This is a genomic window from Kitasatospora sp. NPDC059327 (assembly GCF_042752535.1).
In the GTDB taxonomy this organism is placed as follows: Bacteria; Actinomycetota; Actinomycetes; order Streptomycetales; family Streptomycetaceae; genus Kitasatospora.
In genome coordinates, this window is sequence record NZ_JBHYYB010000007.1 from 49,162 (window position 1) to 106,030 (window position 56,869).

At 74.0% G+C, this 56,869-nt stretch carries 51 protein-coding genes and 1 pseudogene (1 of these 52 cut by a window edge); 28 read left to right on the plus strand and 24 right to left on the minus strand.

The window, feature by feature from the left end; genetic code table 11:
• Positions 1-339 precede the first annotated feature (339 nt).
• A complete protein-coding gene (locus tag ACFXHB_RS06895) occupies positions 340-1,176 on the plus strand; it encodes an SAM-dependent methyltransferase (RefSeq protein ID WP_380572737.1) in 837 nt (278 codons plus the stop codon).
• A gap of 81 nt (positions 1,177-1,257) precedes the next feature.
• Here the strand turns inward: ACFXHB_RS06895 and ACFXHB_RS06900 are convergent, their stop codons facing one another.
• On the minus strand, positions 1,258-1,824 hold the full coding sequence (locus tag ACFXHB_RS06900; RefSeq protein ID WP_380572739.1) for a DinB family protein: 567 nt from the start codon (positions 1,822-1,824) through the stop codon (positions 1,258-1,260).
• Between the two features lie 142 nt (positions 1,825-1,966).
• On the opposite strand from ACFXHB_RS06900, the gene ACFXHB_RS06905 reads away from it, so the two are divergent.
• Positions 1,967-2,254, plus strand: coding sequence for a Uma2 family endonuclease (locus tag ACFXHB_RS06905; RefSeq protein ID WP_380572740.1), 288 nt, complete (start codon positions 1,967-1,969; stop codon positions 2,252-2,254).
• A 161-nt stretch (positions 2,255-2,415) separates the two neighbouring features.
• A complete protein-coding gene (locus ACFXHB_RS06910; protein ID WP_380572742.1) occupies positions 2,416-3,615 on the plus strand; it encodes an FAD-dependent monooxygenase in 1,200 nt (399 codons plus the stop codon).
• Positions 3,616-3,653: 38 nt separating this feature from the next.
• On the opposite strand, the gene ACFXHB_RS06915 is transcribed toward ACFXHB_RS06910, so the two are convergent.
• Positions 3,654-3,857 carry a cold-shock protein gene (locus ACFXHB_RS06915; RefSeq protein WP_380572744.1) on the minus strand — a complete coding sequence of 68 codons (204 nt, stop codon included), beginning with the start codon at positions 3,855-3,857 and terminating at the stop codon, positions 3,654-3,656.
• A 251-nt stretch (positions 3,858-4,108) separates the two neighbouring features.
• Between ACFXHB_RS06915 and ACFXHB_RS06920 the strand changes: the two genes are divergently transcribed.
• Together ACFXHB_RS06920 and ACFXHB_RS06925 are read left to right on the plus strand one after the other, a co-directional pair.
• Positions 4,109-4,705 carry a TetR/AcrR family transcriptional regulator gene (locus ACFXHB_RS06920; protein WP_380572746.1) on the plus strand — a complete coding sequence of 199 codons (597 nt, stop codon included), beginning with the start codon at positions 4,109-4,111 and terminating at the stop codon, positions 4,703-4,705.
• Entirely contained in the window at positions 4,702-5,517 is an 816-nt protein-coding gene (locus ACFXHB_RS06925) for an SDR family oxidoreductase (protein ID WP_380572748.1), read from the plus strand. The genes ACFXHB_RS06920 and ACFXHB_RS06925 overlap by 4 nt, the downstream gene beginning before the upstream one ends.
• A gap of 304 nt (positions 5,518-5,821) precedes the next feature.
• Here ACFXHB_RS06925 and ACFXHB_RS06930 read toward each other — a convergent pair whose 3' ends face one another.
• Entirely contained in the window at positions 5,822-6,166 is a 345-nt protein-coding gene (locus ACFXHB_RS06930) for an ArsR/SmtB family transcription factor (protein ID WP_380572750.1), read from the minus strand.
• A gap of 88 nt (positions 6,167-6,254) precedes the next feature.
• Here ACFXHB_RS06930 and ACFXHB_RS06935 point away from each other — a divergent pair, with 88 nt between their 5' ends.
• Positions 6,255-7,241, plus strand: a complete 987-nt coding sequence (locus ACFXHB_RS06935; RefSeq protein ID WP_380572751.1) for a zinc-binding alcohol dehydrogenase family protein — start codon at positions 6,255-6,257, stop codon at positions 7,239-7,241.
• Positions 7,242-7,356: 115 nt separating this feature from the next.
• On the plus strand, positions 7,357-7,884 hold the full coding sequence (locus tag ACFXHB_RS06940; RefSeq protein WP_380572886.1) for an NUDIX hydrolase family protein: 528 nt from the start codon (positions 7,357-7,359) through the stop codon (positions 7,882-7,884).
• Positions 7,885-8,038: 154 nt separating this feature from the next.
• Here the strand turns inward: ACFXHB_RS06940 and ACFXHB_RS06945 are convergent, their stop codons facing one another.
• Positions 8,039-9,058, minus strand: a complete 1,020-nt coding sequence (locus tag ACFXHB_RS06945; RefSeq protein ID WP_380572753.1) for a magnesium and cobalt transport protein CorA — start codon at positions 9,056-9,058, stop codon at positions 8,039-8,041.
• Between the two features lie 337 nt (positions 9,059-9,395).
• On the opposite strand from ACFXHB_RS06945, the gene ACFXHB_RS06950 reads away from it, so the two are divergent.
• Entirely contained in the window at positions 9,396-10,304 is a 909-nt protein-coding gene (locus ACFXHB_RS06950) for a hypothetical protein (RefSeq protein WP_380572755.1), read from the plus strand.
• A gap of 680 nt (positions 10,305-10,984) precedes the next feature.
• On the opposite strand, the gene ACFXHB_RS06955 is transcribed toward ACFXHB_RS06950, so the two are convergent.
• Positions 10,985-11,353, minus strand: a complete 369-nt coding sequence (locus ACFXHB_RS06955) for a hypothetical protein (RefSeq protein WP_380572756.1) — start codon at positions 11,351-11,353, stop codon at positions 10,985-10,987.
• 10 nt (positions 11,354-11,363) lie between these two features.
• Entirely contained in the window at positions 11,364-12,113 is a 750-nt protein-coding gene (locus ACFXHB_RS06960) for a hypothetical protein (protein WP_380572757.1), read from the minus strand.
• A gap of 30 nt (positions 12,114-12,143) precedes the next feature.
• Between ACFXHB_RS06960 and ACFXHB_RS06965 the strand changes: the two genes are divergently transcribed.
• On the plus strand, positions 12,144-13,022 hold the full coding sequence (locus ACFXHB_RS06965) for a glycosyltransferase family 2 protein (RefSeq protein ID WP_380572759.1): 879 nt from the start codon (positions 12,144-12,146) through the stop codon (positions 13,020-13,022).
• Positions 13,023-13,043: 21 nt separating this feature from the next.
• On the opposite strand, the gene ACFXHB_RS06970 is transcribed toward ACFXHB_RS06965, so the two are convergent.
• Positions 13,044-13,211 carry a DegT/DnrJ/EryC1/StrS family aminotransferase gene (locus tag ACFXHB_RS06970; protein ID WP_380572760.1) on the minus strand — a complete coding sequence of 56 codons (168 nt, stop codon included), beginning with the start codon at positions 13,209-13,211 and terminating at the stop codon, positions 13,044-13,046.
• Here ACFXHB_RS06970 and ACFXHB_RS06975 point away from each other — a divergent pair.
• Positions 13,201-13,866, plus strand: coding sequence for a tetratricopeptide repeat protein (locus tag ACFXHB_RS06975; protein ID WP_380572762.1), 666 nt, complete (start codon positions 13,201-13,203; stop codon positions 13,864-13,866). The two genes, ACFXHB_RS06970 and ACFXHB_RS06975, sit on opposite strands and share 11 nt — an antisense overlap.
• A gap of 251 nt (positions 13,867-14,117) precedes the next feature.
• Positions 14,118-15,170, plus strand: a pseudogene (locus ACFXHB_RS06980) (glutamate-cysteine ligase family protein); the annotation flags it as partial.
• 32 nt (positions 15,171-15,202) lie between these two features.
• On the opposite strand, the gene ACFXHB_RS06985 reads toward ACFXHB_RS06980, so the two are convergent.
• From ACFXHB_RS06985 to ACFXHB_RS06995, 3 genes are all read right to left on the minus strand, one after another.
• Positions 15,203-17,695: a SpoIIE family protein phosphatase gene (locus ACFXHB_RS06985; protein ID WP_380572764.1), complete on the minus strand. Its 2,493-nt coding sequence runs from the start codon at positions 17,693-17,695 to the stop codon at positions 15,203-15,205.
• 48 nt (positions 17,696-17,743) lie between these two features.
• Positions 17,744-21,763, minus strand: a complete 4,020-nt coding sequence (locus tag ACFXHB_RS06990; RefSeq protein ID WP_380572766.1) for a HAMP domain-containing protein — start codon at positions 21,761-21,763, stop codon at positions 17,744-17,746.
• A gap of 286 nt (positions 21,764-22,049) precedes the next feature.
• Positions 22,050-22,982, minus strand: coding sequence for a SigB/SigF/SigG family RNA polymerase sigma factor (locus tag ACFXHB_RS06995; RefSeq protein ID WP_380572768.1), 933 nt, complete (start codon positions 22,980-22,982; stop codon positions 22,050-22,052).
• Between the two features lie 231 nt (positions 22,983-23,213).
• Between ACFXHB_RS06995 and ACFXHB_RS07000 the strand changes: the two genes are divergently transcribed.
• The 3 genes from ACFXHB_RS07000 (at position 23,214) to ACFXHB_RS07010 (ending at position 25,294) form a co-directional block, all read left to right on the plus strand.
• Positions 23,214-23,612 carry an STAS domain-containing protein gene (locus ACFXHB_RS07000; protein ID WP_380572770.1) on the plus strand — a complete coding sequence of 133 codons (399 nt, stop codon included), beginning with the start codon at positions 23,214-23,216 and terminating at the stop codon, positions 23,610-23,612.
• 163 nt (positions 23,613-23,775) lie between these two features.
• Positions 23,776-24,246, plus strand: coding sequence for an ATP-binding protein (locus tag ACFXHB_RS07005; RefSeq protein ID WP_380572771.1), 471 nt, complete (start codon positions 23,776-23,778; stop codon positions 24,244-24,246).
• A 130-nt stretch (positions 24,247-24,376) separates the two neighbouring features.
• Positions 24,377-25,294 carry an oxygenase MpaB family protein gene (locus tag ACFXHB_RS07010; RefSeq protein WP_380572772.1) on the plus strand — a complete coding sequence of 306 codons (918 nt, stop codon included), beginning with the start codon at positions 24,377-24,379 and terminating at the stop codon, positions 25,292-25,294.
• A 69-nt stretch (positions 25,295-25,363) separates the two neighbouring features.
• Here the strand turns inward: ACFXHB_RS07010 and ACFXHB_RS07015 are convergent, their stop codons facing one another.
• Positions 25,364-25,519 (minus strand): DUF6131 family protein, encoded by a 156-nt coding sequence (locus ACFXHB_RS07015; RefSeq protein ID WP_380572773.1) that lies wholly within the window; start codon positions 25,517-25,519, stop codon positions 25,364-25,366.
• 297 nt (positions 25,520-25,816) lie between these two features.
• Between ACFXHB_RS07015 and ACFXHB_RS07020 the strand changes: the two genes are divergently transcribed.
• From ACFXHB_RS07020 to ACFXHB_RS07035, 4 genes are all read left to right on the plus strand, one after another.
• The gene (locus ACFXHB_RS07020) at positions 25,817-27,670 is read left to right on the plus strand and encodes a hypothetical protein (RefSeq protein ID WP_380572774.1); all 1,854 of its coding nucleotides are present in this window, start codon (positions 25,817-25,819) and stop codon (positions 27,668-27,670) included.
• Between the two features lie 378 nt (positions 27,671-28,048).
• The gene (locus ACFXHB_RS07025; RefSeq protein WP_380572775.1) at positions 28,049-30,655 is read left to right on the plus strand and encodes a collagenase; all 2,607 of its coding nucleotides are present in this window, start codon (positions 28,049-28,051) and stop codon (positions 30,653-30,655) included.
• A gap of 210 nt (positions 30,656-30,865) precedes the next feature.
• A complete protein-coding gene (locus tag ACFXHB_RS07030) occupies positions 30,866-31,450 on the plus strand; it encodes a DUF2975 domain-containing protein (protein ID WP_380572776.1) in 585 nt (194 codons plus the stop codon).
• Positions 31,450-31,716 (plus strand): helix-turn-helix domain-containing protein, encoded by a 267-nt coding sequence (locus ACFXHB_RS07035; RefSeq protein WP_380572777.1) that lies wholly within the window; start codon positions 31,450-31,452, stop codon positions 31,714-31,716. The genes ACFXHB_RS07030 and ACFXHB_RS07035 overlap by 1 nt, the downstream gene beginning before the upstream one ends.
• A 42-nt stretch (positions 31,717-31,758) precedes the next feature.
• Here the strand turns inward: ACFXHB_RS07035 and ACFXHB_RS07040 are convergent, their stop codons facing one another.
• A complete protein-coding gene (locus tag ACFXHB_RS07040; protein WP_380572778.1) occupies positions 31,759-32,439 on the minus strand; it encodes a class I SAM-dependent methyltransferase in 681 nt (226 codons plus the stop codon).
• Between the two features lie 254 nt (positions 32,440-32,693).
• On the opposite strand from ACFXHB_RS07040, the gene ACFXHB_RS07045 reads away from it, so the two are divergent.
• Entirely contained in the window at positions 32,694-35,627 is a 2,934-nt protein-coding gene (locus tag ACFXHB_RS07045; RefSeq protein ID WP_380572779.1) for a hypothetical protein, read from the plus strand.
• 366 nt (positions 35,628-35,993) lie between these two features.
• Entirely contained in the window at positions 35,994-37,241 is a 1,248-nt protein-coding gene (locus tag ACFXHB_RS07050) for a family 16 glycosylhydrolase (protein WP_380572780.1), read from the plus strand.
• Positions 37,242-37,383: 142 nt separating this feature from the next.
• On the opposite strand, the gene ACFXHB_RS07055 is transcribed toward ACFXHB_RS07050, so the two are convergent.
• Complete coding sequence (locus ACFXHB_RS07055) at positions 37,384-37,845, minus strand: NTP pyrophosphohydrolase (RefSeq protein ID WP_380572781.1); 462 nt, start codon at positions 37,843-37,845, stop codon at positions 37,384-37,386.
• A 270-nt stretch (positions 37,846-38,115) separates the two neighbouring features.
• Between ACFXHB_RS07055 and ACFXHB_RS07060 the strand changes: the two genes are divergently transcribed.
• Positions 38,116-38,595 (plus strand): ALF repeat-containing protein, encoded by a 480-nt coding sequence (locus ACFXHB_RS07060; protein ID WP_380572782.1) that lies wholly within the window; start codon positions 38,116-38,118, stop codon positions 38,593-38,595.
• A gap of 95 nt (positions 38,596-38,690) precedes the next feature.
• Here the strand turns inward: ACFXHB_RS07060 and ACFXHB_RS07065 are convergent, their stop codons facing one another.
• Entirely contained in the window at positions 38,691-41,453 is a 2,763-nt protein-coding gene (locus tag ACFXHB_RS07065; RefSeq protein WP_380572783.1) for a M4 family metallopeptidase, read from the minus strand.
• A 281-nt stretch (positions 41,454-41,734) separates the two neighbouring features.
• Here ACFXHB_RS07065 and ACFXHB_RS07070 point away from each other — a divergent pair, with 281 nt between their 5' ends.
• Complete coding sequence (locus ACFXHB_RS07070; protein WP_380572784.1) at positions 41,735-42,394, plus strand: nucleotidyltransferase domain-containing protein; 660 nt, start codon at positions 41,735-41,737, stop codon at positions 42,392-42,394.
• 63 nt (positions 42,395-42,457) lie between these two features.
• On the opposite strand, the gene ACFXHB_RS07075 is transcribed toward ACFXHB_RS07070, so the two are convergent.
• Entirely contained in the window at positions 42,458-43,186 is a 729-nt protein-coding gene (locus tag ACFXHB_RS07075) for a FadR/GntR family transcriptional regulator (protein WP_380572785.1), read from the minus strand.
• A gap of 188 nt (positions 43,187-43,374) precedes the next feature.
• Here ACFXHB_RS07075 and ACFXHB_RS07080 point away from each other — a divergent pair, with 188 nt between their 5' ends.
• The 5 genes from ACFXHB_RS07080 to ACFXHB_RS07100 are packed head-to-tail and all read left to right on the plus strand — an operon-like array spanning position 43,375 to position 49,304.
• A complete protein-coding gene (locus tag ACFXHB_RS07080) occupies positions 43,375-45,060 on the plus strand; it encodes an amino acid permease (protein ID WP_380572786.1) in 1,686 nt (561 codons plus the stop codon).
• The gene (locus ACFXHB_RS07085; RefSeq protein WP_380572787.1) at positions 45,057-46,415 is read left to right on the plus strand and encodes a glutamine synthetase family protein; all 1,359 of its coding nucleotides are present in this window, start codon (positions 45,057-45,059) and stop codon (positions 46,413-46,415) included. Before ACFXHB_RS07080 ends, ACFXHB_RS07085 begins: the two co-directional genes overlap by 4 nt.
• Positions 46,412-47,113, plus strand: a complete 702-nt coding sequence (locus tag ACFXHB_RS07090; protein ID WP_380572788.1) for a gamma-glutamyl-gamma-aminobutyrate hydrolase family protein — start codon at positions 46,412-46,414, stop codon at positions 47,111-47,113. Before ACFXHB_RS07085 ends, ACFXHB_RS07090 begins: the two co-directional genes overlap by 4 nt.
• Positions 47,110-48,534: an aldehyde dehydrogenase family protein gene (locus tag ACFXHB_RS07095; RefSeq protein WP_380572789.1), complete on the plus strand. Its 1,425-nt coding sequence runs from the start codon at positions 47,110-47,112 to the stop codon at positions 48,532-48,534. The genes ACFXHB_RS07090 and ACFXHB_RS07095 overlap by 4 nt, the downstream gene beginning before the upstream one ends.
• A complete protein-coding gene (locus ACFXHB_RS07100; RefSeq protein WP_380572790.1) occupies positions 48,531-49,304 on the plus strand; it encodes a 3-oxoacyl-ACP reductase in 774 nt (257 codons plus the stop codon). The genes ACFXHB_RS07095 and ACFXHB_RS07100 overlap by 4 nt, the downstream gene beginning before the upstream one ends.
• Positions 49,305-49,377: 73 nt before the next feature.
• Here the strand turns inward: ACFXHB_RS07100 and ACFXHB_RS07105 are convergent, their stop codons facing one another.
• From ACFXHB_RS07105 to ACFXHB_RS07145, 9 genes are all read right to left on the minus strand, one after another.
• Entirely contained in the window at positions 49,378-49,815 is a 438-nt protein-coding gene (locus ACFXHB_RS07105) for a glutaredoxin domain-containing protein (RefSeq protein WP_380572791.1), read from the minus strand.
• Positions 49,816-49,946: 131 nt separating this feature from the next.
• A complete protein-coding gene (locus ACFXHB_RS07110; RefSeq protein WP_380572792.1) occupies positions 49,947-50,225 on the minus strand; it encodes a hypothetical protein in 279 nt (92 codons plus the stop codon).
• Positions 50,226-50,375: 150 nt separating this feature from the next.
• The gene (locus ACFXHB_RS07115) at positions 50,376-51,194 is read right to left on the minus strand and encodes a lipase family protein (protein ID WP_380572793.1); all 819 of its coding nucleotides are present in this window, start codon (positions 51,192-51,194) and stop codon (positions 50,376-50,378) included.
• 439 nt (positions 51,195-51,633) lie between these two features.
• Positions 51,634-52,068, minus strand: a complete 435-nt coding sequence (locus tag ACFXHB_RS07120; RefSeq protein WP_380572794.1) for a hypothetical protein — start codon at positions 52,066-52,068, stop codon at positions 51,634-51,636.
• A 29-nt stretch (positions 52,069-52,097) separates the two neighbouring features.
• Complete coding sequence (locus ACFXHB_RS07125; RefSeq protein ID WP_380572795.1) at positions 52,098-52,640, minus strand: cupredoxin domain-containing protein; 543 nt, start codon at positions 52,638-52,640, stop codon at positions 52,098-52,100.
• Positions 52,641-52,738: 98 nt separating this feature from the next.
• Positions 52,739-53,593 (minus strand): ferritin-like domain-containing protein, encoded by an 855-nt coding sequence (locus ACFXHB_RS07130; RefSeq protein WP_380572796.1) that lies wholly within the window; start codon positions 53,591-53,593, stop codon positions 52,739-52,741.
• Positions 53,590-54,393, minus strand: a complete 804-nt coding sequence (locus ACFXHB_RS07135) for a ferritin-like domain-containing protein (RefSeq protein WP_380572797.1) — start codon at positions 54,391-54,393, stop codon at positions 53,590-53,592. The genes ACFXHB_RS07130 and ACFXHB_RS07135 overlap by 4 nt, the downstream gene beginning before the upstream one ends.
• Positions 54,394-54,700: 307 nt before the next feature.
• Entirely contained in the window at positions 54,701-55,345 is a 645-nt protein-coding gene (locus tag ACFXHB_RS07140) for a dihydrofolate reductase family protein (RefSeq protein ID WP_380572798.1), read from the minus strand.
• A gap of 275 nt (positions 55,346-55,620) precedes the next feature.
• Positions 55,621-56,175, minus strand: coding sequence for a hypothetical protein (locus ACFXHB_RS07145; protein WP_380572799.1), 555 nt, complete (start codon positions 56,173-56,175; stop codon positions 55,621-55,623).
• 316 nt (positions 56,176-56,491) lie between these two features.
• Between ACFXHB_RS07145 and ACFXHB_RS07150 the strand changes: the two genes are divergently transcribed.
• Positions 56,492-56,869: the start of an alpha/beta fold hydrolase gene (locus tag ACFXHB_RS07150; protein ID WP_380572800.1), read on the plus strand. The gene runs 1,182 nt beyond the window's last position; 378 of the gene's 1,560 nt are visible here — the first part of the coding sequence; it begins with the start codon at positions 56,492-56,494; its stop codon lies off the right edge, out of view.

A 56,869-nucleotide genomic window follows, 5' to 3' on the forward strand; every position in this document is an offset into this window, starting at 1 on the left:
GCGCGCGGGTGCTGGGGGGGGTGGGGGGGGGCCGGCCCCCCGGCGGGGGGGGGGGCCCCCCCCCGCCCGGCCCCCCCCCCCCCGCGACCCCGGCCCGCCGACTCCTCCGCGTAGCCGACCCTCCGCCGTACCCGGCGTGCTCCGCGTACCCGGCCCGCTCCGGGTGCCCGACCCCCACGTACCCGGCCCGCTCCGCGCGCCCCGGTTGCCCCGCGGGGTCGGTGGGACCGGTACGACAGGGCACGGTCCTGTTGGTTGGTCGGCGGAGCGAATCCCACCGTGCTTAGGATGAGATGACTTATTGTCAGCACGGCTGGGGAACTCATGCGGGACGATGCGATGGCCGGATGGTCGGGGCCGGTGGCGGCGGGGGAGTGGCAGCCGCCGGCGGAGCTGAACACCGGCGTTCCGCACCCTGCGCGGATGTACGACTACTACCTCGGCGGCAAGGACAACTTCCCGGCCGATCGGCAGGCGGCCGAGAAGGTCATCGCGGCCATGCCCGACGCCCGGCTGGGGGCGCGGATCAACCGCGAGTTCCTCGGGCGCGCGGTGGAGTTCGCCGCCGGCCTGGGCGTCCGCCAGTTCCTGGACATCGGCACCGGGATTCCGGCGGTCGGCAGCACCGGCGAGGTCGCCCAACGGGTCGCTCCGGACGCCCGGGTGGTCTACGTCGACAACGACCCGATCGTTCTCTCCCATGCCCGCGCCCTGTTGGCCCGCCACCCCGCCGGTCACACCACGGTCCTCCATGCCGACCTGCGCGATCCGGAGGCGATCCTCGGCGACCCGGGCCTCAAGGAGGCGCTCGACCTCTCCCGGCCGGTGGCCCTGATGCTGGTGGCGGTGCTGCACTTCGTCCGCGACGAGGAAGGCGCGGCCGAGACGGTGGCCCGACTGCGGGACGCCCTGGCGCCGGGCAGTCTGCTGATCCTCTCGCACGGCACCCAGGACTTCATGACCGCCGAGGCGGTCGCCGAGACCACGCGGATCTACAGCCGTGCGAGCTCGCCGCTGGTCCTGCGGGCCGAGGAGCAGGTGCGGGAGTTCTTCGGCGACTTCGAGTTCGCCGAGCCCGGACTGGTGCAACTGCCGCTGTGGCGGCCGCGCGGCGAGCTGCCGCAGGGCTGGCAGGAGGCGGCCCCCGCCTACGCGGGAGTCGCGGTCAAGCGCTGACCGGCGCTCCCCCTCCTCGAAGCACGCGCGGGAGCACGCGCCGAGGCGCACGGGGGAGCGCCGGTCCGGGGGCGGGGTCCGTCAGCCCATGCTCTTCGCGCCGTCCAGGGCCTCGCGGACGATGTCGGCGTGGCCGGCGTGCTGCGCGGTCTCGGCGATGACGTGCAGCAGCACCCGGCGTGCCGACCAGCGCGCGCCGGACTCGAACCAGGGGGCCTTCGGCAGCGGGTGCGAGGCGTCGAGGTCGGGCAGGACGGCGACCAACTCGTCCGTCCGGCGGGCCACGTCGGCGTAGCCGGCCAGCACACCGGCCAGCGTCTCGCCGGGCAGCAGCCTGAACTCGTCGGCGCGCCGCGCGAAGTCGGCGTCGGTCATGGCGTCGAAGTCGCCCAGGGCCGAGGGGCCCTCCAGGATGAAGTCCACCCAGCCGCGCTCGACCGCCGTGACGTGCTTGATCAGGCCGCCCAGGCACAGCTCGCTGACGGTGCTCCGGCGTCCGGCCTGCTCGTCGGTGAGATCGTGGGTGGTCAACCGCAGGAAGTGCCGGTGCTTGTCCAGCATCGCCAGCAGGTCGGCGCGCTCCCCGGTGGCCGCCGGGCCGCCCTGCGCGTCGGTGGTCGGCTCGGCGTGCGTCGTGGTGTCGGTCATGGTGTTCACCTTCGTCAGTCCTGTTCCGTTGCCGAGAACCACAGTAGGAGCCATGTGGGACAGTTCATGTCCTAGATGACGGCCCACCGGAAAGCCGGGCCCGCCGGACCCGTCGCCGCGCCGGGGAGGGTGATGTCCGCAGGTGGCGGCCGGGCGGTCGGAAGGGGCGCCGCTTCCCGACCGGGCGGTGCTCGTCGTCGAGGTGACGTCGCCGTCCAACGGTGACACCGGCCGGACCGCCAAACGACGGCGCTACTCGCAGTTCGGCCCCCCTGTCCACCTCCTGGTGGACCGTCGGGAAAGCACCTGCGCGCTGTTCTTTCGGCCGGGTCGGCTCGGCTGCACACGGGTGGAGGGGCCGCATCCCCTCGGGACGCCGCTGCGCCTGCCGGCGCCGCTGGGCCTCGTGCTCGACACCACCGGCTTCTGATCCCGGCTCCGCGCCAGGACCGCCGCCGCGTGACCTGCCGCCGCTCGGTCGGGAACCGGGGGGCCGCCGGCCCCGGCCACTGGCAGGATGGGGCGCAGGGCCGGTGGGACTGCCGGGATCGGGCCCGGTCTCGACCCGAAGGCAGCTGAGGGGAACCGAAGGTGACGGCGATTCAGATCATCGGTGGCGGTGTCGCCGGAACGGCGGCCGCGCTGGCGCTGCACAAGGCGGGGTTCGGCGTCGCCGTCCACGAGGCGCACCCCGACACGGGTGCGGACATCGGCGCCTTCCTGACCCTCGCCTCCAACGGGATGCGTGCCCTCGCCGAGGTCGACGCGGCCGAGGCCGTCGCGGCCGTCGGCTTCCCGGTCACCACCATGAGCGTGCTCGACGCGACCGGCGCCGAACTGGCGACCGTCCCGCTGGGAGAGCCCGAGCACCGGCTGACCCGCTACCGCTGTCTGCGCCGCGCCGAACTGGCCGCCACCCTCCGGGCCGAGGCGGTCCGGCGCGGCATCACCGTACGGCACGGAGCCCGACTCACCGCCGTCACGGAGTCCGCCACCGACATCACCGCGCACTTCGCCGACGGCACCAGCGTGACCGGCGATCTGCTGGTCGGCGCCGACGGGACGCACTCCGCCGTACGGGCGTGGCTCGACCCGGCCGCCGCCGGACCCGAGTACGCGGGGCAGCGGGTCTTCTACGGGTACAGCACCGTCGCCCCGCCGGCCCCCGCGCCGGAGCGGATCACCATGGTCCGGGGCAGTGCCACCGCCTTCGGCTACCTGCGCTCACCGGCCGGCGAGACCTGCTGGTTCGCTCGGGTGACCGGGCCGGCGGCCTCCACCGAGGAGGTCGCCGGCACCTCCCCCGCCCAGTGGCGGGAGTGGCTCCGGCCGCTGCTCAGTCCGGACGACACGCCGGCCGCGCGGATCGTCGCCACGACGGACGACCGGCTGATGGTCACCAACGCGCTCCAGCCGGCCCCGGGGAGGCGCTGGCGCGGCCGCCGCGCCGTCCTGATCGGCGACGCCGCCCACGCCGCCTCGCCCGCCACCGGCCAGGGCGCCTCGATGGCGCTGGAGGACGCCGTCGTCCTGGCCAAGGCACTGCGCGACGCCCCCGGACCCGCCGAGGCGCTGGCCCGCTACGAGCACGTCCGCAGGCCGAGGACCGAGCGGAACATCGCCACCAGCGCCCGCCTCACAGCCGGCCCCACCTCGGCCGGCCCCCGGCCGGGCAGTGGCCGACCGGGGGCCGATCAGCCGCCCGGCCCCCAGGCGTCCGGGGCCGGGCGCGGATCCCGGGTAGACGAGGAACTGCTGCGCCTGCTCGCCTGGGACACTCCGTTGCCGTAGCGGGGTGGGGCCGACCGCGGGGCCGGCCCCACCTCCGGTCAGAGCCTGACGACGTTCTCCGCCTGGGGGCCCTTGGGCCCTTGGGTGACGTCGAACTCGACCCGGTCGTCCTCGTACAGCTCCTTGAAGCCGGTGCTCTGGATGGCGGAGAAGTGGACGAAGACGTCGGGGCCGCCCTCGTCCTGCGCGATGAAGCCGAAGCCCTTCTCCGCGTTGAACCATTTGACCTTGCCAGTTGCCATGCTGCTCTCCTTCAGAGGGACTGGGCGCGCCCTCGGCGCGGCTACGATACGTCCCTGAACAGTGACTATGGCGCAAGGTGACACGATCGTCGCCCTCTGTGGTGCGAGCGGGTGGCCCGAGGCGGCGAGCGAGCCCGGGCGCTCGCCCGCGGTGGCGCGCCCCCGCTCCTGCGGCCGGCTTCTCGGGGGGAGTCCCGGCGGATCCCGCTCGGGGATTGACACCGGTGGGGACAGGAATGAATATTCATTCCGTGGCACCCAGGAAGCCCGACCTTGATCGGCTGTTGATCGACACCGCCCTCGCGCTCTTCGCCGAACGCACCTACGAGGGCACCCAGATGCCCGTCGTCGCCCAGCGCGCCGGTGTCGGCGTCGGCAGTATCTACCGGTATTTCCCCAGCAAGGAGGCGCTCGGCAACGCGGCCTTCCAGCACGCCAAGCGCACCCTGCTCGACCACCTCGCCGGCGCCCTCGCCGAGGGCGGTCCGGCCGGTGGGATCCGTGAGGAGTTCGGACGCTTCTGGCGCGGCTTCACCCGCTACGCGAGCGCGCATCCGGCGGCCTTCGTCTTCCTCGAACACCAGCAGCACGACACCTTCCTCGCCCCCGAGAGCCGCGCCCTGGCCGACGAGATCGACCGCGTCGCCTCCGACTTCATCGAACGCGGCCAGCGGGCCGGCGAGATCCGTGAGGGCGACGCCGCCCAACTGGTCGCCCTCGGCCTCGGGGCCTTCACCGGCCTCGTCAAGCTCCGGCGCCCGGGCGGGCTCGACACCCTTCCCCCCGAGGACCTCGACCGCGCCGAAGCCGCCGTCTGGGACCTCCTGCACCGAAAGGCCTCGCTATGACCGCCGACGCGCAGACCGCGCTGATCACCGGCTGCTCCTCGGGCCTCGGCCGGGAGACAGCCCTCGCCCTGCACCGGCTCGGCCACCGCGTGCACGCCACCGCCCGCCGCCCCGAGACCCTCGCCGACCTCGCCGCGCTGGGCATCACCACCCTGGCGCTCGACGTCACCGACGAGGCCTCGATGGCCACTGCGGTCGCCGCCGTCGAGGCCCGGCACGGCCGGATCGACCTGCTGATCAACAACGCCGCGTACGGTCTCCACCTGCCGGTCGAATCCGCCACCCCGGAGGAGATCCGGGCCCAGTTCGACACCAACGTCTTCGGGCTGGTGCGGATGGCCCAGCTGGTGCTGCCCGGCATGCGGCGCGCCGGCCGCGGCCGCATCGTCAACATCTCCTCGATGGCCGGCCGCTTCTCGCCGCCCGGCGGTGCCTTCTACCACGCCAGCAAGCACGCGGTGGAGGCGATCAGCGACTCGCTGCGCCTGGAGGTGGCCCCGTTCGGCGTCGAGGTGGTGGTGGTCCAACCCGGGCCCACCATCACCGGGTTCGCCGCGACCGCGGTCGCCACCATGCACGGCGGACCGGACCCGGCCGACCCGTACGCCACCTTCCGCGCGCGTCTCGCCGAGATGTACGCCGGTCGCACCTTCACCCGCCGCAACGGAGCCGTCCCCGCCGAGGCCGCCACCCGGGTCGTCGTCCGCGCGGCCACCGCCGCGCGCCCCGGGCCCGTTACGCCGTGGGCGGCCTGGCCCGGTCCACCATGCTCGCCAAGCGGCTGCTGCCCGACGCGGCCTTCGACGCGCTGATGCGGCGCAGCTTCCCCCTGCCCGAGCCTGTGTGAGCGCGGGGGACGGGGTGACCGGTCGGCCGTCTCCGCCCCGACGCCGTGCCGGGTGCCGGTCCCACACCGTGCCGGGGCCCGGTGGTGTCCGGAACGCGCGCCGGCCCTGCCCCGCCCTCTCCGGTGGGGCAGGGCAGGCGCGCGGCCGCCGGTTCAGCCGGTGGCGGTCCTCGTAGGTGGGGCCCGGCTTGTTGTCCGTGCGGACCTCCTGCTCGGTCAGCGCGCCACCGCGGGTCGGTTCCCTCGCCTGGGCGTCGGCTCCGCGCGGCTCAGTCGGTGGGTCCGGCGGTGCGGTCGTAGGAGGTGAGGACGGCGGCCAGCAGCCCCGGGAAGCGCTGCTCCAGTTCGGCGCCGCGCAGGGCGGTGAGCCTGCGGTTGGCCTCCTCGCGCTGCCGGATCAGGCCGGACTCGCGCAGCACCTTGAAGTGGTGGCTGAGCGTGGACGCCGCGACGTCCACCGGGAAGGTGCCGCAGGCCCGTTCGGGTTCGGCGCGCAGGACGCGCACGATCGTCATCCGGGTGGGGTCGGACAGCGCGTGCAGCACGTCGAGCAGGTCGATCTCCTCGGCCGCGGGGTGCGCGAGCGGGGCACGGCGTCGGCTGCTGCGGGGCACGGGCGGACCTCCATTGTTCGACAGTCGTCGAAGTTGCGTGGTACTAATTTCGTCGTTCGTAGAACATCGTAGCTGGAGGGGAACCCACATGCGCGCACTGGTGATGACCGCACCCGGCGGAGCCGAGAACTCGCGGGTGACGGAGGTCGACGAGGTACGGCCCGGCCCCGGCCAGGTGTCGATCGAGGTGTCCTACGCCGGTCTGAACTTCGTCGATGTGATGGCCCGCCGGGGCGATGCCGCGTACGTGACGGCCTGGCCGTACCGTCCGGGCAAGGAGGTGTCCGGCCGGGTCCGGGAGGTCGGCGAAGGTGTCGTCGGCCTGGCCGAGGGCGACCGGGTGGTGGCCGCGCCGGTCGGCAGCGGCCTGGCCGAGGTGGTGGTCGCCGACGCCGCGCTGACCGTCCCGCTCCCGGCCGGGGTCGCGCTGCCCGAGGCCGCGGCCGTCCCGCTCGGTCTGGCCACGGCGCTGCTGCTGCTGACCGACGCGGGCCGCTTCACCCCCGGGGACACCGTCCTGGTGCACTCGGCCGGCGGCGGCATCGGTGCGGCGGTCGCCCGGCTCGTGCCGCTGCTCGGCGGCGGCCGGCTGATCGGCACGGTGGGCCGCCCGGAGAAGGCGGCGGCAGCGGTGGCGTCCGGCTACCACGCCGCGTTCGCCCGGGACGAGAAGCTCGTCGACGCCGTCCGGGCGGCCGCCGACGGTCAGGGCGCCGACCTGGTCCTCGACCCGCTGGGCACCCAGGCCCTGGAACTGGACCTCCAGTTGGCCGCACCCGGCGGCCGGATCGTCCTGTTCGGCAACGCGGGCGGGGGCGCCGTCGACGCGCTGCCCCCGCTGGGCCGGCTGCTGGCCGGCAATCTCACCGTCACCGGATTCAGCCACCGCTTCCTGGCGGCGACCGCCCCGGCCCGGTTGGCCCGGGGGATCGGCCGGGCCCTCGACCTGGTCGCGGACGGCCGGCTCACCCTGCCGGTCACCGAACTGCCGGGCCTCGCCGCCGTCCCCGCCGCCCACGACGCGATGGCGGCCGGCCGGGCCACCGGCAAGTTCGTGGTGCGGGTGGCCGGCTGAACGGGGCCCGGGCCGGCGCGGGACAGACCGGGCCGGGCCGGCGATCCCGGGCCGCCGCCGCGCGGGTTGTCGGCCCGGGGAGCGCGGGGGAACGTACGATCAGCGAATGTCTGACATGACGGAAACCAAGCCAGGCTGGCTCGCCCCCGAGGAACTTGAGACCACGAGGGCCCGGATACCGATCCTCTACGTCGAGGCCGTACCGGTGCGTGTGGACGACACCGGCGAGGTCACCCAGGTCGGACTCCTGCTGCGGATCGGACCGGACGGCACGGTCAGCCGCACGCTGGTCTCCGGCCGGGTGCTCTACCACGAGCGGATCCGGGACGCGCTGCTGCGGCACCTGGAGAAGGACCTCGGCCCGGTGGCGCTGCCCCGGATCCCGGCCTCGCTGCAACCCTTCACCGTCGCCGAGTACTTCCCCACCCTGGGCGTCACCGAGTTCCACGACCCCCGGCAGCACGCGGTGTCCCTCGCCTACATCATCCCGGTGGCCGGCGACTGCAGGCCCCGTCAGGACGCCCTCGACCTGGTCTGGTTCAGCCCGGAGGAGGCCGCCTCGGCGTTGGTGCAGCAGGAGATGCCCGGCGGGCAGGGGGCGTTGCTCAAGCGGGCCCTCGCGCACGTCGGGTGCCTGGCCTGAACCCCGCCCGTACCGCGCCGCCCTGAGCGCCGCCCGCGCCCCCTCCGCGCCCCGCCCCACCGCTGCCGGTCCCGCGGCCGGGGGAGGGGCCGGGCGGGGGCCGGGCGAGGGCGAGGGGCGCGCCCGGTCCGGCGGCGCGCCACCCGGTGGCCTCCTAGAGCCAGTCGTTGCGGCGGAACGCCCGGAAGACGAACGCGCAGACGGCGGCGGTGACCAGCAGCACGGCCGGGTAGCCGAAGGTCCACCGCAGTTCGGGCATGTGGTCGAAGTTCATCCCGTACACGCCCACCACCAGCGTCGGCACCGCGACCAGCGCCGCCCCGGCACTGATCTTGCGCATATCGGTGTTCTGCCGCACCGACAGCTGCGCCAGGCTCGCGCTCAGGATGCTGCTCACCAGCTCGTCGAAGGCGAGGATCCGTTCCCTGGCCTGCGCGTGGTGGTCGGCCACATCGCGCAGATAGGCGGCGGTCCCGGCCGGCACCAGCGCCGCCGCACCCGTGTCCGACAGGCGCTGCAGCGGCAGGCCGAGCGGGACCACCGCCCGCTTGAACTCCAGCAGTTCCCGCTTCAGTTGGTAGATCCGCCCGGCGTCGTCGGTGCGCTCGGCGGAGAACACCACCGTCTCCAGCTCCTCCACGTCACGCTCGAAGGCGTCGGCGACGGTCAGATACCCGTCCACCACGTGGTCGGCCACGGCGTGCAGCACCGCCGCGGGCCCCGCCGCCAGCAGCTCCGGGGTGGCCTCCAGCTCCCGCCGCACCTGTGCCAGCGCGGGGGCGCTGCCGTGCCGCACCACGATCGCGAACCCCGGCCCGGCGAACACCATGATCTCCCCGGTGTCGACGATCTCGCTGGTCGCCGTCACCTTGTCGTGCGTGACGTAGACGATCGTCTTCAGCACCAGGAACAGGGTGTCCCCGTACCGCTCCAGCTTCGGGCGCTGATGGGCCCGCACCGCGTCCTCCACGGCCAGCGGATGAAGCTCGAACGCCGCCGCGATCTCCGCGAACTGCTCGGTGGTCGGCTCGTAGAGCCCGATCCACACGAACCGGCCGTCGTCCCCGCCCGTCCGCCGGAGCACCTCCGAGAGCTCGACCGGCCCCGGCAGCCGCCGTCCCCGCTCGTACAGCGCGCAGTCCACCACCGCCCGCGACACCAATCCCGCCACCACCCTTCGACCGTCGCCCCGCCGCACTCGCGCCGGTCCGCCAACCTACCCGGCGCCCCGGGGCCGTGCGGTCCGCGGACCGGGTCGGGCGGGGCTCCCGTCGCGTCGGGTCGGAAGTTTCGGTTATCCCGGCGGCCCGCACCGGTCTCCCCTTCTGTGGGCCGGTGCTCGCCGGCCCGCACGCCACCGGGTCGCGGCCGAACCGGTCCTGCCCGCACCTGCTCCGTTCACACGTGCTCCGCCCGCACCCGCTCCGCCCGCACCCGCTCCGCCCGCACCCGCTCCGCCCGCACCCGCTCCGCCACGCGCCCCGGCGCGTCCGTCCGGGAAAGACCCGCTGATGTCCGCTGCTCACCGTTCGTTCTCCCGTGGTTGGGCGCTGGCCTCCTGCCTGCCCGTGCTGCTCCTGCTCGGGCTCGTCACCGGCGGTTCCCCGTCCGGTTCCGGGCCGGCTGGGCGGCCGGGCGCGGCGGCCTCGCCCGGGTCACCCGCGCAGCCCGTGCCGCCCCTGCCGGGCCTGCCGGACCTGCCCCCGTCCGCGCTGGGTCTCGCCGCCGAACGGGACGGCTACCGCCTGGACTCCGGGACGAGCGACCTGCCCGCCGACCGGGCCGCGGGCTACGCGTTCACCGTCACCGGCCCGGACGGCCGGCCGGTCACCGACTTCCTCGCGCACCAGAGCGAGAAGCTGCACTTCTACGCGATCCGCTCCGACCTCACCGGCTTCCAGCACCTGCACCCGGCGATGGCCGCCGACGGCACCTGGACGGCGGACCTGGCCGCTCTCACCCCGGGAAGCTGGCGGCTGTACGCGTCCTTCCTGCCGGCCGGCGGCCCCGGCAAGAGCAGCGAGCTCGTGCTCAGCCGTACCGTGACCGTGCCCGGCCAGGCCACCGCGGTGCCGCTGCCCGGCCCGGCCGGCAGCACCGCGGTCGACGGCTACACCGTCACCCTGCGGAGCGAGCCGGCGGCCGGCGCCCACCTGCTCACCGCCACCGTCGCCAAGGACGGCAGGCCGGTCACCGATCTCCAGCCGTACCTGGACAGCTACGCCCACCTCAGCGCCTTCCACGAGGGCGATCAGGCACTGGCCCACCTCCACCCGGCGACCGAGGCCGACAGCGAGCACGGCGGTCCGACGCTGACCTTCCGGGCGATGCTCGGCGAGACCGGGCGCTGGCGCGTCTTCCTGCAGTTCCGGGCCGCCGGACAGCCGCACACCGCCGAACTCACCCTGGCCGTCGGCTGAGGTCACGCCGCCGGGCCGGCCCCGGCCATACCTGGCAGCATCGCGTAGTCACCGCCCAGGAGGGAAGGAACTCCCTGCGGGGAACCCCGGCCTTCCCGAGGCGGACCCTGTCGGCGGTAGTCTCCCGGAAGGCGGCCGACCACCGGCCAATGAGCAGCTCCGCACCGGGTGTGGGCTTCACCTTGTCGGTGTCGATCCGTGCGTGACAGCAGGCCGCCACCGCCCGCACAGCGTCCAGCTCCTGTGCGCCCCCGGAACGGCCGGGGTCTCCCTGCGAAGGGAAGCCGGGCACCGGTCCACCATGGGGTTGAAACGGACGTCCAGCTGGCAAGTCTGACAGCATCAGCGTAGGTGGCGGAGCATGACGGCGTAGAACGGTGCGTCATCGAACGGTCGTTACTCGCCGACCTTCTTGTCCTTCGAGGCCTCGTACATGGTCCGAACGCGGGGATGGGCGGTGTCAACGTAGCGCAGGGCGAGGGCCTCGGGTCGATCGGACAGCAGTGCCTCGCGGATCCTTTCGGCCAGGCCCTTGCCGCGCCAGGCCGGCCGCCATGGCCATCACGCAGTCGTAGCCGGGGCGGCCGGTCCAGTGGTTGACGAACCACTCGAAGCGCTGCACGAATGGGTCGTCGGCCTGGTCGGCGTAGGCGTCAGCGTGGACGGCCAGCAACGTTCGCTCATGGTCGTGCGGCAGGCTGCCGGGCCCGGGCGTCCAGCAAGTGCGCGCCGAGGTTGTGGGGCCTCAGCGCGCCGCCGGGCAGCGGGGTGAGCGGGGACCCGTAGACGGCGCCGACCAGGCAGCCGGTGGAGGCGAGCAACTGGCCGCTGGAGCGGACGGCGTCCAGGGACCGGGTGAGGTGCAGCAGATGGAGCGGGCCGCCGGCGGTGAGGACGCGGAGCATGGCGTTGTCGCGCATCAGGTCGCCGTTGGGGCTCTGTGCGAGGCGCCGGCGCCAGTCGTTCTCCGTGTCGGCGAGCCCGGTCGGGGCGGGGTGGCCGGTCGGGGCCCCGTAGTCGGTGTGGGCGTGGTCCCAGTCGGTGTGCACGGGTTCTCTCCTATTCGGGCCGTACGGCGTGGAGCGCGAGTTCCAGCGCCCGGGCGTCGCAGGCTCCGTCGAGCCGGGCCCGCTCGCTGCGCACCACCAGGTCGTGGGCGAGGGCGGGTGCCCAGTCGGGAACCGGGAGCCGTAGGCGGCCGGGGTCGGTCCACCAGCGGGGGAGCGGCAGCCGGTAGCGGTCCAAGGCGTCGGCGAGCTTCAGGAGGTCCACCGCAAGGCCGTGTCGGCGGTACTGGCCTTCTTCGCGCTGGTCGAAGGTGTGGTGCGGAACGTCGTGGAGGGCGACTGCGACGATTGCCTCCGTCGAGGGGGCCGTGCCGAAGGCGGAGGTGACGGCGTCGAGATGGCCGGCCAGCCAGCGGGCGGCGCGTCGGCCATGGCCGGGGTCGGCACTGTCGTGCCGGCGGCGGCAGTCGTGGCATGCCGCCGCAGCCGCGAGCGCGAGCACCCGCTCGGGGACGAGGCCCAGGCCGGGGGCCAGGAACTGTACGAGGAGCGCGACCCGGGCACCGTGCCGGACACCGTGGATCGAGTCGGTGGTCTCCGTGCGGGCGAACCAGGAGGCGTTCGGTACCAGCAGCCTCACCGAGTGTGGCAGTCTGGCCCGGACATCCGCACCGGCGGGCCGGTGGCCGGCGATCCAGTCCAGCGTGGCCCGGTCCATCACCTGGTGGTCCGGGAGCTGACCGGCCGCGGCCAGTTCCCGCAGCGACGGTTCGCCGGTGGCCGGCGGTGTCGGTGTGATCATGAAGGGTTCCTCGAAGTGGGGTCGGGTGCGATGGGCGTCACGCTGGGCGTGGTGGTGCTGACGATGGGAAACCGGCCGGCGGAGCTGGGTGCGCTGCTGGACTCGGTCGAGGCCCAGGAAGGCGGCGACAGCGGCGTACGGACCGTCGTGCTCGGGCAGGGCGTCGAGCTGCCCGAACTGCCCGGCTGGGTCGACGCGGTCGAGTTGGCGGAGAACCTCGGCATCCCGGGCGGGCGGAACGCCGGCGTCGAGCGGCTGCGCGAGCTCGGTGGTACCGACGTCCTGGTCGTCCTGGACGACGACGGCCTCCTCCCGAGGACCGACACGTTCCGCCTGATCCGCGAAGCGTTCGAGCAGGACCCGAAGTTGGGCATCGTCTCCTTCCGGATCGCCGACGAGACCGGATTCACCCAGCGTCGCCACGTGCCTCGTCTCGGGGCCTCCGACCCCATGCAGTCCGGGCCCGTCACGACCTTCCTCGGTGGAGGCCATGCCATCCGCATGTCCGTGATCGACCAGGTCGGGCTGTTCCCCGCGAAGTTCTTCTACGCGCACGAGGAGACCGACTTCGCCTGGCGGGCGCTGGACGCCGGCTGGGGGATCGAGTACCGGGCGGACATGGTGCTCCAGCACCCCCGCACCGACCCCGCCCGCCACGCCGCCTACTACCGGATGACCGCCCGCAACCGCGTGTGGCTCGCCAAGCGCCACCTGCCCGCCCCGCTCGTCCCGGTCTACCTCGCCTCCTGGACCGCCTACACCCTGCTGCGCCGCCCGCCGATGGACGGACTGAAGGCATGGTGGGGCGGGTTCTTCGAGGGCGTCCGCGTGCCGTGCCCGCCGCGCAGGCCGATGCGGTGGACCACGGTGTGGCGGATGACCAAGCTGGGCCGGCCGCCCGTCTTCTGACGGACCGGCCCAGCAGGCGGGTCAGGACCAGAGGGAGTGCAGGGCGTCGATGACGCGCTGCACGTCCCCGGCGGCCATCGCCGGGTAGCAGGGAAGGGACAGCTGCCGGGCGGCGACGTGCTCGGTCACCGGCAGGTGGCACTCGACCTGCCGGTACGCGGCGAGCCGGTGCACGGGCTTGAAGTGCACGCTTGTGCCGATCCCGTGGACCTCCCTCAGCGCCTCGGCCACCGCGTCCCGGCTGTGCGCCCTCACCCACCAGGCCCTCGACCTCGGCCAGCCCGGCCGCTGCGTGGACCTTTCCCGGGCCGCCCTGGAACGGGCCCGGGGAAAGGTCGACCGGCATACGGAGGCCCTGCTGCTCGTCACCGCCGCGCGCGCCCACGGAGCCTCCGGCAACGGTGCCGACGCGGCCAAACTCATCCTCGCCGCCGAGGACGCCATGTTCTCCAGCGCCGACACGATCCCCACCTACGCCGCCGCGGCCGGCCCGGTCGCAGCCACCGTCGCCTCCCACATCGGCCGCACCCTCACCGAGATGAAGGACCACGGCGCCGCCGAACGCCACTACCGCGCGGCGCTGCGCAACCGCACCCCGGGCACGTACCACCGTGTGCGCGGCCTCACCCTGGCCAACATCGCCAAGACGGTTGCGGCCCAGCACCGGCCCGAGGAAGCCGTCGGCCTGTGGAGCCAGAGCACGGACCTCATGGAGGGCGTCGCCTCCGACCGCAACCGCAGAGAACTGGACACGATGCGATCCACTCTCACCGTCTATGCCCGGCGCGGCGTCCCTGGCGCGGCCGAACTCGTGCAGCGAGCCGCACAGATCTCGGCCGACTGAGACTCCAGGGCCCACCGATATCGCGCCGGCGGCCGAGCCGGTGCTGCGAGCAGCCATCCCATCCGCGAGGCCATGCCCGCCAAGTCCAACGGCAGTCTGGACAACCTCTGCACCCAGCTCGTCCGGTGTCGACAGTCCGCGACCTCCTCAGCTCCTGCGCCGGCTGATCGACAGAACACGCACAGCGCGGCCCTCGACAATACAACTGCCGAAACTGGCAAGGTAGTTGATGTTCCCAACGGTGAACTTCGATGGAGAGGCCGGGGATCAGCCGGACACCACCCGGCCGACCCCCGGCCCAGGACCGACCCGCCCCAGACGGCTCGGCCACGGCGCGAAGGCCGCCATGTCCACCCCAACCACGCCGACCCCCGGGCCCCACGGCCAACGACCTCCAGACCGCCCGCGACAAGCACCGCCGCAGCGCCGCCGACGACACGCTCGGCCCCGCCGCCCGCCGCCCGCCGCGACCACGAGCACGCGGCCTGCGGCTACGACTGGGCCCTACGCGTCCTGGAAACCGACCCGGCCGGCACCAACCACCGCATCGGCGCCTCCGGCTGGACCCGCACCATCCCCGCCCACGACACCCGCGCGATGCCCGGGCGGCGCAGGTACGCCGAGCGGCCGATCCGCGGCCCGCGACGGCCCGTAGCGAGGTGCAACGCGAACTGCTCCAGGCCCAGGTGGAGACCGCGACCCCGGTCTGCCGTGAACTGGAGGAGGCGGGCGACCACCTGGTGCGGCTGCGGCACGTCCTGGGCGAGGCGGCGGCGGGGGACGGCTGCCTCCTCGCCGCCTGTGCGAGCGCGCCGTTCACCGACCGGCTACCCGTCCCGGTGACGGACACCGCCCGCTACCGGGCCATGCACGGCGACGCGCCCCGACCGCACCGACGAGCAGCTGATCTGAGGCGTGCACGTCCACCTCGGCATCCCCGACCGTGCCACCGGCGTCGCCCTGCAGAACCGGGGCTGCGGCCCCGGCTGCCCCTGTTGATAGCGCTGGCCACGAATTCGCCGTTGGCGCAGAGGACCGACACCGGGTTCGCCGGCCGGCACACGGTGGTGGTCTTCGACCGCTGGCCCGTCAGCGGGTCGCCACCCCTGTTCGACGGCGCCGACGACTACGACCGCCGGACCAGGGCCCTCGTGGACGGCCGGCTGATCCGCGACATCGGCCAGCTCTACTGGCACATCAGATTGTCGGAGCGCTACCCCACCGTCGAGGTCCGTGCCCTGGACGTGCAGCTGGCCCCGGACGAGACGGTGATGCTGGCCGGCACCGTCCGCAGAGCCGACGCCGCCCCGGCCACCACGGGCGGGGCGACGCCGGCTCAGCGGACGGTGATGCCGATCAGGCAGGTGTCGTCGTCGGTGTCGGAACTGCTGTACCGCAGGAGGTGGTCCAGCCGGCGGTCCAGTTCCGGGAGGCGGTCGGCGTCCCCGGCGGCGGCCAGCAGGTCGGCCAGCGAGAGTTCCAGGGAGCGGTCCCGGCGTTCGATCAGCCCGTCGGTGTACAGCATCAGGGTGTCTCCGGCCCGTAGCTCGATCTCACCCTCCTGGTAGTCGGCCTGGTCGATGGCGCCCAGCAGGATGCCGCTGACGGTGGGCAGCTCGGCGGCCCGCCCGTCGCGCACCAGGATCGGTGGGAGGTGGCCCGCCCGGGCCCAGCGCAAGGTCCGGGTCCGGGGCTCGTACAGGGCGCAGACGGTCGTCGCGGTCACGTTGTCGGTCAGATGGTGGGTCACGGTGTTGAGCCAGCCCAGCAGCTGTCCCGGACCCGCTCCGGTGGCGGCCAGGCCGCGCAGGGCGTTGCGCAGCGCGACCATGCCGGTGGCCGCCTCGATGCCGTGCCCGGCGACGTCGCCCACGCACAGCAGCACCTGGCCGGTGGGCAGGGCGAGCGCGTCGTACCAGTCGCCGCCGACCAGGTGGTCCTTCTCGGCGGGCCGGTAGCGCACGGCCACCCGCAGGTCGTGCAGGTCCAGCGGGCCGCGGCTGGGAGGCATGATGGCGTGCTGCAGCTGCAGGGCGAGCCGGTTGCGTTCGGCGGCCTGCTGTTCGGTGTGGGCGAGCTGGTCGCGGGTGGCGGCGAGCGCGACCTCCGTCCAGTGCTGGGCGGAGACGTCCTGGTAGGCGCCGCGGACGGCGGTGATCCGGGAGTCGGCGTCGAGGACGGGCTCGGCGACCACCCGGATGTGCCGGGCGATGCCGTCGGCGCGCTGGAGGCGGAAGGCCGTCGAGGCGGGCCGCTGGTGGTGCAGCAGGGTCCGCAGGAACCGGCCGATGGTGTGTTCGTCGTCGGGGTGCGCGTGGGCGGGCAGGCGGTCCAGCGGGACGGGGTCGGCGTGCGGCGGGAGGCCGTGGAGGTCGAACAGGGTGTCGTTCCAGACGATCTCGCCGCTGTGCAGGTTCTCCTCGAACCCGCCGATCCGCCCGAGGCGCTGGGCGTGCTGGAGCAGGTTGGCGACGCGCGCGGTGCCGTCCTCGGTCCGCCAGACGACGACCGCGTAGCGCCCGTGGCGGCTGATGCTCACCCGGGCCCGGGTGGTCAGCGGGACGCCGTCCACCAGCGCGGAGAGGCTCATCCCCGGCGAGCGGAACGATTCGCCGGTCGCCAGCACGTGTTCGATCTTCTCGAAGAGGCCGCCCGGCTCGGCGGCCAGCGGGTAGGCCTCCAGCAGCCGGGCGCCGACGACGGCGCTGCGCGGCCGGCCGGCGAAGTCCTCGAAGCGCGGGTTGAGGTGCTTGATCAGGTAGTCGGTGGCCCTACCGGCCGCGTCGACGTCCGGTTGCATGACCAGACAGGGGTCGTGCAGGCCGTGGACCAGCTCCAGCAGGTCGGCGGTCTGCGGGTCGTCGGCGCCGTCGGTCCCGCCGGCGGCCGGCCGGGACTCCAGCGCGGTGGCGCACAGCTCGGCCAGCGCCTCGAACTGCCGTTGCAGCGACTGGGACTGCGTGGGCAGGCCGCCGCTCCAGCAGATCTCCAGGACGCCGGTGATCCGGCCGCCCGCGCCGGCCGGCACCGCCAGCCGTCCGCCGCCGAACTCCCGCTGTCCGATCGACGGGAGCCCCGCCGCGGCCAGCGACGCGTAGGCGGCGGGGGCCCGTTCGGTCAGCGCGCGGCGCGCCGGGACGGGGACGCCGGGCGGGACGTGGCGCCAGCGCTTCGCCTCCTCGCCGGCGAACCCGGCACTGCCCGCCAGGGTCAGCGACTGGTCGGAGTTGGCCGCCCAGATCGCCACCGCCTGCGCCCCGAGCGGCCGCAGGGCGTGTTCGAGGACGGACTGGGCGACCGCCTGGACGTCGTCGGCCCCGAGCATGCCGGTCTCGGCGCTGCGCAGCCGGACGCCCACGGAGGGCTCACCGGTGGAGGCCAGGAACTCGCGGGCGACGTCGGCGATCCGGTCGTGCGAGGCCTGGTTGACGAGGTCGGCGGCCAGCTCCAGGACGGACACGTTCGACTGGCTCGCCAGGTCCTCCAGCTGTCGGATGGCGTCGGCCGGGCCGTAGCCGAGCCGCTCGACCAGGATGCCCTTGGCGAGTTCGACCAGCGCCCGGCCGTCGGCCTCGGCCCGGGCCGCCGTGAGTTCGCGGCGCAGGCGCTCGACGGTGGCCGTCAGCCGGCCGACCACGCCGTCGACGGGCCGGCCGGCGGCGTGCTCGGCCGGGCCGCCGGAGAGCTGCTCGGGCGGCCTGTCGCCCGCCCTCCGCTGGGCGTGGACACCCCGGGCGGTCCGGGTGGACGCCCGGTCCGGGGCGTCCCCGTGGTCGGGCCCGGGCAGGGAGGGGGCGTCCGTGTCCCGAGGCGGTCGGTTCTCGGGCATCGCTCTCTCCTCGGGTCGCACGGTGTCGGGTCGGGTCGCCGGGTCGGGCTACGGCCGCAGCCACCGCTCGATGCGGGTGACGAGGTCCTCCGCGTCGACCGGCTTGGTGACGTAGTCGCTGGCGCCGGAGGCGAGGCTCTTCTCCCGGTCGCCCATCATCGCCTTCGCGGTGACGGCGATGATCGGCAGGTCGACGTACGCGGGCATGGCACGGATGGCGGTGGTGGCGGCGTAGCCGTCCATCTCCGGCATCATGACGTCCATCAGGATGAGGTCGACACCGGCGTTGCGGGTCAGGGTCTCGATCGCGGCGCGTCCGTTCTCGGCCTGCAGGACCTGGATGCCGTGCAGTTCGAGGATCCCGGTGAGCGCGTACAGGTTGCGGTCGTCGTCGTCGACGACGAGGACGGTGCGGCCCGCGAGTGAGCCGTCGACGGGCTGGGCGGGCGGGGTGGCGGTGTCCTCGGCGCGGACCAGCGGCAGCACGTCGCCGGGTTGGTCCGCGCTCAGGTGCAGGGCGATGCGCTCGCGCAACTCGTCGAGACTGGAGAGCAGTTCCAGCGGTTGTGCGGTGGCGCGCTCCTGCAGGAGCCGTTCCTGCCCGGCGCCGAGCCGCCGGTTGTTGTGGGCGAGGACGGGCACGTTGTGCAGGGCGGCGTCCCGGGCCATGGCCTCCAGGAAGGCCAGCGCCGCGCCGTTCGGCAGGTCGAGTTCGAGGACCACGCAGTGGCAGGGCGTCGCGGCGAGCGTCTCCGCCGCCTCCTGGGCGCCGACCGTGGTGATGACCTCGACCGCGCCGCGCGGTCCGCCGAGGTCGGTGTGCCCGGTCAGGTCGGCGACGGCGCTCTCCGCGACGAGGGACAGCAGGCCGCGCCGGCGCTCCTCGATGACCAGCAGCCGCTTGGGCCGGCCGGCCTCCGGCGCGCCGGACTGCCCCGTCCGGTCCTCCGTTCCGGGCCGGGCCGACTCGGCCGGTCCGGGTTCCAGGGCCTCCCGGGGGCACTGGCCGCTCAGCTCGACGAACTCCGCCCGGGCCGCGGGCAGGTAGAGGGAGAAGGTGCTGCCACGACCGGGGGCGCTCCGGGCCGTGATGGCGCCGCCGAGGAGGAAGGCGATCTCCCGGCTGATGGACAGCCCCAGGCCGGTGCCGCCGTACTTGCGGCTGGTGGTGCCGTCGGCCTGCTGGAACGCGCCGAAGACGCTCTCCAGGTGCTGGGGATCGATCCCGATGCCGGTGTCCACGACGTGGAAGGCGATGACCGGACCGTCGTCGCGGCGCGCGACCTCCGGCACCTGGGTGCCGTCCGCGACCTCGATGCGCAGATCGACGCTGCCCCGTTCGGTGAACTTCACCGCGTTGGACAGCAGGTTCCGCAGGACCTGTCGCAGCCGGTAGTCGTCGGTGAGCAGTTCGGCGGGCACGCCGGCGGCGGTGGTGACCTGGAAGGCCAGGCTCTTCTGGCCGGTCAGCGGCCGGAAGGTGGCCTCGACGTAGTCGAGCAGCCGGCGCAGCGGGATGCGCTCCGGGGCGACGTCCATCTTCCCGGCCTCGACCTTGGACAGGTCGAGGATGTCGTTGATCAGCTGCAGCAGGTCGGAGCCGGCGGAGTGGATGATGCCGGCGTACTCGACCTGCTTGGCGGTCAGGTTGCGGGTGGGGTTCTGGGCGAGGAGCTGGGCGAGGATGAGCAGGCTGTTGAGCGGGGTGCGCAGCTCGTGGCTCATGTTGGCCAGGAACTCCGACTTGTAGGTGGAGGCCAGGGACAGCTGGTGCGCGCGGTCCTCCAGCTCCTGGCGGGCCTGCTCGATCTCCAGGTTCTTGGTCTCGATGTCCCGGTTCTGGGCGGCCAGCAGGGCCGCCTTGTCCTCCAGCTCGGCGTTGGAGGACTGCAGTTCCTCCTGGCGGGACTGGAGTTCCGCGGAGCGGACCTGCAGCTCGGAGGTGAGGCGCTGGGACTCGCCGAGCAGCTCGTCGGTGCGGGCGTTGGCGACGATGGTGTTCACGTTGGCGCCGATGGTCTCCATCAACTGGTCGAGGAAGGCCCGGTGCACCGGCGTGAAGTCCTGGAGGGCGGCGAGTTCGATGACGCCCAGCACCTGGTCCTCGACGACGATCGGCAGCACGATCAGCGAGGTCGGCTCGGCCCGGCCCAGGCCCGAGGAGACGCTCACGTAGCCGGCCGGCAGCCGGTCGACGGCGATGGTGCGCCGGCTGCGGGCCGCCTGGCCGACGAAGGACTCGCCGAGCCGGAAGCGGGTCGGCGTCGCGCCGGCCGGGAAGGCGTAGGAGCCGATCAGGTTGAGGAAGGTGACGCCGCCGGTGTCCTCGGCGAGGTAGAAGGCGCCGTACTGGGCGGAGACCAGCGGGGTGATCTCGTCCATGATCAGTTCGGCGACGACGGGGAGGTCGCGCCGGCCCTGCATCAGCGCGGAGAACCGGGCGAGGTTGGACTTGAGCCAGTCCTGCTCCTCGTTGGCCCGGGTGGTCTCGCGCAGGGACTCCACCATGAAGTTGATGTTGTCCTTGAGATCGGCGACCTCACCGGAGGCGTCCACGGTGATCGAGCGGGTCAGGTCGCCCGCCGCGACGGCGCTGGTGACCTCCGCGATCGCGCGGACCTGGCGGGTGAGGTTGCCGGCCAGCTCGTTGACGTTCTCGGTGAGCCGCTTCCACGTGCCGGAGACGCCCTCGACCTCGGCCTGGCCGCCGAGCCGCCCCTCGCTGCCGACCTCGCGGGCGACCCGGGTCACCTCGGCGGCGAAGGCGCTCAGCTGGTCGACCATGGTGTTGATGGTGGTCTTGAGCTCCAGGATCTCGCCGCGCGCGTCCACGTCGATCTTGCGGGTGAGGTCGCCCTTGGCGACGGCGGTGGTGACCTGGGCGATGTTGCGGACCTGGCTGGTGAGGTTGTGCGCCATGAAGTTGACGTTGTCGGTGAGGTCCTTCCAGGTACCGGCCACGTTCGGGACCCGGGCCTGCCCGCCGAGCGTGCCCTCGGTGCCGACCTCGCGGGCCACCCGGGTCACCTCGTCCGCGAAGGCGGAGAGCGTGTCGACCATCGTGTTGATGACGCCGGCCAGCGCGGCGACCTCGCCCTTGGCCTCCACGTTGATCCGCTGCGACAGGTCGCCCTTGGCGACGGCGGTGGCGACCTGGGCGATCGAGCGGACCTGCCCGGTGAGGTTGGAGGCCATCACGTTGACGTTGTCGGTGAGGTCCTTCCAGGTGCCGGAGACGCCCCGGACGGTGGCCTGGCCGCCGAGCCGGCCCTCGGTGCCGACCTCGCGGGCGACCCGGGTCACCTCGCCGGAGAAGGCGCTCAGCTGGTCGACCATCGTGTTGATGGTCTCCTTGAGTGCCAGGATCTCGCCGCGGGCGTCGACGGTGATCGTCTGGGAGAGGTCGCCCCTGGCGACGGCGGTGGCGACCTGGGCGATCGAGCGGACCTGGGCGGTGAGGTTGCCGGCCATGAAGTTGACCGAGTCGGTGAGGTCGCGCCAGGTGCCGGAGACGCCCTTGACGTCGGCCTGGCCGCCGAGCCGGCCTTCGGTGCCGACCTCGCGGGCGACCCGGGTCACCTCGCCGGAGAAGGCGCTCAGCTGGTCGACCATCGTGTTGACGGTGTTCTTGAGTTCCAGGATCTCGCCGCGGGCGTCGACGGTGATCGTCTGGGAGAGGTCGCCCTTGGCGACGGCGGTGGCGACCTGGGCGATGTCGCGGACCTGGGTCGTGAGGTTTCCGGCCATCGCGTTGACGGAGTCGGTGAGGTCCTTCCACGTCCCCGACACGCCGGGCACCTCGGCCTGGCCGCCGAGCCGGCCCTCGGTGCCGACCTCGCGGGCGACCCGGGTCACCTCGGAGGTGAACAGGGAGAGCTGGTCGACCATGCCGTTGAACACGGTGGCGATCTCGCCGAGCAGGCCGTCGGCGTCGTCGGGCAGCCGGGTGCCGAAGTCGCCGTCGCGTACGGCGGTCAGTCCGGCCAGCAGGCGCCGCAGGTCCGGTTCACCGACCTGCGCGGTACCGCTCGTCGTGCGTGGTGCCAGGGGCTTGGCGCTGCCGGCCATCAGGACGTCGCTTCCTCGTAGTGCGCCGGGCCGCAGGCCCGCCACTGTCAACGCCCGGCCCGGCTCCGCACCCGCCCGAGGGCAATGCCGCACCGAGGTGCCGGGCACCCGTCCGTACCGTCAGGGACGCTACCGCACCCGCTCCGTCGGGGGCGAACGTCCCTGTGCCGGGTGCGACTGGCCCCGGGCCGTCCCGGCCGGAGGCCGCTCGGGTGGGGCCGCCGGCCGGACCCCGCCCGCCCCGGCGCGCCCGGGTGGTGTTCCCGGGCGGCCCGGAGCGCCGGGCTCAGGCCTCGGCCAGGAGTTCGGCGCGCAGGCCGGCCAGGATCCGGGTGAGCAGCCGCGACACGTGCATCTGCGAGACACCGAGCCGGCGGCCGATCTCGCCCTGGGTCAGCTCGGCGCCGAAGCGCAGCGAGAGGATGGTGCGGTCGCGCTCCGGCAGGGCGGCGATGAGCGGCTTGAGGGTCTCCAGGCAGAGCATGATCTCGTAGGCGTCCTCCTCCCGGGCGACCCGGTCGCCCAGCGCGTCGGCGCCGTCCGTCCGCTCGGAGCCGGGCAGCGGGGCGTCGAGCGACCCGGCGCTCTGCGCCTGGGAGGCGATCAGGCCCTCGCGCACCTCCTCCTCGGTGAGGTCCAGGTGCGCGGCCAGCTCGGCGGGGGTGGGGGCGCGGTCCAGCAGTTGCTCCATCGCGTCACTGGTCTTGGCCAGCGTCAGACGCAGCTCCTGCAGCCGTCGGGGGACGTGCACCATCCAGCCGGTGTCGCGGAAGAACCGCTTGATCTCGCCGCGGATGGTCGGCAGCGCGAACGAGGAGAACTCGACGTCGAAGGACGGGTCGAAGCGGTCGATGGCCTTGATCAGGCCGATCGTGGCGACCTGGATGATGTCCTCGACCGGTTCCTTGCGGTGGGTGAACCGGTTCGCCGCGAACTTCACCAGCGCCATGTTCAGTTCGATCAGGGTGCCGCGCACGTAGGAGTACTCGGCGGTGCCCTCCTCCGCCGCGCGCAGGCGGGCGAACAGGACCTTCGACAACGCGCGCGCGTCCGCCGGGCACACCTGGGCCGGCTGCTCCGCCGTGATCCCCAGCTCGGCCGCCACCCGGACGAAGTCGGCCGGGCAGGAGAGCGCGTCGCCGATCACGACCGGACGGGGTGCGGCGGCCGCGGCGCTGGTGCGGGCAGTGGCCGAAGGGCTGGACACGACGGTCGGCATGCTCTCTCCTCTGCTGGTGATCACTTGTTCGGGCACGACGCGACTCACCTGCCCCGCCTCGGCCCGAACAGGCCTCCTTTCGCCAGAGGACCCCATCATCTTCACCTCGCCCACACATGTCGGCGGGTGGCTCGACTGTCCCGGCCCCACGGCGTACCGTGCGCGCGGGTGTCGCCGTATCGTCGTACCGATCCACCCACGGCCCCGCTCGACGAAGGAGGAGGGACAGCGATGCCCGACAGCGTCCCCGAACCGCCCGCGGCCCCCCGTCGTCCCGACGAAGGGCCGAGCGCCGTGCGACTGCGGGTCGGCCTGCGCGCCGAGGGCGGCACGGTCGTCGTCTCACCCGTCGGCGAGCTGGACCACGACAGTGCGGCACTGCTGGGCGCGCGGCTTCACGAGGCGATCGGACAGGCGGACGACCGGGTGGTCGTCGACTGCGACGGGCTGGCGTTCTGCGACTCCACCGGCCTCAATCTGCTGCTCACCACCCGCGCCGAGGCGGAACGCGCGCGCCTCGCGCTCGTCCTCGCCGGGCTGCGGCCCTCGGTCGCCAGGATGTTCGAGGTCACCGGGGCGCGGACCGTGTTCGACATCCGGGCGGACCTCGGCTCGGCGCTGGCCGGATGACGCCGCGGCCCCCCGGGCGGCGGCCCGGGGCCCGACCGGCCGCGGCCCGCGGGCGGTCGCGACGCGCCGCACGTCACCGGTGTCCCCCGCGCGCCTGCGGGCACACGAGTAGGCAACGGCCGGCCGCCGCCCGGCCCGGTCGGTCGTCGGGGAGTGAGGACAGATGAGCGCCAGTGAGTACCGGACCACGAGTCGGTCGGTGATGCCCGGGATGCCAGCCACCGGTCAGACCCGGAGGCTGGCCCTGGACGGTGTCGCGGGCGTGCCCGGCCGCTGTCGCGACCAGGTCCGCACCGCGCTGGAGGACTGGGGCTGGCTGCCCACCGCCGACCCCGACCAGCGGGCCAGGGCCGACGACGTCCTCCTGATCGTCTCCGAACTCGCCACCAACGCCTGCCGGCACGCCGGCGGACCGGACCAACTGGTGCTGTCCGTGACCGCCCTGACCCTCCGGATCGAGGTGCTGGACCGGTCCGACGCGCTGCCGAGCCCGCAGGTGCCGCACGTACCGACCCGGATCGGCGGCCACGGCCTGCACACCGTCGCGCTGCTCGCCAGCCGGTGGGGGCACCTGCCGCGGGCGGACCGGCCCGGCAAGGCGGTCTGGGCGGAGATCGACCTGCCGCGGGGCTGACGCGGCGGGACGGCCCGGGGGCCCGCCGGCGCGGGCGCGCGGGTGGGGTGCGGTAGCGGATCAGGCGGGCGCCGACGATCCGCCCGCCGGCGCGGGCGCGCGGATGGGCCGCGGATCTACAGTGGCAGGTGTGACCGATGGCAGCTCCGCCGTCCCCGGTCTCGCCGCGGTTCGGCGGCGGCTCGGGGCGGAGCTGTTCGCGCGGGTGGCCGGGCCGCAGGGCCCCGCGGCCCGCAGCCGGATCCACGACACGCCCGGCCCGCGCTGGTTCGGTCCGGAGCGGCCCATCCGCGTCGTCCACGGTGACGCCTCGATGTTCGTCGGCGGCCTGCGGGCGCTGCTGCTGCAGTCGCTGCATCCGCTGGCGATGGCCGCGGTCGAGGCGCATTCCGGCTACCGGGGTGACCCGTGGGGCCGACTGCAGCGCACCAGCACCTTCCTCGCGGTGACGACCTTCGGGACCGCCGACGACGCGCGACGGGCGGTCGACCGGGTCCGGGCGGTGCACGAGCGGGTACGCGGGACCAGCGCGTCGGGGGAGGAGTACCGGGCCGCCGACCCGCACCTGCTCGGCTGGGTCCACGCCGCCGAGGTCGACAGCTTTCTCCGGGCCCACCGGTCTTACGGTGAAAGGCCGTTGGACGACGAGGCCTACGACGGGTACGTGGCCGACGCGGCCACCGTGGCCGCCGCGCTCGGTGTCGTCGACCCGCCGCGCGACCAGCGGCAGCTCGCGTCCGTCATCGAGCGGTACCGCCCCGAACTGCGCGGCACCGCGCCCGCCCTCGACGCGGCCCGGTTCCTCCTCCTGCGGCCGCCGCTGCCCTGGGTCGTGCGCCCGCCGTACGGTCTGCTCGCCGCCGGGGCGGTCGCCCTGCTGCCCGGATGGGCCCGGCGGGAACTCCGGCTGCCGTACCTCCCGGTCGTCGAGGGGCCGGCGGCGCGGCTGGGCGCCGGCGCCGTCACGAGGACGATCCGGTGGGCGATGGCCCGCCCCTCGGGGGCGCCCGGGCCGGGCCGGGAACCGGGGCCCGCCGGTCGGGACTGACCGGTCGGGACTGACCGGGCGCGGCTGACCGGCGCCTCGGCGCCGGCCGGGGGTGTCGAGGCCCCGGGTCTACCAGTAGTGGCGGCGGCCGCCGACCTCGTGGCCGACCGCGCCGAGGATCCACAGGACGAGCCCGATCAGGGCCAGGGCGAGGCCGATGGTCCACAGCACGGACACACCGGTGACGAAACCGATGACGAGAAGGATGGCTCCGAGGACGATCACGACGACCTCCGTTTTCGTTCCCCCGTGATGGCTGCGGCCTGCCGCCGATGCGGAGGTCACCCAGCGTCTGTCCGGTTCCCGGGTTTTCAATCCGAGCGGTGGCGCCGGGTCGTCGGCGCTGTCGCGCTGGGGCGCGGTCCCGGGTCGGCGGGCCGCTGGGCCGGGTGACCCGGTCCCGGGTCGGCGGTCCGGTCCGGTGGCCGACCCGGAGCCTCCGTGCGGACGGCCGTTCCGCCCGAACCCCTCGCTGCGTACTCATGTGGACATCATATGCAGGTAGCCGATATATGTAGCTGCATGACACAACGCTCCCTGCGGCAGTCGACCCTGCCGCGGCCTGCCGTCCTCGAAGAGCGCCTGGCCGGCGCCCGGGAATCCGCCGGGCCGGCCGAGCCCGCCGCCGCCACCCGCCTGTCCGGCCTGCTGGGCCTGGCGGCACTGCGGTTCGAGCAGGCCCGCGGTCGGCGCTGGTTCTGGCCGGTGCTGCTGCTGGCCGGGTACGCGGTGGAGGTGCTCTTCCGCCTGGTGCTCGTCCGTCACCTGAGCTACCCCTCGGTGCACCCGGACGAGGACTCCTACCTCGTCCTGGCCCGCGTGCTGGCCGGCCGGTCGAGCACGGAGATGCCGGTCGGCGTGGTGATCCCGGGCGGGTACCCGCTGCTGGTCTCCCCGGCCTTCCGGATCGCCGGCGACCCGGTCACCGCCTACCACCTGATCATGGTGATCAACGCGCTGCTGAACGCGCTGGTCTTCCCGCTGGCCCGGCTGGCGTTGCGTCGCCTGGGCCTGGGCCGGCTGCCCGCCTACGTCTTCGCCGGTGTCACCGCCCTGCTGCCGCCGGTGATCTTCTACTCCGAGTTCGTCATGTCGGACGCCGTCCTGCCGGTGCTGGTCCTGGCCTGGCTGCTCTGCCTGCACGGCTGGCTCGGTGACGGCCCGGTCCGGCACCGCACCTGGTACGCGGCCGGCGCCGGCGCGACCGCCGCGTACTCCATGGCCACGCACGACCGGGGCGGCGTCGTGGTCGCCCTCACCGGTCTGCTCCTCCTCGGGGTCCTGGTGCTGCGCCGGGCCGAATGGCGCACCACGCTGGTCGGCCTGGGCGCGCTCGGCATCGGCGCGGCGGGCGCCAAGGCGTTGGCCTGGTGGCTTGAGGCGCGGTTCACCGTCGAGCCGAGCGACGTCGGAGGGTTCCTGTGGGAGGGCCTCACCGACCCCGGCAAGACCGGGATGACGCTGACCCGGACGGCCGGCCAGATCTGGTACTTCATCGTCTCCACCTGGGGTGTCGGCGGCCTGGCCGTCGTCGGCTGCCTGTTCGCGCTCTTCAGTGCCCGGTTCCCGCGCCCGCACCGGATCGTCGGCGGCGTGCTGGTGGCGCTCCTCGTCGGCACCGCGCTGGCCTCCGCCGCCGCGCTGCCGGACGACGGCCGGATCGACGACTGGGTGTACGCCCGCTACCTCTCGCTCCTGGTCCCGGCGGCCTTCGTGGTCGGCACCGCCGTGCTCTGCCGGTCCCGCCGCCGCGCTCTCGGCCACGCCGTCGCCGCCACCGTCGGGCTCACCCTGCTCCTCGGCAAGATCGTGGTCTGGTCCGCCGGTTCGGCGCTGACCACCAAGCTGTTCATCGGCTGGGCCCTGCCGGACGTCACCTTCCTGGCCGCCGACTGGACGCGGCTGAACATCATGCGCTCGTCCGCCGCCGCGTTCGTGGTCCTGGGTGCGGTGGTCCTGCTCCTGGTCGCGGGCGGGCGCCGGGTGGTGTGGGCGGTCGGCCTCTCGCTCGCGCTGTTCGCCGGGTTCGCCACCGCCACCATCACCGAGCAGGTCAGCCACCCGCACGCGAACTACCGCAAGCCCCTGGCGACCGGCTTCACCGAGGCCTCCGGGGTCAGGTCCACGGACAACGTGGTGTTCGCCTGGGACGTGGACGGCGGCCTGCGCAACGCCCAGGCCTTCGAGGTCTACCGGGGCCGGGTCTGGTACCGGGACCCGCGCTGGCAGCCCGTCCCCGCGGAGGCGACCGTCCTGGTCACCCCGCCGGCCCCGGAGGGCCGGGCCGCGGACGGGTACTGGCCGGAGCACCCCGCCGAGTGGTACGTCGCGAAGGTGAACAGGGCGCAGGGCTGGGCGATCTGGCGCAAGCGCTGACCGGCCGGGGGCGGAGCTCCCCGCCGCCGGCCCCGGCCGAGGGCGCCGCACAAGGCGGCCCGGGCCGGGGCCGGCGGCATTCCCGGCCGGGGGCGCGGATCGGCCACTCCGTGCGGCCCGTCGGCCTCCGGGGGTGCGGGAGGCCGTCCGGCTCGTCGCGTGACGGCGGCCCGGCACCCGTGCGCCGGGCCGTCGGGGTCTTCGTCGTCGCAGGTCGGCGGGCCAGCGGGAGGTCGTGGACGGCGGAATGGCTGAAACTGTCGTGCCATATGACCTGTGACATTGTTCTCACCTTCGTTCGATGACAGGATCCACGCCAATCTCCTTCAAGCGGCGTGACCCCACGTCAGGCCGCCCCCACTCGAAGAAGGACTCAGCGTGCCCCTGCGCATACGCCTCTCCACGCTCGCAGCCGGCGTCGTCGCCTGTTGCGCCACGGCCGCCACCGTGCTGCCGGCCCAGGCCTTCGCGGCACCCGCGGCCGTCACCGCCGGGGCGGCCGCGACCGCTTCGGCCGTGACCGTCCCGGCCGCGACCGCTTCGACGGCGGCCGCCATCGCCGCCGCCGCCGCGAGGCCGGCGGGCCCGGCCGCCGCCGGCGCCACGACGGGCGACGAGAACCTCGCCGCGCCCGCCGCCCCGCTGCCCCCGGCGCTGCTCAGCGAGACCCTGATGGGCGAGCCGGCCGCCACGGCCGCGCAGAGTGCCCCCGTCCCGCCCAAGTCCCTCGCGGCGCGGGCCCCGTCAGGCGCCGCGGTGGCCGCCGCGCAGGGCTGCACCCCGGCGGACTTCGCCGGCCACGCCGGTGCCGACCTGGTCGCGTTCCTCAAGGGCTCGACCACGGACTGCGTGACCGCGCTGTTCACCAACGGCGGCGCGGACCCCGCCGTCTTCCAGCAGTCCCGGATGCTGACCGTCGCGGCCGCCTTCAAGGACCTGGCGCGCGGCTACACCGGCGACAACTCGACCGGCATCCTGCAACTGGTGCTCTACCTGCGGGTGGGCTACTACATCCAGTCCTACTACCCGGACGCGGCGGGCCCGTACACCAACGAGCTCACCGTCGCCGTCAAGGCCGGCCTGGACGCGTTCTTCGCCGGCGCCCGCTGGCACGACGTCACCGACGGCAACGGCAGCGTGCTCAAGGAGGTGCTGACGCTCACCGACAGCGCCAACATCCAGGCCGACCACCTGGGCGTCTACAAGCGGGTGCTGGACGACTACACCAACGCGTACAACGCGTTCCCGCAGATGGTCAGCGCCGTCAACTCCGTGCTGAGGTTCCCGCTCTGGCGCGGCAACACCAACCCGAACTTCGTCAACGCGCTCGGCGCCGACCCGAGCCTCGTCACGTCGCTCGCCAACTTTGCGATCAACCACAAGGACCTGCTCGGCGGGCCCAACGCCGTCCTCGACACCAACGCCGGCAACGACCTGGCCCGGATGGCCGGCAGCAGCCCCGCCGTCGAGGCCGCGGCCAAGCCGCTGGTGAAGCGGGTGCTCGACTCCGCACCGCTGCTCACGGCGGCCGCGCCGCTGTACGTGTACACGGCCTACCAGGCCACCGTCTACGACAACGGCCAGTGCTCGTACTACGGCATCTGCGACCTGCCCGCCAAGCTCACCGCGGTGGTCCTGCCGAACCAACTGGTCTGCGACAACCGCACCATCCAGGCCCAGGCCCTGTCGGCCGCCGAACTGGCCACCGTCTGCGCGAGCCTGCGCGACGAGGACGCGTTCTTCCACAACGTGGTCAAGGACAACGGGCCGATCCCGAACCAGTACAACAAGACCGTCACCGTCGGGATCTTCGCCAACAAGACCGACTACACCACCTACTCGTGGGCGATCTTCGGCAACTCGACCGACAACGGCGGCCAGACCGTCATGAACGCGACCGACCCCGACAACCGGGCCGCCAACGTGATGTACCAGAAGGCCTGGAACAACAGCGACCCCGCCCGGGTGTGGAACCTCAACCACGAGTACACCCACTACCTCGACGGCATCTACGACATGAAGGGCACCTTCACCAACCAGACGTCCGTCCCGGACATCTGGTGGATCGAGGGCATCGCCGAGTACATGTCCTACAGCTACCGCGCCACCACCGACACCGACGCGATGGCCCAGGCCGCCCAGCACACCTACAAGCTGAGCACCATCTTCCAGAACACCTACGGCAACTCCGACTCCACCCGCGTCTACCCGTGGGGCTACCTGGCCGTCCGGTACATGCTGGAGAAGCACCCGGCCGACGTCCAGGCCATGCTGGCCCGGTTCCGGGTCGGCGACTACCCCGGCGGCTACGCGGTCTACAACAACCTCGGCACCTCCTACGACGCCGACTTCGACGCCTGGCTCACCGCCTGCGCCGCCGGTGCCTGCTACGCCGCCGGCCCGACCGCGCTGTTCGACACCTCGGTGAACGGCGCGACCGTCAGCGCGACCGAGCGGTCCGTGCAGACCGGCCCGGGCCGGATCACCTCCTGGCACTGGAACTTCGGCGACGGCACCTCCTCGGAGGACCGCAACGCGAGCCACACCTACGCGGCCTCGGGCACCTACACCGTCGCCCTGACCACCACCGACAGCACCGGCCGGACCGCCACCACCCCGGCCCCGGTCACCGTGACCGCGCCCCCCGTCACCCTGCCGACCTGCACCGAGCCGCGCACCGACGCGATGGGCCAGAACTGCTCGCGGACCGGCCTCGCCGCGACCGCCGGCAACACCGCCTACCTGTACGTCTACCTGCCGGCCGGCACCAGCTCGCTGACGATCGCCACCTCCGGCGGCACCGGCACCGCGCACCTGTACTACAACCCGGGCACCTGGGCCTCGCCGAGCGCCTTCACCGCGTCCTCCACCGGCACCGGCACCACCCAGTCCCTCACCATCACCAACCCCACCGCCGGGTACCGCTACCTCAGTCTGTACGCCGTCACCGACTTCAGCGGCGTCACGGTCGGCACCCGGTTCTGACCCCTTCTCCTGACCCTCCGTTCTGACTCCCGGTTCGATCCGCGGGCAGCGCGCGGGAACGCCCGGCCGGGACCTCCCGGCCGGGCGCTCCCGTGTCGGATCCCGGGGCCGGGGCGCGACCGCCGGCCCGGCCGTGCCCCGCCGGACTTGTCGAATATCGATATGCCCCTGTACCTTGAGGCATATCGAAAATCGATGGGGAGGACTGTAGTGAACACGCGACTCACGAGGACGCTGGCCTCGGCGACCATGGCCCTGGCGGTACTCTGCGGGCTCGCCTTCGTCGGCACGGCGGCCGTCCGCATGCTCGACGACGGGGCGGTCTGCGTGCGGACGGGCTTCTGGGCCAACGCCGCGCTGGCGAACGGACTGCCGATCGGCGACGGTGTGACGGCGGCCGGCAGCACGACCCGCCTGTGCCAGGACGGGCCCTCCGTGGCGCAGCGTGCCGCGGACCTCGGGGGCGAACTGCCCTGGCTGCTGTTCGGCGCCCTCGCGCTGCTGCTCTTCTCCCGGCTGCTGACCACGGCCCTGCGGCAGGGGCCGTTCACCGGGCCGGTGGCGCGGCGGCTCTCCGTGCTCGGCTGGTCCGTCACCGCGGGTACGCTGGTGACCGCCCTCGTCGTGGGCTGGTCGCAGTCCTGGCTCGTCGGGAGCATGGCACCGATCGTGGGGTCCGGGCCGACGTTCTCCGGGCCCCTGGTGCTCGTCCTCGCCGGGCTCGCCGCGGTGATCATGGGGAGGGTCATGCGTGAGGGTGTGCGCATGCGGGAGGACCTCGAAGGGACCATCTGATGCCGGAAGAGGAACACCACGGGATCCGGATCCACCTCGACCGGCTGCTCGCCGAGCGCGGCATGACCCTGACCGAGCTGTCCGCCCAGGTGGGCATCACCGTGGTCAACCTGTCCGTGCTCAAGAACGACCGGGCCAAGGCCATCCGCTTCTCGACCCTGTCGAGGATCTGTGAGGTCCTCCGGTGCCAGCCGGGGGACTTGATGACCCACGGCCCCGCCGGCCCCACCGACGCCGACCGGGCCGACGGACGCCCCGCCGGGTAGTGCGCCGGGGCGTTCGCCGGGTGGTCCGCGAGGGGGAGCGGGTCAGCGCAGCCGGCGGGCGCGGAGCACCAGGTCGTCGGTGTGGTGCGCGCCGGCGCCACCGTCGGGTGCCACCCGGGGCCGCTGCTCGTCCACCTCGATCTCCCAGTCGTCGTCGAGCAGCGCGGCGACCATCGAGGGCCAGACGTAGTCGGCCGGGTCGAAGCCGCTGTCGTGCGTCCGCCGGGTCTCCATCCCCGCGTGGTGCACGAGCAGCAGCACTCCGCCGGGCGCGACGGCGGCGAGCAGGGCCCGCTCGGCCGCCGCGCCGGGAGTGCGCGGCAACGCCGGGTACTGCGCGGAGACCAGATCGAAGGACGCCCGCGGGAGCACCGCCTCCGCCAGGCCCGCGTGCACCCAGCGAACGGTGAGTCCGGTGGCCCGGGCGTGCCCGGCCGCCCGTTCCAGCGCGACGCCCGAGACGTCGAGCGCGGTCACGTCCCAGCCCGCGCCGGCGAGCCACAGGGCGTCCGCGCCCTCGCCGCAGCCGACGTCGAGCACGCGTCCCGGGGCGAGTCCGGCCACCTCGGCCACCAGGGCGCCGTTGGGCCGACCGCTCCACAACTGCCGGCGCTCGGCGTACCGGCCGTCCCACTCCGCGCGCGCCGCGGGGTCTCCGAGGTAGTCCTCCGCGGGCCCGGTGGCGGCGGAGGCGGGAATTCCTGTGGCGATGTCGTCGGTCACGCGCCCACCGTCGCCGACCACGCGGCGGCGAAGCCACTTCTGTTGCCGATTCGGCAACAGGGCTGCGCCGGGGCCCGGGTGCGCGGGGTGGGCGGGGTGCCGGCGGTCGGTTGCCCGTGCGGCCGTGCCGGGGCTGCCCTTTCGGTCCGTGCTTCGTACAGGACTCTTCCGCCCCGGGGCGTTCCTCTGACAGCATCGGCGGCTATCCCGTGACGGAACGTCGATGACCGCCGTCCCACCCGACGGAGGACGATGTGACCACCCGTACCCGCACCCGCCTGGCCTGCCTGGTCTGTTCGGTCCGCCGGGCCTGTGCCGCGGCCGTCGGTGGCGGCCGCCACCCGACCGGCCCGCTGCCCACGGGGCGGCTCCGGCCGGCGAGGTGGGTGCGCACCCGGCTGCGGACCGCCCCCTGGGCGGCCCTGCTCACCGCCGGACTCGCCGGCGTCCTGGTGTTCCTGGCGGCGGCGTTCCCGAGGGCCCTGGACCGGGGCGCGGACGCGGCATTGCGGGACTTCCTGCACGACCGGGGCCCGTTGGAGACGAGTCTGCTCAGTACTGCCGCCGCCGGCGAGGGGGAGAGCGCGGCGGACCTGGAGGCGGTGGCGGGCGAGCTGGTGGCCCGGGCGGGGGCGGACTTCCCGGTGGCACCGTCGGGACCGGTGTTCGGCGCCCGGGGCCTGCTGCGCCGCGCGTTGACCACACCGGGCCTCGACCGGCCGGACGGCGTCTCCCACCCCACGCTCCAACTCCTGTACCTGCACGGTCTCGCCGAGCACACCACCCTGGTGGCGGGCAGCTGGCCCGCCGGCGCGACCGAGGGCGAACCGATCCCGATCGCGGTGGCCCGGGGCGCGGCCGAGACGATGGGGATGCGGGTGGGCGACGTCCTGGCGGACGATTCGGTGCCCGCGCGCCAGGTGCGGGTGACCGGTCTCTACACTGTCACCGACACCGTCGATCCGTTCTGGGCCGAGCTGCCCTGCATGGACCGGGCCTGCCTGGAGCGTTCGCCCGACGACCCGACCGTCCGGTACTGGCACACCGCCGCCGCGGTCGGGGGAGACGACCTGGGCGCCCTCCGGACCTGGGGGTACCGGGCGAGCGACTTCTGGCGGCTGCCGCTGGACACCGGGGTGCTGCGCGCGGACCGGCTGGCGGGCGTGCGGCACGATGTCGCGGCGTTCCTGACGGGGCCGACCATGACCGGGCTGCTCGCGGCCACCGGGCGTCCGGACCTGGCGACGACGTCCCGGCTGCCGGGTCATCTCGACCGGGCGGCGGCACGTCAGGCCGCCGTCGCCCCCCTGGCCCTGATCGGGCCGGCCGGCGTCGCCGGGATCGTCGGGGTGGTGCTGGCCCTGGCCACCGCGCTCACCGTCGAACGACGCGGCGCGGAGCTGCGGTTGCTGCGCGCCCGGGGCGGCTCCGGCCGAGGCGTCCTGGCGCGGCTGTGCGGCGAGGGCGCGGTGACGGTGCTGCCCGCCGCGGCGGCGGCCACGGCGCTGGCACTGTGGCTCTGGCCCACGCCCCGCTGGACGGCGGCGGTGACGGCCGCGCTGGTCGTCACCGCCCTCGGCTGGCTCGCCGTCCCGGTGCGGGCCGCCCTGCCACCGGCCCGGTCGGGGCCGGTGCGGCGAGGGCGCGCCCGGCTCATCGCCGAACTCGCCGTGCTCGCCCTGACGGTGGTCGCGGTGGAGGGGGTGCGGCGGCGTGGCGTCGCACCGCCGGGAGCGGGCCCCGACCTGCTGCTCGTCGGGGCGCCGTTGCTGATCGCCCTCGGCGCGGCCCTGCTGCTGGCGCGGCTACTGCCCGTCCTCGCCGGCGCCCTGGCCCGCGCGGCGGCCCGTGCCACCGGCGCGGTGGCCTTCCTGGGACTGGCCCGTGCCGCCCGGGGCAGCGGCGGCCGGTCACGTCCCTCCGCGCTGCCGTTGCTCGCGCTGGTGCTCGCCGTCACCACCGCCGGGTTCGGCGCGAGTGTGCTGCAGGGGGTCGGCCTGGCCCGGGAGCGGGCCGCGCGGCTGATCGTCGGCGCGGACGTCTCCGTCGGAGCGCCCGCCGGTCTCACCCTGCCGCCCGGCTTCACGGCGGCCGCCGGCGCCCTGCCGGGGGTCTCGGCCGCCACCGCCGTCCGGCTGGAGAGCGAGGCCTTCCTGCTCGAAGCCGTTCCGGGAGCCCGCGCGGGCGTCGACCCCGGCGCCACCCAGGTCACCCTGGTGGTCGCCGAACCGCAGGCCTACGCGCGGATCGCCCGCACCGTCGGGGTGGGCGTGTTCGACCCGGCGGCCCTGGCGGCCACCACCCCTCTCGCGCCGGCCGGGCCGGACGCCGGGACAGCCGCCGTCCCCGCCCTGTTCAGCGCCGACCTGGCCCGCCACCTCGGCCCCGGCGGCCACCGGTTGCGGCTGCCCAGTGGCGGCGAGGTCCTCACCACCCACGCCGGTACGCTCGACGCCACCCCCGCGCTGCCCGGTGCCACCCGGCCGTTCGTCGTCCTGCCCACCCCCGCCGCCGCCGTCCTGCCGGAACTCGCCCGCGCCACCGACTGGTTCGCCATCGGCCGGATCGACGAACCCGCCCTGGCCCGACTGGTCCACGAGCTGCCCGCCTCGAACCTCGTCGACCCGGGCGCCTCGGCCGCGCCCGGGCCGACCGCCTCCGCCGCCGTGATCGGCAACGACCCGGACGGGCTGCGCAGCGGCTACGTGACCCGCACCGGCGCCGCCGTCACCGCCGACCTGGCCGACGACCCCCTCCAGCACGCCGCCGGCCGCCTCTTCCGCCACGCGCTCACCGCCGCCGGCGCGCTCACCCTGCTCGCCGTCCTGCTCACCCTGCTGCGCGCCGCCCCCGACCGTGCCGCCCTCCTCGCCCGGCTGCGCACCATGGGCCTGCGCTCCCGTCAGGGCCTGGCGCTGGTCATCGCCGAGACGCTGCCGCACACCCTGATGGCGGCGGCCGGTGGCGCGCTGGCCGCGCTGGTGGCGGTGCTGGTGCTGGGCCCGGCCGTCGACCTGTCCACCCTGGTCGGAGCCCCGGTGCCGGCCGGCCTGCGCCTCACGGCCGGGCCGCTCGTCCTCCCGGCCGCGGCACTCGCCCTGCTGGCCACGCTCGCGGTCGTGGCCGAGGCCCTGACCGGCGGCCGTCGCCAGATCGCCGGTCACCTGCGCCTCGGGGACCGTCCCTGACCCGTCCCGCCGGTGCGGCGGCGTCCGGAGCGGCAGCCGCCTCCTCGCCGGCCCGCCCGACCGAGCGCGGGCGGGGTTCCGCTGTCCGGACGGTCGGCCCGGCCGAGCGGACGTCCCGTGTGGCCCCGGTCACCTGTGCCGCGCCTCACACGGGCTCCCGGCAGTGACCCCGATACCTGCCCTGACCTGGTGGTTTGCCTGCGGACAGCCCGCTTCCCGGCCTGCGGACACGGCACGAGCTGACGGTGCGAGGGTTGCGCGGGACACGCCGGTTCGCACAGGCTCCCCCCTCGACGGGCTCTCCTCCGCTCCTGCCGCGGACGGAGCCCACGTGTCTTGAGGGGGGCAGGAAAGGTAGCCCACAGCATGACAACCCTGCGAACCGATGCCCGACAGCGCCGGGCCAAGCCCGCCGCCTGGAAGCGGGTGACCATCGCCGGCCTCGCGGCCGCGGCCGTGACCACCGGCACCGTGACCTGGGCGGCGCAGTCCGACGCGGCCACCACCCCGGTCGTCGTCGACTCGCTCGACATCGCGCCGGCCTCGCCCACGGCGAACTCGGCCGTGACCGCGACCGCCAAGGTGCACGCGAGCAAGCGGCTCAAGCTGCAGAGCCTGACCATCGCGGTGCGCTCGGCGAGCGGCGCCAACTACGACTTCCCCGGGGCCGCCCCCGCCACGCTGGGTACCGCGCAGACCACCGTCACGCCCAAGAGCCGGACGTTCCCGACCGGCTCGTACACCTACTTCGTGGCCTACAAGGCCTCGGACGGCTGGCACAACCTGACGCCGGTCCGCGGCTTCACGTCGAGCGGCGGCACAGTGACCCCGACGCCCACGCCGACCCCGACCCCGACCCCGACCCCGACCCCGACCACGCCGCCCACGCCGACCCCGACCGCGCCGCCCACCGCACCCGCCCCGGCCGGCGGCCCGCTGGGGATCGCGGGCAGCTGGCGCCCGGTGTTCGCGGACGAGTTCAACGGCAGCGGTGTCGACAGCGCCAAGTGGACGCCCAACTGGTTCGGCTGCCAGACCTGCACCACGCAGCCGGTCAACCCCGACATCGAGCTGGCGGCCTACGCCCCGTCGCAGTCCACCGTCAGCGGCGGCTCGCTGCACCTGAACATCGCCCAGCAGCCGACCACGGTCAACGGCAAGACCTACCCGTACCGCTCCGGCATGGTGTCCTCCAACGGCAAGGCCGAGTTCACCTACGGTGCCTTCGAGGCGCGGATCTACCTGCCGGCCGACGGCTCGCAGATCGCCAACTGGCCCGCGTTCTGGGCGGACGGGCACAACTGGCCGGCCGACGGTGAGATGGACATCATGGAGGGCCTGGGCGGCCAGGCCTGCTACCACTACCACTCGCCGTCCGGCGGCCCGGGCGGCTGCGCCACCGGCAACTACACCGGCTGGCACACCTACGGCGCCGAGTGGAAGCCGGGGTCGGTGACCTACTACTACGACGGGAAGCAGGTCGGCCAGATCACCACCGGCATCAGCTCCTCGCCGCAGTACCTGATCCTGAACAACGCGGTCTGGTCGGGCGGCGGTCCGTCCGCGACGCCGGCCGACATGCAGGTCGACTACGTGCGGGTCTGGCAGCACTGACCCGTCCCGGCCCGTGCGGGCCCGGCCTCGACCGGTGTCACGGGACTGCTGTGGCCCGACCTTCCGAGGTCGGGCCACGGTCGCGTCCGGTGCCTCGCCCGGTGCCTCGCCCGGGGCCGGGCGGTCCGCGCAGGTCGACCGGTCAGTCCTCCGGGCGGGCCGGCCGGGCCGGCCACACCGTGCGCGGACCGAGCACCCCGGCGCCGAGCGCGAGGACGCGGGCGCGCAGGCCGCGGTCGGCGGTGATGACCCGGCAGTCCCGCCCCGGCCGGGCGGTCAGCTCCTCCTCGACCAGCGCGACGATCCGGTCGTCGCCGGACCCGGGCGCGGCGACGACCCGGACCCCCGGCACCGGTGCCACCCCACGAGCGGCGCCCTCCACGACCAGGACCACCTCGACCGGGCCGGCCTCCGAGGTGGGCGGCGTCCCGGCACGGTCCGCCGGCCCGTACCGCGCGACGGCCGCCAGCGAGTCGCGCAGCCGCTCGGTCGCGCCCCTGCGGTCCCGCCACCAGCCATCGGGTACCGAGCCCACCACATTGGCGGCGTCCACGACCAGCAGCGGTACCCGCCCGTCCGTCCCGCCCGCATCGTGCTCACTCATGGCCCACCAGCCTGCCATGCCGGATCGGGCGCTCGGCCGCTCAGCGCCGGTGGTTCTCCCGGGTCCCGGGCCCCGGGGCATGGCCGACAGGAGATCCTGCGCCCCCAACCCCTCAAAGTGAGGGTCACTCACCGCCCGGGCCGAAGAAATTCCTGTTCCCATCCCCGTTCCCTCTGTTCCCGGGCTCAGGCGGCCGGGCGGCTCGCGCGCAGGACGCGTACCCCCGCCGACCTGCGCCGCTTCCTTGAGGTCGGGCTCGCGGACGCGCGCGTGGTCGACAACCGGGTGAAGGCCTTCCAGGTCATGGCGGTCGGTGGTCCGGCGGTCCAGAAGGCCGCGGTCGCCGCGCTGAAGGGCTCCCCGCAGGACGTGGTCGCGTTCCTGAAGGAGGGCCAGTACACGGCCCGCGCCGAGGACGAGGCCAACGCGGCGGCCGCCGCCAAGCCGACCACTGCGCCGGTCCAGCAGCCGGACCAGGCCCAGAACACCGCCGCCGGGCAGACCGCCCCGACCACCCGGCCCGTCCAGCCCGCCGGTGTCGTGAGCACCGTCGCCACCCCGGCCCCGGCCGTGGCGCCCGCGCGGGTCACCTACACCCCGGCCGGGACCCCGGCGCCGACCTCCGGCCAGCTCGCCGCCACAGGCGTGGACGAGGGCCTCGGCCTGGAGGCCGGCGGCGCCGCCGCGGCCGTCGCCGCCGGTGCGGCCCTGGTGGCCGTCGCCCGGCGTCGCCACTGCGCCGAAGGCTGACCCGCCGGCCCGGCCGCGCCCAGGGGTGCGGCCGGGCCGGGAGCCGGGCGCTCGCGGCGGCTTGGCGGCCACGCCGTTCTCCCGACGAGGTCCGGTCAGCAGGAGGTGGCGGGCCGCTCGCGGACCACGAGGTCGGTGTGACCGGTGGTGGCGTCGAGCCAGAGCACCCGGCTGTCCCGGTCGGCGGCCGGCTCGACCTGGCCGCCCCGGTTGCAGGACACCCGTACGGGGGTGCCGCCGGTGATCGGCAGCTGCCAGAGCTTGGGCAGCGCCGCGTTGGTCCAGCCGCCGGCGGGCTCGCTGCCCGAGGCCTGGAAGGTGATGGTCCGGTCGGAGGCGGTGAGGGTGGCGGTCGCCGGGGCGTAGGGGGAGTCGGTGGGGAGCACGTCGACGGCGGCCGAGCCGTCCGTGGCGCCGGAGCGGATCGCGCTGCGCGCGGCCGGGCCGGCCGGGGTCTCCACCCAGAGCAGCCGTCCGCCCGCGAGCAGGGTGGAGTTGATCGTGCCGCTCGACTCGTACCGTGCGGTCGCCCGGCCGGTGGTGAGCGAGTGGACCGCGGCCGCGGACCGCGGCTGCCCGTCGACGGTCCAGCGCTCGCTCCAGCCGACCAGGCCGTCCCTGAGGGTGAGGTCGGAGGGGCGGTGGCCCTCGGGCAGCGGCAGCTCCACCGGCGCGGCGCCGTCGCGGGAGACCAGGATCCTGGTCCGGCCGGTTTCCTGGTCCTCCGCCAGGAAGGCGATGTCACCGCCGGAGATCCGGACCTCGCCGAGCTGCTCGGTCCGGGAGGCGAACAGGCCGCGGACCGGGCCGCCGTCCAGCGGTCGGGTCAGGACCTCCGTGCCGAACCGGCCCTCGGAGTCGGGGCCGACGGCCGGCCAGACGGCGGCCTTTCCGTCGGTGGCGGCCCGGCTGTGTCGGCGGCCGTCCTCTGGGCTGAGCCGGACGGGCGTGCCGGTGCCGGTGGTGGAGCCGGTGTACAGGGCCGGGGCGCCGGTGCCGGTCGAGTCGCCCATCACCCAGCGGCCGCCGGCGACGGCCGGGGCGGGCGTCGAGGTGGAGATGGCGCGCACCAGCGCCCGGCTGTCCACACCGAGCTCGGACTCCCAGCCGGCGCGGATCCCGTGGGCGTCGAACGCCGCCGCGACCGAACGGAGTCGGGCCCGGTCGAGGTTCAGCGCGCGGCCGGCGGCGAGGACGGCGTTGCGGCCGTCGACGAAGTCGTCCAGCGGGGTGAGGTACTCGGTGAGCGCGCGGTAGACCAGCCGGTCGGCGGTGAGCGGGTCGAGGGTGCGCCGGATGTCCCACAGGGCGCCGCTGAAGATGGTGGAGTTGAGGTGGACGCCGCCGGCGTCGAGGCCGAGGTCGGTGCCGAGGTAGTCGCGCACGGTGGTGCGGCGGTCGTCGAGCCGGCGCCCCGCGCAGCTCTCCGGGGTGCCGGTGCGGCAGACCGACTCGCCGAACAGGGCGGCCTTCGGGTCGGTCATCGCCACCCCGCGGGCGGTCACCTCGATGGCGTTGCCGAAGTAGTCGGCCAGGGCCTCGTTCATCGCCCCGGTCTGGCCGGCGTTGACCAGGCCGGCGGTGTGCTCGATGACGCCGTGGGTCATCTCGTGCCCGGCGATGTCCAGCGCGACCGCGAACGAGTGGTACGTCGGGCCCCCGCCGCCGTAGGACATCATGGTCCCGTCCCAGGTGGCGTTCATGATCGGTGCGCCGTCGTTGGTCATGGCGACCAGCGAGACGATCGGCGCGCCCTTGCCGTCCAGTCCCTCCCGGCCCAGCCGGTCGCGGTAGAAGTCGTACACGATGCCCGCGTTGAGGTGGGCGTCGGTGGCGCCGTCGGTGCCGGTGGCGGCCGGGAAGTCGGCGGTCGGTGAGGTGGCCGGGCGCAGGTCGGCGGGCAGACCGCCGATGAAGTCCAGCAGGTCCCGGCCGGCCGCGTCATAGGTGGTGATGGTGGCGCGCCTGGTCAGGTCGACGAGCTGGTGGCTGCCGTCGGGCAGCCGGGCGGTGTTCACCGGCACGCGGCGGCCGTGGGCGTCCGGGGCGGTGCCGGTGGCGGGTTCGAGCCCCGGCCCGGCGGCGACCGTCGCCGCCGGGCCGCTCACGGCAGTCGCCGTTGCCGCTGTTGCCGCCGGTCCGGGGCCGGCCGAGGAGGGGGCGCGGGTGTCGTGGGCGAGAGCGATGTCGCCGACGGTGGCGTCCACGTAGACCTCGCGGGTGGTCGGCGGTGCGTCGGACCGGTCGGCGCCACTCCGCACGGTGAAGTGCCGGGTCAGCCGGCCCGCCCCACCGGGCAGGACGACCGGGCCGCGATCCTCGGCGGTGGCGCCGGAGCGGGCGCGCGGGTCGGTGAGCGCGCCGAGCGCGAAGCCGCGCAGCATCGCCTCCGGGACGGCGGCGGTGGTCGGTGCGGTGAGCCCGGTGAAGTACTTGCCGCCGGCGGACTCGACCCGCTGGTCGGCGCCGTCGCCGACCAGGTGGACGAGGTACTGCGCGCCGAGCACCGGCACACCGCCGTGGTACTGCTGGAACCTGACGGTGCGCCGCCCGTCGGCCGCGCGCTCGGTGGCGACCTCGGTGAGTTGCCCGGGGTCGATCCGGTAGCGCTCGGGGTGCGCGGCCAGGTGGGCCAGGGCGGCCGCCACCGGGGCACCCTCGGCCCGTTCGGCCAGACCGGTGACCAGTCGCGGGGTGGCGGTGTCCCGGCCGGCGACCAGGGCGGGCACCGGGTCGGTGTCGGATGCCTGCGCGGCGAGCGCGGGCGGTGCGGCCAGGGTGAGGCTCAGCGCGGCGGTGACGGCGAGGCCGAGCGCCTTGGGGGTACGGGACGGGTGCGGCACGGGGGTGTCCTCCACGGGAGCGGGGTCGGTGACGAGGCTTCAGCCCGATGCTTGATCGCGGAAGTCCGGAAAATCCAGATGTTTGCCGGTACATGCAGAGAATTCCGGTGATGACGTGTTCGTTGACGCAGCGATGCCCCGTCCGAACGGGCAGAACGGCTTCGCGGGGCAGCTCGGGAGTCCTCGGGAGCCCTCGGGGCTTTCTTCGGGGTCGCGGTGCCCGCTGGCGCTCGCCGTGCGGCGTCCGGCGCCGGGAATTCCGTTCGGCGGACCAGGTCGCCCGCTACTCTGGCGGGATGACGGATGGACTGCCCGCAGGCGGTGTCGCGATCACCGAGGCCGAGGCCGAGGAGAGATGGGTGCACGCCTGGACGCCCGCCGAGGTGGCGGCCCGGTTGGCAGGTGTCTCGGCTCCCTGGTGCGTGGCCGGGGGCTGGGCCCTCGACCTGTTCCGGGGTCGGCGGACCCGCGAGCACGGTGATCTGGAGATCGCGGTGCCGGCGGGGCGGTTCCCCGAGATCAGGGACCGGTTCGCCGGGTTCGCCTTCGACACCGTGGCGTCCGGCCGGGTCTGGGAGCTCACCCCGCAGGTCGCCGATTTGTCCCACCAGACCTGGCTGCGCGACCCCGCGACCGGGAACTTCCTGGTCGACGTGTTCCGCGAACCGCACGACGGTGAGACCTGGATCTGCCGGCGTGACCCGTCGATCCGCCTGCCGTACACCGCGGTGGTCCGCCGTACGGAGGACGGGATCCCTTACCTCGCACCGGAGTTGGTGCTGCTGTTCAAGGCCAAGGCGGCCCGCCCCAAGGACCGGCGGGACTTCGTCGGCACGCTTCCCCTGCTGGACGGGGCGCAGCGGCGGGCGTTGGCCGGGTACCTCGACCGGGTGCATCCGGGACACGCCTGGTTGACGGACCTCCGGTCGGGCGGCGGGCCCGCGCTCCCGCGGTGACCGGCCGGGTCGTGCGCGGCCCGCGGGAGTGAGCCCCCGGCGGACCCGGAGCCCTCGGGCCGTTCAGCCGAGGAAGGCGCGCAGCAGCGCGGCGGTCGCCTCCAGGTGCTCCTCGGTGGCCCGGCGGGCGGCCGCGGAGTCGCCGGCCAGGATGGCGCGGGTCATCGCCCGGTGCTGGTCGGAGGCGTGGTCGATGTTGCGGCCGAGCATCGGGATGGCGTTGAGCAGGTCGTTGAGCCGGATCCGGGCCTCGGCGATACCGGCCGCGAGCGAGGGGGAGCCGGTGAGTTCGCCGATCGCCAGGTGGAAGCGGGAGTCACACTGCCGGTACTCGTCCGGGCTGGCGTTGTCCGCGTCGGCGAGGCGTTGGCGCAGGTAGGTCCGCTGGTCCTCGGTGAGGTCGCGGCGGGCGGCGAGTTCGGCGGCGCCGGTCTCCAGGACCAGGCGCAGGGTGAGCGCGTCCTCCAGCTCGGCGCCGAGGTCCTGGGCGGCGCGGCGCAGCTCGCCGACGTCGGGTGCCGGGAGCCGGTAGGTGACGAAGGTGCCGCCGTAGCGGCCGCGGCGGGCCTGGACCCAGCCGGCCTGCTGGAGTGAGCGCAGCGCCTCGCGCAGGGTCTCGCGGCTGACGTTCAGCCGGGCGGCGAGGTCGCGTTCGGCGGGAAGACGGTCGCCGTGGCCGACCACGCCGAGCTTGATCGCCTGGAGGATCCGCTCGACGGTCTCCTCGAAGGCGTTGCCGGTGCGGACGGGTCGGAAGACGCTGTCGAACTGCCGATCCACCTGTGCCTCCACGGGGTGATCGTACCCGGGGGCGCTCGGCGGCCGGTCGGGGGAGCGGTCTTGACGCCGGGGCGGCCCCGGGTGAACGATGCTGCACACGGCTCCAATGGTCTGCTTTCAGTCCATTGGAACGCAAGGACGGCGCGCCACGACGGCGTGGGCGCGCGTGCCGGTCCCCGCCTCATTCCCCAGGGGTGCGCATGACATCCGAAGAACCGGTCGGGTCCAGCCCGGCCGAGCAGCCTGTCAGACCACTGTTTCCCGCTGATTCCGGGTCCGTTTCCGCGACGGCGCCCGCCTCCCCGGCAGTCCCCGCGTCCCCCGCCCCCGACGCCCCCGACGCCCCCGCGTCCCCCGCCCTCTCCGAGGACGAGCAACGGCTGCGCGAACTCGGCTACACCCAGGAGCTGGCCCGCTCGATGTCGGGCTTCGCCAACTTCGCGGTGTCCTTCTCCATCGTCTCGATCCTCTCCGGCTGCCTCACCCTCTACGGGACGGGCATGAACACCGGCGGCCCCGCCATGATCACCTGGGGTTGGCCGCTGGTCGGACTGATGACCCTCTGCGTCGGCCTCGCGATGGCGGAGATCTGTTCCAGTTACCCGACCGCGGGCGGGCTCTACTACTGGGCCGCCCGGCTGGCCCGCCGTCAGGGGCCGGCCGCCTCCTGGTTCACCGGCTGGTTCAACTTCCTGGGCCAGGTCGCGGTCACGGCGGGTGTCGACTACGGAGCGGCCTTCTTCACCAACGCCTTCCTCGACCTCCAGTTCGGCTTCGCCGCCACGCCCGGCCACACCGTGGAGATCTTCGCGGTGATCCTGCTGCTGCACGGGCTGCTCAACACCCGGGGCGTCAGGCTGGTGGCCCTGTTCAACACGGTCAGCGTCTGGTGGCACCTGATCGGCGTGGTGGTGATCGTGGGCGCGCTGGCCCTGCTACCCAGCCACCACGCCCCGGCGTCCTTCGTGTTCACCGAGTTCGTCAACAACACCGGCTTCCGGAGCGACTTCTACGTCGGGATGCTCGGTCTGCTGCTCGCCCAGTACACCCTGACCGGCTACGACGCCTCCGCGCACATGACCGAGGAGACCCACGACGCCGCCCGGTCCGGCCCGCGCGGCATCGTCAACGCCATCGTCGTCTCGCTGGTGGCCGGCTGGATCCTCCTGCTGGGCATCACCTTCGCGATCCAGGACTACGCGGGGGCGCTCGACAGCGGCACCGGGGTCCCGCCCGCGCAGATCTTCATCGACGCGATCGGGACGACCGGCGCCAAGCTGCTCCTGCTGATCGTGATCGGCGCCCAGTTCTTCTGCGGGATGGCCTCGGTCACCGCCAACTCCCGGATGATCTACGCCTTCTCACGGGACGGCGCGTTGCCCGGCTCCCGGATCTGGCACCGGATCGACCCCCGCACCCAGACCCCGACCAACGCGGTCTGGCTGGCCACCGGCGGAGCCCTGCTGCTCGGACTGCCCGCCCTGTGGAACACCACCGCCTACACCGCCGTCACCTCGATCTCGGTGATCGGCCTCTACCTCTCCTACGTGATCCCGGTGTTCCTGCGGCTGCGGCAGGGCAGGGCGTTCCCCCGGGGACCGTGGCACCTCGGTCGCTGGAGCACGCTGATCGGCGGTGTCGCGGTCGGCTGGACGGCGTTCATCACCGTGCTGTTCATGCTGCCCACCGTCAGCCCCGTCACCGCCGCCGACTTCAACTACACCCCCGTGGCGGTCGCCGTGGTCCTCGGGTTCGCCGGCCTCTGGTGGCTGGCCTCCGCCCGGCACTGGTTCACCGGCCCCCGCATCCAGGGCGCCCCCGCGCCCGGCAGCCAGGAACTGCCGGTCCGCGAGGCCTCCCCGGCCGACGAAATGGAGTCCCGATGACCGCGTCCCGGCTCACCCTCGACCGGCTGCGGCCGCTGGTCGCCGACGGCAGCGTCGACACCGTCGTGCTGGCCATGACCGACATGCAGGGCCGCCTGCAGGGCAAGCGGATCGCCGCCGAGTACTTCCTCAGCGACGTCGTCCCCAACGCGGCCGAGGGCTGCGGGTACCTGCTCGCCGTCGACATCGACATGAACACCGTGGACGGCTACCGGATCTCCTCCTGGGACAGCGGCTACGGGGACCTCGTCCTCACCCCCGACCTGGACACCCTGCGGACGGTGCCCTGGCACCCGGCCACCGTCATGGTCCAGTGCGACGTGCACCACCACGACGGCAGCCCGGTCAGCGTCTCGCCGCGGCAGATCCTGCGGCGTCAACTGGACCGGCTGGCCGAGCACGGCTGGCAGGCCTACGTCGGCACCGAGTTGGAGTTCATCGTCTTCCGCGACAGCTACGAGCAGGCCTGGGACAAGGCCTACCACGGCCTCACCCCGGTCAACCAGTACAACGTCGACTACTCCATCCTCGGCACCTCGCGGATCGAGCCGCTGCTGCGCCGGCTGCGCAACAGCATGGCGGGTGCCGGGCTGACCGTGGAGTCCGCCAAGGGGGAGTGCAACCCGGGCCAGCACGAGATCGCCTTCAAGTACGGCGAGGCGCTCACCACCTGCGACGACCACGCCGTCTACAAGACCGGTGCCAAGGAGATCGCCGCGCAGGAGGGGGTCAGCCTCACCTTCATGGCCAAGTACAACGAGCGCGAGGGCAACTCCTGCCACATCCACCTCAGTCTGCGCGACGACCAGGGCCGGCCGGTGATGCCCGGCGACGGCCCGCACGGCTTCTCCCGCACGATGGAGCACTTCCTGGCCGGCCAACTCGCCTGCCTGGCCGACTTCTCGCTGCTGCTCGCCCCCACCGTGAACGCCTACAAGCGGTACGTGCCGGGCAGCTTCGCCCCGACGGCCATCGCGTGGGGCCGTGACAACCGCACCTGCGCCCTGCGGGTGGTCGGCCACGGACCGTCGTTGCGGTTCGAGAACCGGGTCCCCGGCGGGGACGTGAACCCGTACCTCGCGGTCGCCGCGCTGATCGCGGCGGGCCTGTACGGGATCGAGCACCGGTTGCCGCTGGAGCCGGAGTTCACCGGCAACGCGTACGCCTCCGACGCGCCACGGGTGCCGTCCGGGCTGCGCGACGCGGTGGACGCGTTCGAGCGCAGCAAGCCCGCCGCCGAGGCCTTCGGCGCCGAGGTCGTCCAGCACTACACCCACGCCGGCCGGACCGAACTGGCCGCCTACGCGGCGGCGGTGACCGACTGGGAGCGGCGCCGCGGATTCGAGCGGCTGTGACCACGCGCCCGCTGATCGGCATCACCAGCTACCTCGACGAGGCGGCCTGGGGCGTCTGGCGCCAGCCGGCCGCCGTCCTGCCCCGCACCTACCTCGACAGCGTCTCCCGGGCCGGCGGCACCCCCGTCCTGCTCCCGCCCCAGGGCGGCGGCGTCGACCGTCTGATCGGCGCACTCGACGGGCTGGTGCTCGCCGGCGGCGCCGACCTCGACCCCGCCCTGTACGGAGCCGACCCCCATCCGCGCACCGGACGCCCCCAACCGCGGCGGGACCGCTGGGAGTCGGAGCTGCTGGCGGCCGCGCTCGACCGCGACCTGCCGGTCCTCGGCGTCTGCCGCGGCATGCAACTGCTCAACGTCGCGCTCGGCGGCGACCTGGTCCAGCACCTGCCGGACGAGAGCCACCAGACCCTGCCGGCCGCCTACGTCCGCCAGGAGGTGACGATCCGGCCCGGGAGCCGGCTCGGCGCGGTCCTCGGCGCCTCGGCCCGGGTCAACTGCTACCACCACCAGGCGGTCGACCGGATCGGCAGGGGCCTGCTGGTCACCGCCCGCAGCGCGGACGGGGGCGTCGAGGCGCTCGAACTGCCCGGCCGGACGTTCACCGTGGCCGTCCAGTGGCACCCAGAGACCGACCCGCAGGACCTTCGACTGTTCGAGGCGTTCACCGCGGCGAGCTGCAAGGAGGCAGCCGGATGACCGGACCCGACCCGCACCAGGCGACCGGACCCGACCCCAACGGGGCGACCGGCCCCGAGCCCTACCAGGTCGTCAACCCGGCCACCGAGGAGGTGATCACCACCGTCGAACTCGCCTCGCTCGCCGAGACCGACGCCGCGATCGCGCGGGCCGCGGCCGCGTTCGAGACCTGGCGCCGGGTCGCCCCCGCCGACCGGGCCCGCCTGCTGCGCGCCTTCGCCGCCGCCGTGGACGCCGACCGGGACCACCTGGCCGCCCTGGAGGTCGCCAACGCCGGGCACACCGTGGGCAACGCCCGCTGGGAGGCCGGCAACGCCCGGGACGTGATCGAGTACTACGCGGCCGCCCCCGAGCGGCTGTTCGGCCGGCAGATCCCGGTCGCCGGTGGTCTGGACATCACCTTCCAGGAGCCGCTGGGCGTGGTCGGCGTCATCGTGCCCTGGAACTTCCCGATGCCGATCGCCGCCTGGGCCCTGGCCCCGGCCCTCGCGGCCGGCAACACCGTCATCGTCAAACCGGCCGAGCTCACCCCGCTCACCGCGCTGCGGCTGGGCGAACTCGCCCTCCGGGCGGGCCTGCCCGAGGGCGTCCTGCAGATCCTCCCCGGGCGCGGTCCGGTGGTCGGCCGGCGCTTCGTCACCCACCCCGCCGTCCGCAAGGTGGTCTTCACCGGCTCCACCGCCGTCGGCCGGGCCGTGATGGCGGGCTGCGCGGCCCAGGTCAAGCCGGTCACCCTCGAACTCGGCGGCAAGAGCGCCAACATCGTCTTCGCCGACGCCGACCTGGCCAGGGCCGCCGCCACCGCGCCGTACGCGGTCTTCGACAACGCCGGACAGGACTGCTGCGCCCGCTCGCGGATCCTGGTCGAGGCCTCCGTGCACGACGAGTTCATGGCGCTGCTGGAGACCGCCGTGCGTGGGGTACGGGTCGGCGACCCGGCCGACGAGAAGACGGAGATGGGTCCGCTGATCTCGGCCGCCCACCGGGCCCGGGTGGCGTCCTTCGTCCCCGACGACTCCGCGGTCGCGTTCCGCGGCACCGCGCCCGACGGTCCGGGGTTCTGGTACCCGCCGACGGTGCTGGCACCCGTGCGCCACGACGACCGGGCCTTCACCGAGGAGATCTTCGGCCCGGTGGTCGCGGTGGTCCCGTTCCGCGGTGAGGAGGAGGCGGTCCGGATCGCCAACTCCACCGAGTACGGCCTCTCCGGCTCGATCTGGACCGGCGACGTCGGCCGCGCGCTGCGGGTCTCGCGCGCGGTGGAAGCGGGCAACCTGTCCGTCAACTCGCACTCCTCGGTGCGCTACTCGACCCCCTTCGGCGGGTTCAAGCAGTCCGGCCTGGGCCGCGAGCTCGGCCCGGACGCCCTCGACGCCTTCACCCAGACCAAGAACGTCTTCATCTCCACGGAGGAACGATGAGCATCAGCGAACGACTCGACGGCCGGGTGGCGGTCATCACCGGCGCGGGCAGCGGCATCGGCCTCGCGACCGCCCGGCGGTTCGCCGCCGAGGGCGCCAAGGTGGTGTGCGTGGACCTGGACAAGGAGAGCGGCAGCAGGGCGGCCGAGGAGGTCGGCGGCCTGTTCGTGCAGGCCGACGTCACCGACGAGGCCGCGGTGGAGGCCATGTACCAGCAGGCCGTCGACCACTACGGCAGGCTGGACATCGCCTTCAACAACGCCGGGATCTCGCCGCCCGACGACGACTCCATCCTGACCACCGGGCTGGAGGCCTGGAAGCGGGTCCAGGACGTCAACCTGACCAGCGTCTACCTGTGCTGCAAGTACGCCATCGGACACATGCGGCGCCAGGGCAAGGGCTCGATCATCAACACCGCGTCATTCGTCGCGGTGATGGGCGCGGCGACCTCGCAGATCTCCTACAGCGCCTCCAAGGGCGGGGTGCTGGCGATGTCCCGCGAGCTGGGCGTGCAGTTCGCCCGGGAGGGCATCCGGGTCAACGCGCTGTGCCCGGGGCCGGTCAACACCCCGTTGTTGCGGGAGCTGTTCGCCAAGGACCCGGAGCGGGCCGCCCGCCGGCTGGTGCACATCCCGCTGGGCCGGTTCGCCGAGCCGCAGGAGATCGCGGCCGCCGTGGCCTTCCTGGCCAGCGACGACTCCTCGTTCATGACCGCCAACACCTTCCTGGTGGACGGCGGCATCTCGGGGGCCTACGTCACCCCGGAGTAGCGGCGCCCGGCGGCCCGGTCGGTCCGGTCCGGCCGGCCGGGCACCCCGTGGGCGGTGCCCGGCCGACCGGCCGTCACACGGACCGGTCGAGCCGGGCGCGCACCCAGGCGGGATCGGGGTTGACGTGCGGGCGGCCCGCCACGACGACGGTCGGTACGGTCTCGTCACCGTCGTTGACCGCCCGTACGGCCGCGGCCCCGGCCGGGTCGCGCCAGATGTCGACCCAGTGCGCCCGGCGCGCGGCACGGCCCAGCCGGAACCGCAGACGCAGGCAGTACTTGCAGCCCGCCCGCCAGTAGACGACCGGCCGGCCGTCCAGCGCACTGCGGCGCCGCGCCTCCTCCGCCCCGATCGACCGGGGGAACGCCAGCGGCGAGTGCACCCCCGCCAGCAGCACGAACAGCACCAGCAGGGGAGCGGCTACGGCCGCCGCCCCTTGGACGACCAGCACGGCCGCGAGCAGCGAACCGCAGAGCACGAGCACCAACGGGAAGATCCAACCACGCGTCATGAGGAGGGAGGCTACCGACGGCACCGGCCGGTCGAACCACCGGCCCCGTGCCCGGCCCGGGGACGCTGACCGGCCCGAGCACGCCGCCGCCCGGCCCGGGACGCTGCCCTGGCCGGGCCCCGGACGCGGGTTCAGCCGGGGATCAGGCCGTCGTCGCTGAGCATCGCGCGGACCTCGTCCAGGGTGGCGTCGGGCGAGGGAAGGATCAGCTCCGACGGCTCCAGGGAGTCGTCGGGCAGTGGCGTCCCCAAGCGGCGGATCGCCTCCAGGAGGGCGCCCAGCGTCCTCCTGAACCCTTCCTCGTCCCCGGACTCCAGCTCCGTGAACAGCTCGTCGTCGAGCGCGTTCAGCTCGGTGAAGTGGGCGTCGGCCAGCTTGACCTGGCCTTCGCCCATGATGCGAACGATCACGGTGCTCCGTTCCTGGGGTGGTGCCGCGGCCTCGGTGGCCGCGGCGCTGCCCCCATCCCACCGCCCCTGCGGCCCGCCCGCCCGGCCAGCCCCGTCCGGGGCGTCGCCCCACCACCCGGACGGCCCAGCGGAGGGCACGGCGGGCGCCCGTCAGGCGAGGTTCTTCTCCAGGGCGGTGATGTAGTTGCGCAGGAGGTGGTCGCGGAGGCCGTCGCTCGCGGGGGCGAAGGCGTCCGCGGTGAGCCCCTTGGCGCGGTCGGTGAGCCCGCCGATCAGGCCGGTGGTGCGGAGTTTGCCGCTGGCGTCGATGTACCGGAGGGTGTCGACGTGGGTGTAGGCGGGCTCGGGCGGTAGCTGGGGGACGATGTCGTTGTTGTTGACGAAGCGGTGGATGCGGTCCTTGAACCCCTTGTTGCAGGCGGTGGCGAGGAGGCGGTCGCAGGTGCGGGGCTGGCCGTAGGTGTAGATGCCGTCGGCGGTCAGGCGGGGTTCCTCCAGGTGGAGGCGGGCTCCGGCGAGCATGGCGAGGGCGCCGCCGAGGCTGTGGCCGGTGAGCCACAGGCTCTGGTCCTCGGTGCGCAGTTCGGCGAGGGTGTCCCGGATGTCGGGGAAGACCGAGGTGAGGGCTTCGGCGAAGCCGTAGTGGACGTATCCGGTACCGGCCGGACCGGGGCGCGGTGGGGTGGTGGCGTCGGAGAGCCAGTCGCGGATCTGCTGGGGTTCGGTACCGCGGAAGGCGGTGACGATCATGTGGTCGCCGGCCATGGTGTAGGCCTGGGTGTCCTGGAGCGGGAAGGGCGGCGTGAAGCGCGTCTCGTGGTGGCGCACCGTGTCGAAGCCCCAGGCGCGGGCCTGCCGCTCGATGGTGTCCTTGTCCTTGTAGGCCAGGTCGGAGGCCCGGGCCAGCCAGTAGGCATGGGCGAGGTCGTAGCCCTTGGCGCGGTGGTCGAACGTGGTGGGGGTGGGCACGCTTCGGCTCCTTGAGGGGTGGGGGCGACGGGGGCGGTGCCGGTGTCCGGGAGGCTCGCGGTGGGGAGCCCCACGCGGCCGGCGGTGGGACGACCGGGACGGGGACCGGATTGCTGGTGGCGTTCACCGACGCGGTGATCGCGGCCGGCTGGAGCGCGTACGTGACCGGGCTGTTCCGCGCGTCCCGGAGCAGGGTGGCGTTGATCCGGTCGGCCTCGCGGGCCGTCGGGATGCCGGAGGATGACATGGTGTGCTTGAGGGTCTCGGCCGACCGTCACAGCAGAAGATAGTGTGCGGACGATCCTGGGTGCGGGAGGCTCCACGGGCGGCGCTCTGTGTCGAGTCCGCGCCTTCAAGAACGAGAGCCTCACCAGGAACTACCGCACGGTCACGACCCTCCACATCAACTGAGACGCCCGCGACGGCGCCGGCCCGCCGGTCACTCGCGCGAACCGCGGCGACCGGCGAGCAGGACGGCGAGGGCGGCCGCGGCGATGCCCTGGGCCCAGGCGGTGAGGGTCTTGTCGGTGAACCAGACGGGTTCGTACATGTCGGGCAACGGGCCGAGGGCACCGACGTCGACGTAGCGGTAGAGCAGGAGCAGGGCGAGCCCGCCGGCGGCCACGGCGAAGGCGTAGAGGTCCCCGAGCCGTCGTCGCCACAGCAGGACGAGCAGGACGGCGAGGGCCGCGGCGCCGGCCTCGATCCGGAACAGGGTGCCCTGGCTGACGGTGCTGCCGACGGCGTCGTACCGGTCGGCGAGGCGGAGATGGACGACGGCGTCGACGGCGAGACCGGCGGCGGCGATCAGGCGCAGCAGGAGCACGGCGATCCGCCGCTGCCGTCGGGCCGGGGGAGGGCTGGGGGTGGCCACGGTGGTGGGGGGTTCCTTCCGGGCCCGGCTCAGGAGACGGTGAGGGTGCCGTGCATGAACGGGTGGATGGTGCAGATGTACGGGTGCGGGCCGGACTGCTGGGGCGCGGTGAGGGTGGCGGTGGCGCCCGGGGCGATCGTGCCGGTGTCGAAGCTCTTGTCGTCGGCCGTGAGGGTGTGGGCGGTGGAGTCCTGGTTGGTGACGGTGAGCGTGGTGCCGGGGCTCAGGGTCAGGGCGGCGGGTTCGAAGAGGAAGTTCCTGATGTCGACGTGGGCCGTGCTCGCGGTCGTGCTCGTGCTCGCGGTCGTGCTCGTGCTCGCGGTCGTGCTCGTGCTCGCGCTCGCGCTCGTGCTCGCGCTCGTGCTCGTGCTCGTGCTCGCGCTCGGGGTGTTGCTCGTGGTGCTGCTCGCGGTCGTGCCGGAGGAGGGCGAGGAGGGGACGGAGCTTGCCGCTGTCGCGGACCCCGCGCTTCCGCTCGGCTGACCGCTGCCGGTCGAGCTGCTGGAGCAGGCGGCGAGGGCGCCGGCGAGCAGCAGGGCGCCGCAGGTCCGGGCGAGGAGGGGGACGGTCATGGCGGCGCTCCGTTCGTGGGGAGGACGCGCGCCCGGCACCGCTCGGGTTTCGAAGGGGGCCGGACGCGCGTCTGCTCGCGGTGGTGGGTCGGACGGGGTCAGACGGTGAGCAGCCCGGGGCTGGCCGCCTTGTCGGTGGGCAGGAAGTCGTCGGGGACGGGGTACTGGCCGAGCACGTAGTTGAGGATGGCGGCGTGCATGGCCTCGACGGGCGCGATGCTGGCGGCGGTGGCGATGCCCGCGGGGCTGGTGACGTTGTAGGTCGCGAAGAGGTAGGTCTGGGCGGCCTGGTTCTCCAACTGGAGCGCGAGCTTCGCGACGTCGCCGACGGAGGAGGCCTTGTTGAGGGCGGCGACGGTGTCCGCCTGGTTGCTGAGCGGCACGTCGGTGATGGCGGGCAGGCCGGCGCCGGTGAGGACGGCGTTCCACGCCTTGGCGTGTTCGGCGTGCTGGGCCATCGCGGTGGTGACGAAGTTCGCGAGCGCCGGGGGGACGGTGCCGAGCTTGCCCGCCTTGGCCGCGTCCAGGGTGCTCTGGTAGGCGCCGACGGCCTGGTTCTCCAGGGCCGTCGCCAGCGCCACGACCTTCAGGTCCCCGGTGTACTTCCCGGTGGCGGAGGCGGAGGCGGTGGCGGAGGTGGAGCCCGCGGCGGTGGTCGCGGCGCTGCTGGGGGCCGGGTTGGCGCCGTCCTTGCCGCCGCTGGAGCAGGCCGCCAGCACGAGGGCGGCGGCGGTGCCGCCCGCCCCGATCAGGAACCGGCGCCGCCCCGCGTCCGGTGCCGTGGTGGTGGCGCCCCTGCCGCCCGCCCGCCGGGCGCGCAGTTCCTTGGTCAGGTCGGCGCCGGCGGCGTGCATCAGGGGCAGGGTCGCGCGGTGGGCGTCGTCCATGGCCCGGGTCAGGCGGGTGAGCTCGGCCTCGCCGATGGCGGGCTCCCAGGTGCGGTCGGCGGTCACTGGACGGCCCCTTCGGTGATCGGGGAGGCGTTGTCGGTCTTGTAGAAGGCGTCCGGGAAGCCGACGCTGCCGGCGGCGGCGGGCAGCTTCGCGGGGTCGACCGGGATGGTGATCAGGTCGGCCGCGTTGCCGGCCAGCAGCGCCTGCACGGCCAGCAGCACGGCACGGTGCTGGGCCTCGACCGGGGCGACGGAGGCGAAGAGCTTGCGCAGGTCCGCGTTCGAGACCTGGCTGACGTTCTTGGTGTAGGTCTGGGCCGCGACGTCCTCCAGCGTGATGGCGAGCTTCACCACGTCGGCCGGGGTCTTGATGGTGGGCAGGGTCTGGTCGACCACGGCCTTGTACTTCGGGTCCGGCTTGTTCTGCGCCTGGCCGCCGGCGGCGGTCGCGGCGGCGTTGAAGGCCTTGGCGTGGGCCTGGTGCTGCTCGGTGGTCTTGGCGATGAACGCGGCGACCGTCTTGTTGCCGTCCTTGATGAAGGGCAGTGCGGCGGAGGTCTGGTAGACGCTCACCGCCAGGTTCTCCAGGGAGGCGGCGGTCTGCAGGGCCTTGATGTCGTCGGCGGTCGTGGTCGCGGACGGCGAGGCCGCCACCGCGCGCACGGCTCCGAGCAGGCCGAGGCCGCCCGCGAGCGCGGCCGGCACGCCGCCACGCTGCCACCATCTGCGGGGTTGTCCGGCGACCTGTCCGAAGTCGGTCAGCGCGCTACGGGTGATCCGCAGTGCGTCGCTGTTCAAGTCCTCTGACTGCTCGGTGAGTTCTTCCAGCAGTCGGTTGTCGACGCGCTCAGTGGCCATCATGTCCTGACCTCGGCCATGCGGCCCGGCCGGATGCCGGGCACTCTTGTCCCACCTTCGGCACTTGACGGTCCGCGGCTTGGTGGAAGGCTCCCAACGGACGGTGAATTCACCCTCCGGGGTGAGTCTCGCCTCTGATCATTGACATCGGCCGGCGGGGCTGCGGGCGGCGAACGCCCCGATGACCGGCAGATCCCGCCCGCGCCGGTCCTCGGCCCTGCCCCAGGGGGAGGCGCGGGCGCGGTGGCGCGGCTCGGGCCCGGGTCGGGGCGAGGGAGATCCGCCGCCCCGACCCGGGCCCGAGCAGGGGTCACTTGCGCCAGAACAGGTGGTGCGTCACCCCGCTCGGGCTGGGCACGACGTCCAGGTGGAACCGGTCGAGGAGCTCGTCGGGGGACTCCCAGAGCCGTACGCCGGTGCCGAGCTTCACCGGCGAGACCGCCACGTGCAGGGTGTCGACGAGGTCGGCGTCGAGGAACTCCCGAATGGTGCTGGCGCCGCCGCCGAGCCGCACGTCCTTGCCCTGGGCCGCCTCCCGGGCCTGCGCGAGAACGGTGGCCGGGTCGCCGTCGACGAAGTGGAACGTGGTGTCGGAGAGCGTGAAGGAAGGCCGCTGGTGGTGGGTCAGGACGAACACCGGCGTGTGGAACGGGGGCTCCTCGCCCCACCAGCCGCGCCACTCGTGGTCCCGCCACGGGCCGCGCTGGGGGCCGAACTTGTTGCGGCCCATGATCTCGGCGCCGATGTTGTGGTCGAAGTCCCGCGTGAGGTAGTCGTCCAGGCCCCGACTCCCGCCGGGCTCGGTGCGCCGGGGCCAGCTCGCCGTGGCGCCGGCCCAGGCGAACAGCCGCTCGGGATCGACATGACCGAAGGGCCGTTCGAGGGTCTGGTCCTCGCCCGCACCGATGCCGTCACTGGAGACGTTGAAGTTCTGGACTTTCAGCAGCTGTGTCACATGGTCCTCCTGTGCTGATCCTCGGGGGAGTCCGGGAGGTTCGCAGGGGCTCCCTGGGCCACCACCGTCTCATCCGGCACTGACAAACGGCGTCGGGCCGGGCCGTCGGATCGTCATGGGGCCGGCGCCCGGGGGTGCCGGCCCCGCACGCCTACGGGCCGGCGACCGCCGCTCCGGGCCGTGGCGGCGCCCGGGCACGGGCCGGGCACCGGCACGACGTTCTCGCAGGCGGGGACGGCTCTCGCGGAGTACGGCGGTGGCTGGCGCCGTGGCGGTCAGGCCAGGGTGGCTCCGCGCTCCTGGGCCAGGGCCTCCAGGCCGTACCGGGCCACGTGTTCCGCGTTGCCGAGGTCGATCGTGCGGACGCCCTCGGCGGCCAGCCGCTCGTTGATCTCGTCCAGGCGCTGCCGGACGACCTGCTTCTCGGCGTCGGTGGTGCGGCCCTTGTGCGGCCTGCCGGCGTGCTCCGGGCTCGCGTAGTTGACCCGCTCCTTGGCTCCGGCCGGCGTCTGCTGACCGGGGAGGGCCGCAGCGACCCGCTTGGCACCGCGCAGCACCTCGCTCATCGGGGTGGCGGAGGCCAGCCGGTTGAACGCCTCGGCCTCCATCACGACCGTCTCCGGTTCGTCGGTGTCCGGGTAGTGGAGCTCTATCGTCACCAGGTCGAGCGCGAGTTGCTCCACCGCGGCGAGCTCGCTGCCGAGCGCCTCGATCTCGACCGGACCGTCCGCCAGGTCGGGGTGCCCGCGAACCACGATGCGCACCAGGTCGTCGTCGTTCTCCACGTGTGTGCCGGTCAGGTCCGAGAACCGGATGATCTTCTGGCCCATCTCTTGCCTCTCTTGACGACTGCGATCAGTCGAGAGCCTAGCCCGCGCCGATCGGCGCCGGATCCGCCGCGGGAACGCGGGACCGGCCGGCCGGCGCCGACGGTCCGACGGCCGTTCAGCGGACGGCGCGGGGGGCGCGGCGGGCGGCCGTCCGGGGTGCCCGACGGCCCCGGACCTGTTCTTACACGGCTTTGCCGCCGCTCTGTCGAACGGCTGACCCGCGCCGTGCAGTGTCGTTCCCGCACCGACCGCCGAACGCGCGGACACGGTGGCTCACGGACAGGCACGAGCGCGCGAACGCACGGAAGGCAGACCGATGACGACCGGCACCACCACCCCCACCACCCCCACGCCCACGCCCGGCACCCGGATCCGGCGGACCACCCTGGCCGCCGGCGCGCTCGCCGTCCTGGCCACCGTGCTCCCGATGGCGGCCACGCCCACCGCGAGCGCCGCCCCGGCCAAGCCCGCCTGGTGTCCCACCGTGCCCGGGCACCGCGTCGACTGCGCCACCATGCGCCGCCCCCTGGTGGACGGCGAACCGCGCCTGGGGACGGTCGACGTCGCCCACGCCGTGGTCCGCCACACCGGCCCCGGCCCGGCCAGGGGCACCATCGCGCTCAACCCGGGCGGTCCCGGCGAGACCACCATCAGCCGCGCCGAGCAACTGGCACAGGCCCTGCAGGACCTCCTC

Bases quoted from the DNA above. Each gene is read 5' to 3' on its own strand.
- ACFXHB_RS06915 (WP_380572744.1), bottom strand. From the start codon at position 3,857: ATGGCAACTGGCAAGGTCAAATGGTTCAACGCGGAGAAGGGCTTCGGC.
- ACFXHB_RS06900 (WP_380572739.1), bottom strand. From the start codon at position 1,824: ATGACCGACACCACGACGCACGCCGAGCCGACCACCGACGCGCAGGGC.
- ACFXHB_RS07020 (WP_380572774.1), top strand. From the start codon at position 25,817: ATGACACAACGCTCCCTGCGGCAGTCGACCCTGCCGCGGCCTGCCGTC.
- ACFXHB_RS07035 (WP_380572777.1), top strand. From the start codon at position 31,450: ATGCCGGAAGAGGAACACCACGGGATCCGGATCCACCTCGACCGGCTG.
- ACFXHB_RS06985 (WP_380572764.1), bottom strand. From the start codon at position 17,695: ATGCCCGAGAACCGACCGCCTCGGGACACGGACGCCCCCTCCCTGCCC.
- ACFXHB_RS07100 (WP_380572790.1), top strand. From the start codon at position 48,531: ATGAGCATCAGCGAACGACTCGACGGCCGGGTGGCGGTCATCACCGGC.
- ACFXHB_RS07050 (WP_380572780.1), top strand. From the start codon at position 35,994: ATGACAACCCTGCGAACCGATGCCCGACAGCGCCGGGCCAAGCCCGCC.
- ACFXHB_RS06925 (WP_380572748.1), top strand. From the start codon at position 4,702: ATGACCGCCGACGCGCAGACCGCGCTGATCACCGGCTGCTCCTCGGGC.
- ACFXHB_RS07125 (WP_380572795.1), bottom strand. From the start codon at position 52,640: ATGACCGTCCCCCTCCTCGCCCGGACCTGCGGCGCCCTGCTGCTCGCC.
- ACFXHB_RS07055 (WP_380572781.1), bottom strand. From the start codon at position 37,845: ATGAGTGAGCACGATGCGGGCGGGACGGACGGGCGGGTACCGCTGCTG.
- ACFXHB_RS07095 (WP_380572789.1), top strand. From the start codon at position 47,110: ATGACCGGACCCGACCCGCACCAGGCGACCGGACCCGACCCCAACGGG.
- ACFXHB_RS07085 (WP_380572787.1), top strand. From the start codon at position 45,057: ATGACCGCGTCCCGGCTCACCCTCGACCGGCTGCGGCCGCTGGTCGCC.
- ACFXHB_RS06950 (WP_380572755.1), top strand. From the start codon at position 9,396: ATGTCCGCTGCTCACCGTTCGTTCTCCCGTGGTTGGGCGCTGGCCTCC.
- ACFXHB_RS07005 (WP_380572771.1), top strand. From the start codon at position 23,776: ATGAGCGCCAGTGAGTACCGGACCACGAGTCGGTCGGTGATGCCCGGG.
- ACFXHB_RS07080 (WP_380572786.1), top strand. From the start codon at position 43,375: ATGACATCCGAAGAACCGGTCGGGTCCAGCCCGGCCGAGCAGCCTGTC.
- ACFXHB_RS06995 (WP_380572768.1), bottom strand. From the start codon at position 22,982: ATGCCGACCGTCGTGTCCAGCCCTTCGGCCACTGCCCGCACCAGCGCC.
- ACFXHB_RS06990 (WP_380572766.1), bottom strand. From the start codon at position 21,763: ATGGCCGGCAGCGCCAAGCCCCTGGCACCACGCACGACGAGCGGTACC.
- ACFXHB_RS07145 (WP_380572799.1), bottom strand. From the start codon at position 56,175: ATGGGCCAGAAGATCATCCGGTTCTCGGACCTGACCGGCACACACGTG.
- ACFXHB_RS07105 (WP_380572791.1), bottom strand. From the start codon at position 49,815: ATGACGCGTGGTTGGATCTTCCCGTTGGTGCTCGTGCTCTGCGGTTCG.
- ACFXHB_RS07135 (WP_380572797.1), bottom strand. From the start codon at position 54,393: ATGATGGCCACTGAGCGCGTCGACAACCGACTGCTGGAAGAACTCACC.
- ACFXHB_RS06965 (WP_380572759.1), top strand. From the start codon at position 12,144: ATGGGCGTCACGCTGGGCGTGGTGGTGCTGACGATGGGAAACCGGCCG.
- ACFXHB_RS06935 (WP_380572751.1), top strand. From the start codon at position 6,255: ATGCGCGCACTGGTGATGACCGCACCCGGCGGAGCCGAGAACTCGCGG.
- ACFXHB_RS06960 (WP_380572757.1), bottom strand. From the start codon at position 12,113: ATGATCACACCGACACCGCCGGCCACCGGCGAACCGTCGCTGCGGGAA.
- ACFXHB_RS07000 (WP_380572770.1), top strand. From the start codon at position 23,214: ATGCCCGACAGCGTCCCCGAACCGCCCGCGGCCCCCCGTCGTCCCGAC.
- ACFXHB_RS06895 (WP_380572737.1), top strand. From the start codon at position 340: ATGGCCGGATGGTCGGGGCCGGTGGCGGCGGGGGAGTGGCAGCCGCCG.
- ACFXHB_RS07070 (WP_380572784.1), top strand. From the start codon at position 41,735: ATGACGGATGGACTGCCCGCAGGCGGTGTCGCGATCACCGAGGCCGAG.
- ACFXHB_RS06940 (WP_380572886.1), top strand. From the start codon at position 7,357: ATGACGGAAACCAAGCCAGGCTGGCTCGCCCCCGAGGAACTTGAGACC.